At 71.7% G+C, this 47,765-nt stretch carries 38 protein-coding genes and 1 pseudogene; 3 read left to right on the top strand and 36 right to left on the bottom strand.

The annotated features are described in order from the left end of the window. From WEB03_RS00705 to WEB03_RS00640, 14 genes and pseudogenes are all read right to left on the bottom strand, one after another. Positions 1-622, bottom strand: a 622-nt coding sequence (locus WEB03_RS00705) for a 3-hydroxyacyl-CoA dehydrogenase family protein (protein WP_368069049.1), incomplete at its 3' end; no start/stop codon positions are given. A gap of 141 nt (positions 623-763) precedes the next feature. After that, positions 764-2,455, bottom strand: coding sequence for an amidohydrolase (locus WEB03_RS00700; RefSeq protein WP_368069048.1), 1,692 nt, complete (start codon positions 2,453-2,455; stop codon positions 764-766). Next, on the bottom strand, positions 2,452-3,507 hold the full coding sequence (locus WEB03_RS00695; protein ID WP_368069047.1) for an agmatinase family protein: 1,056 nt from the start codon (positions 3,505-3,507) through the stop codon (positions 2,452-2,454). Before WEB03_RS00695 ends, WEB03_RS00700 begins: the two co-directional genes overlap by 4 nt. Further along, positions 3,504-4,981: pseudogene (locus WEB03_RS00690) on the bottom strand (aldehyde dehydrogenase). The gene WEB03_RS00695 and the pseudogene WEB03_RS00690 overlap by 4 nt, the downstream one beginning before the upstream one ends. Positions 4,982-5,030: 49 nt before the next feature. Next, a complete protein-coding gene (locus WEB03_RS00685; RefSeq protein WP_368069046.1) occupies positions 5,031-6,545 on the bottom strand; it encodes a CoA-acylating methylmalonate-semialdehyde dehydrogenase in 1,515 nt (504 codons plus the stop codon). 74 nt (positions 6,546-6,619) lie between these two features. Next, positions 6,620-7,780 carry a spermidine/putrescine ABC transporter substrate-binding protein gene (locus WEB03_RS00680; protein WP_368069045.1) on the bottom strand — a complete coding sequence of 387 codons (1,161 nt, stop codon included), beginning with the start codon at positions 7,778-7,780 and terminating at the stop codon, positions 6,620-6,622. Positions 7,781-7,838: 58 nt separating this feature from the next. Continuing rightward, positions 7,839-8,714 carry an ABC transporter permease gene (locus tag WEB03_RS00675; protein WP_368069044.1) on the bottom strand — a complete coding sequence of 292 codons (876 nt, stop codon included), beginning with the start codon at positions 8,712-8,714 and terminating at the stop codon, positions 7,839-7,841. A gap of 22 nt (positions 8,715-8,736) precedes the next feature. Beyond that, positions 8,737-9,663 carry an ABC transporter permease gene (locus WEB03_RS00670; RefSeq protein WP_368069043.1) on the bottom strand — a complete coding sequence of 309 codons (927 nt, stop codon included), beginning with the start codon at positions 9,661-9,663 and terminating at the stop codon, positions 8,737-8,739. A gap of 10 nt (positions 9,664-9,673) precedes the next feature. Continuing rightward, the gene (locus WEB03_RS00665; RefSeq protein ID WP_368069053.1) at positions 9,674-10,750 is read right to left on the bottom strand and encodes an ABC transporter ATP-binding protein; all 1,077 of its coding nucleotides are present in this window, start codon (positions 10,748-10,750) and stop codon (positions 9,674-9,676) included. A 91-nt stretch (positions 10,751-10,841) separates the two neighbouring features. After that, positions 10,842-12,233: an NAD(P)/FAD-dependent oxidoreductase gene (locus WEB03_RS00660; RefSeq protein ID WP_368069042.1), complete on the bottom strand. Its 1,392-nt coding sequence runs from the start codon at positions 12,231-12,233 to the stop codon at positions 10,842-10,844. Then, positions 12,230-13,483, bottom strand: a complete 1,254-nt coding sequence (locus WEB03_RS00655; protein ID WP_368069041.1) for an aspartate aminotransferase family protein — start codon at positions 13,481-13,483, stop codon at positions 12,230-12,232. The genes WEB03_RS00660 and WEB03_RS00655 overlap by 4 nt, the downstream gene beginning before the upstream one ends. 5 nt (positions 13,484-13,488) lie before the next feature. Further along, positions 13,489-14,604 carry an alanine dehydrogenase gene (gene ald, locus WEB03_RS00650; RefSeq protein WP_368069040.1) on the bottom strand — a complete coding sequence of 372 codons (1,116 nt, stop codon included), beginning with the start codon at positions 14,602-14,604 and terminating at the stop codon, positions 13,489-13,491. Beyond that, on the bottom strand, positions 14,601-15,950 hold the full coding sequence (locus WEB03_RS00645) for an aspartate aminotransferase family protein (RefSeq protein ID WP_368069039.1): 1,350 nt from the start codon (positions 15,948-15,950) through the stop codon (positions 14,601-14,603). The genes ald and WEB03_RS00645 overlap by 4 nt, the downstream gene beginning before the upstream one ends. Positions 15,951-16,013: 63 nt before the next feature. Beyond that, positions 16,014-17,423, bottom strand: coding sequence for an aminobutyraldehyde dehydrogenase (locus tag WEB03_RS00640; protein ID WP_368069052.1), 1,410 nt, complete (start codon positions 17,421-17,423; stop codon positions 16,014-16,016). A gap of 264 nt (positions 17,424-17,687) precedes the next feature. Here WEB03_RS00640 and WEB03_RS00635 point away from each other — a divergent pair, with 264 nt between their 5' ends. The 3 genes from WEB03_RS00635 to WEB03_RS00625 all read left to right on the top strand — a co-directional run bounded on the left by WEB03_RS00635 (position 17,688) and on the right by WEB03_RS00625 (position 22,146). Continuing rightward, complete coding sequence (locus WEB03_RS00635) at positions 17,688-19,139, top strand: aldehyde dehydrogenase family protein (RefSeq protein WP_368069038.1); 1,452 nt, start codon at positions 17,688-17,690, stop codon at positions 19,137-19,139. 74 nt (positions 19,140-19,213) lie between these two features. After that, positions 19,214-20,755, top strand: a complete 1,542-nt coding sequence (locus WEB03_RS00630) for a PucR family transcriptional regulator (RefSeq protein WP_368069037.1) — start codon at positions 19,214-19,216, stop codon at positions 20,753-20,755. Beyond that, positions 20,752-22,146, top strand: coding sequence for an NAD(P)/FAD-dependent oxidoreductase (locus WEB03_RS00625; protein WP_368069036.1), 1,395 nt, complete (start codon positions 20,752-20,754; stop codon positions 22,144-22,146). Before WEB03_RS00630 ends, WEB03_RS00625 begins: the two co-directional genes overlap by 4 nt. Before the next feature lie 24 nt (positions 22,147-22,170). Here WEB03_RS00625 and WEB03_RS00620 read toward each other — a convergent pair whose 3' ends face one another. The 22 genes from WEB03_RS00620 to WEB03_RS00515 all read right to left on the bottom strand — a co-directional run bounded on the left by WEB03_RS00620 (position 22,171) and on the right by WEB03_RS00515 (position 47,554). Continuing rightward, on the bottom strand, positions 22,171-25,575 hold the full coding sequence (locus WEB03_RS00620) for a proline dehydrogenase family protein (RefSeq protein WP_368069035.1): 3,405 nt from the start codon (positions 25,573-25,575) through the stop codon (positions 22,171-22,173). A gap of 89 nt (positions 25,576-25,664) precedes the next feature. Then, on the bottom strand, positions 25,665-26,681 hold the full coding sequence (locus WEB03_RS00615) for a lysostaphin resistance A-like protein (RefSeq protein WP_368069034.1): 1,017 nt from the start codon (positions 26,679-26,681) through the stop codon (positions 25,665-25,667). Then, complete coding sequence (locus WEB03_RS00610; protein ID WP_368069033.1) at positions 26,682-28,562, bottom strand: SpoIID/LytB domain-containing protein; 1,881 nt, start codon at positions 28,560-28,562, stop codon at positions 26,682-26,684. Continuing rightward, a complete protein-coding gene (gene murA / locus WEB03_RS00605) occupies positions 28,555-29,868 on the bottom strand; it encodes a UDP-N-acetylglucosamine 1-carboxyvinyltransferase (protein WP_368069032.1) in 1,314 nt (437 codons plus the stop codon). Before murA ends, WEB03_RS00610 begins: the two co-directional genes overlap by 8 nt. Before the next feature lie 98 nt (positions 29,869-29,966). Further along, positions 29,967-31,382, bottom strand: a complete 1,416-nt coding sequence (locus tag WEB03_RS00600) for a diguanylate cyclase (RefSeq protein WP_368069031.1) — start codon at positions 31,380-31,382, stop codon at positions 29,967-29,969. Between the two features lie 171 nt (positions 31,383-31,553). After that, the gene (gene atpC, locus WEB03_RS00595; RefSeq protein ID WP_368069051.1) at positions 31,554-31,937 is read right to left on the bottom strand and encodes an ATP synthase F1 subunit epsilon; all 384 of its coding nucleotides are present in this window, start codon (positions 31,935-31,937) and stop codon (positions 31,554-31,556) included. A gap of 61 nt (positions 31,938-31,998) precedes the next feature. Beyond that, a complete protein-coding gene (gene atpD, locus WEB03_RS00590) occupies positions 31,999-33,447 on the bottom strand; it encodes a F0F1 ATP synthase subunit beta (RefSeq protein WP_368069030.1) in 1,449 nt (482 codons plus the stop codon). 82 nt (positions 33,448-33,529) lie between these two features. Continuing rightward, positions 33,530-34,417 carry a F0F1 ATP synthase subunit gamma gene (locus WEB03_RS00585; protein ID WP_368069029.1) on the bottom strand — a complete coding sequence of 296 codons (888 nt, stop codon included), beginning with the start codon at positions 34,415-34,417 and terminating at the stop codon, positions 33,530-33,532. A 66-nt stretch (positions 34,418-34,483) separates the two neighbouring features. Then, on the bottom strand, positions 34,484-36,097 hold the full coding sequence (gene atpA / locus WEB03_RS00580) for a F0F1 ATP synthase subunit alpha (protein ID WP_368069028.1): 1,614 nt from the start codon (positions 36,095-36,097) through the stop codon (positions 34,484-34,486). 98 nt (positions 36,098-36,195) lie between these two features. After that, positions 36,196-36,729, bottom strand: coding sequence for an ATP synthase F1 subunit delta (gene atpH, locus WEB03_RS00575; protein ID WP_368069027.1), 534 nt, complete (start codon positions 36,727-36,729; stop codon positions 36,196-36,198). Positions 36,730-36,760: 31 nt separating this feature from the next. Next, positions 36,761-37,294, bottom strand: coding sequence for a F0F1 ATP synthase subunit B (gene atpF / locus WEB03_RS00570; protein WP_368069026.1), 534 nt, complete (start codon positions 37,292-37,294; stop codon positions 36,761-36,763). Between the two features lie 8 nt (positions 37,295-37,302). After that, positions 37,303-37,542: an ATP synthase F0 subunit C gene (gene atpE, locus WEB03_RS00565; protein WP_368069025.1), complete on the bottom strand. Its 240-nt coding sequence runs from the start codon at positions 37,540-37,542 to the stop codon at positions 37,303-37,305. 90 nt (positions 37,543-37,632) lie between these two features. Further along, positions 37,633-38,433 (bottom strand): F0F1 ATP synthase subunit A, encoded by an 801-nt coding sequence (gene atpB / locus WEB03_RS00560; protein ID WP_368069024.1) that lies wholly within the window; start codon positions 38,431-38,433, stop codon positions 37,633-37,635. Further along, positions 38,430-38,936, bottom strand: coding sequence for a hypothetical protein (locus WEB03_RS00555; protein ID WP_368069023.1), 507 nt, complete (start codon positions 38,934-38,936; stop codon positions 38,430-38,432). The genes atpB and WEB03_RS00555 overlap by 4 nt, the downstream gene beginning before the upstream one ends. Next, the gene (locus tag WEB03_RS00550; RefSeq protein ID WP_368069022.1) at positions 38,926-39,246 is read right to left on the bottom strand and encodes an AtpZ/AtpI family protein; all 321 of its coding nucleotides are present in this window, start codon (positions 39,244-39,246) and stop codon (positions 38,926-38,928) included. Before WEB03_RS00550 ends, WEB03_RS00555 begins: the two co-directional genes overlap by 11 nt. A gap of 119 nt (positions 39,247-39,365) precedes the next feature. Then, positions 39,366-40,526 carry a glycosyltransferase family 4 protein gene (locus WEB03_RS00545; protein WP_368069021.1) on the bottom strand — a complete coding sequence of 387 codons (1,161 nt, stop codon included), beginning with the start codon at positions 40,524-40,526 and terminating at the stop codon, positions 39,366-39,368. A gap of 1 nt (position 40,527) precedes the next feature. Continuing rightward, complete coding sequence (gene glyA, locus WEB03_RS00540) at positions 40,528-41,817, bottom strand: serine hydroxymethyltransferase (protein WP_368069020.1); 1,290 nt, start codon at positions 41,815-41,817, stop codon at positions 40,528-40,530. Between the two features lie 38 nt (positions 41,818-41,855). After that, the gene (locus tag WEB03_RS00535) at positions 41,856-42,587 is read right to left on the bottom strand and encodes an L-threonylcarbamoyladenylate synthase (protein WP_368069019.1); all 732 of its coding nucleotides are present in this window, start codon (positions 42,585-42,587) and stop codon (positions 41,856-41,858) included. Positions 42,588-42,633: 46 nt separating this feature from the next. Then, positions 42,634-43,506 (bottom strand): class I SAM-dependent methyltransferase, encoded by an 873-nt coding sequence (locus WEB03_RS00530; RefSeq protein ID WP_368069018.1) that lies wholly within the window; start codon positions 43,504-43,506, stop codon positions 42,634-42,636. 59 nt (positions 43,507-43,565) lie between these two features. Then, the gene (gene prfA, locus WEB03_RS00525; RefSeq protein WP_368069050.1) at positions 43,566-44,639 is read right to left on the bottom strand and encodes a peptide chain release factor 1; all 1,074 of its coding nucleotides are present in this window, start codon (positions 44,637-44,639) and stop codon (positions 43,566-43,568) included. A gap of 3 nt (positions 44,640-44,642) precedes the next feature. After that, positions 44,643-45,746, bottom strand: coding sequence for a DUF1385 domain-containing protein (locus WEB03_RS00520; protein ID WP_368069017.1), 1,104 nt, complete (start codon positions 45,744-45,746; stop codon positions 44,643-44,645). 146 nt (positions 45,747-45,892) lie between these two features. Further along, complete coding sequence (locus WEB03_RS00515) at positions 45,893-47,554, bottom strand: S-layer homology domain-containing protein (protein WP_368069016.1); 1,662 nt, start codon at positions 47,552-47,554, stop codon at positions 45,893-45,895. Positions 47,555-47,765: the final 211 nt, after the last annotated feature.

Raw genomic sequence — 47,765 nt, 5'->3', positions numbered from 1 at the left:
TCCACACGGCCTGGTTGAGGTAGGGGAACAGCAGCTGGTTCGCGATGAACCCGCGCCGGTCACCGACGACGACGGGCGACTTGCCGATCGACTCGGCGAAGCCGCGGGCGGTCTCGACCACGTGCTCGTCGGTGACGACGGTCCGCACCAGTTCGATGAGCTTCATGACCGGTGCGGGGTTGAAGAAGTGGAACCCGAGGACGCGGTTCGGTCGGCGGCTGACCACGGCGATGTCCATCACCGGCAGCGAGGAGGTGTTGGTGGCGAGGATGGCGTCCTCGCGGGCGACCTCGTCGATGCGACGGAAGGTGTCCTGCTTGATGCTCAGGACCTCCGGCACGGCCTCGATGATCAGATCGCAGTCGCTGAGCGTGCTCCAGTCCGTCGAGCCGGAGATGCGACCGGCGATGGCGTCGCGCTCGGTCTCCTCGAGCTTGCCGCGGGCGACGTGGCGGTCGAGCGAACCGGCGATGCGGGCGTTGCCGCGTTCGACGGAACCGTCGTCGAGCTCGACGAACACGACCGGCAGCCCGTGGCGGGCGACGATCTCGGCGATACCCGAGCCCATCGTGCCGCAGCCGACGATGCCGACCTTGCCGACCTCGGTGACGATCTCGCTCACGCTGGTTCCTCCCGACACCCCGGGTACCGGGATGGTCCGCTGATCGCTGCCGCGCGGGTGGGCGCGGTCGGCCGAGAGCCTAGGGAGGGGCGAGCGCCCGGGACGAACCGACCGGCCGTGTGGGACGCGCGACGACGCCGGTCAGTCGCCACTCACCGTCGAGCCCGACCTCCACGTGCGGCGCACGGGGATCTGGCCGAGCACGTCGTCGGGGACCCGGGTGACGTCCGCCCCCGTCAGCACGAGGTCGGCGCGCGATCCGACCGCGATGATCCCCGCCTCGTGCTCGTCCCCGGCCTGGTAGGCGACACCGGCGGTGTAGGCCCCGAGGGCCTCGTCCCGTGTGATGCGTTCGGAGGGGTGCAGCACCTGCCCGTCGGTCTCGCCCGGGACCCGGCGCGTGACGGCCACGCCGATGCCCTCGAGCGGGACGAGCGACGACACCGGCCAGTCGCTGCCGAACGAGACGTGGGCCCCGCTGCGGAGCAGCGATCCGATGGGGTACTGCCAGCCCGCACGCTCCGCGCCGAGCCGCGGTTCGGTCAGGTCGACCATGATCTCGTTCGGTTGCGCCCAGAGCGGTTCGAAGTTCGCGACGGCACCGAGGGAGCGGAAGCGAGCGCGGTCGTCGGGGTGGACCAGATGGGTGTGGGCGGTGACGGGACGCCGGTCGCGGTCACCGTTCACCTCAGCGACGTGTCCGAACGCGTCGAGGGCGTCACGCACCGCCCGGTCACCGATGGCGTGCAGGTGCAGCTGGAAACCGGCGGCGTCGAAGGCCGCGCAGGCCTCGGCCAGCTCACCCGGTTCCCAGTTGGCGATCCCGTGTCCCCCGCCGCTGCCGGCGTCGTGGGCGAGGGCGCAGTACGGCTCGAGCAGCGCGCCGGTGCCGCCCTCGATGACCCCGTCGACGAAGAGCTTGACGGTGGTGAGCGAGAGCCGACCGCCGGGGACCCCGTTCGCGGTCCGACGCACGGTCGCGTCGGCGACCTCGCGACGCGCCTCGACGAACGCCTCGACCTGGTCGCGCCACCCGTCCACCTCGACCTTCGGCGCGAGGTCGAGATCGACGGTGAGGTCGCCGGCGTCGGCGACCCGTGAGAACGCGGGCAACAGCGGGAGGGTGATCCAGGCGTCCTGGGCCCACACGATGCCGGCCGAGGTCATCCGGTCGAGCCCGACGCGCAGCCCCCGGGCTTCCTTGTCGATCCCGCGCGGCGGGATGTGCGCTTCGAGCAGGTGCTCGGCCTCCTCGAGCAGGGTCCCGACCGGGGTGCCGTCCGCGTCCCGCACGATGGTCCCGCGCGGTGGATCGTCGGTGGCCGCCGTGATGCCGGCGACGGCCAGCGCACGGGAGTTGCACCAGACCATGTGGTGGTCCGAGGACCACAGGGCGACCGGCCGGTCACCGACGACGGCGTCCAACGTCGACGCGCGACCGACGCCGCCCGGCAGGACCTCGGGCGGGTACCCCCACCCGAGCACCCACGCGTCTACGCCGCTCGTCGCGCCACCACCCGCGCCATCCGCTGCGACGAACGCCGCCAGACGGCGAAGCACCTCGTCGACGTCGGGGCTGTCGACCAGGTCGCAGTCGAGCGACTCCGCTCCCCCGTTGAGCGGGTGCGCGTGCCCATCGCGGAAGGCGGGTAGCAACGACCCGTCGCTCACCTCGACCACCTCGGTACGCGGGCCGCGCCGTTCCCGAGCCTCGAACCCGAGCGCGACGATGCGTCCGTCCGCGACAGCGACCGCGTCGGTGGGGCGCCCGGTGCCGGTCCAGATGCTGCCGTGAGCGGGGTCGTCGAGGACGACGAGCAGGTCGGCGGTCACGCGGTCCCCCCGGCCGACGACCGACGTCGTTCGGTCATCCCCGTGGTCAGCTCGAGCACGATCCGGTTGCCGAGCGCCGCGGTGATGTCCATCGGCTGGTCGTAGTGCGGCGCGACCTCGACCACGTCGGCGCCGAGGACCTCGAGCTCGCGACCGAGGCGCCGGACCGTGTCGAGGAGCTGCCGCGAGGTGAGCCCTCCGGGTTCGGGCGTGCCGGTGCCCGGGGCCATCCCCGGATCGACGACGTCGACATCGACCGAGATGAACACCCCGACGGCGGGGTCCTCACCGTCCGGTCCCCGGCCGGAGGCGTGGGCGACCGCCTCGTCCACGACCGTCGTCAGTCCCCGTTCGACGATCTCCTCCATGAAGTAGCTGCGCATCCGCTGCTCGCGCATCCAGGCGACGGTCTCGGGCGGCGGCCAGTACCCCCGCAGGCCGATCTGCACGAACCGGAACCCCGGGATGGCCCCGGACTCGATGAGCCGGCGCATCGGCGTCCCGTGCCCGTGGAGCTGACCCCACTGGTCCTCGCCGGTGTCGGCGTGCGCGTCGAAGTGGATGAGCGCGACCCGGCCGAACCCGTGGTGACGAGCCACCCCGGACGCGTCCGGGAAGGTGATGGTGTGGTCACCGCCGAGCACGATCGGGACACCGCCGCGAGCCGCGACGCCGTGGACGTAGCGCTCGATGCTGGCCAGCGACGGGGCGATGTACCCGCCGACGATCGCGGCGTCGCCAGCATCGACGACCGGCAGGTCGACGAGCGGATCGACACCGGCGGTCAGGTGTGGACGGCTGCCGTCGGGCGGAAGGTAGTCGGCCTCGCGGATGGCCTTCGGACCGAACCGGGCGCCGGGTCGGTGTGACGCGCCCCAGTCGAACGGGGCGCCGATGATGACGACCTCGCCGCTGGTGACCTCGTCGACGCGGCGGGTCGGGACGCCGCAGAACGTGCCGCGCGCCCCGAAGGACTCCACGGTGTCGGTGAACGGGTCCGGCAGCGGACCGTCGTCTGGCGTCGGCAGGTCCGGCAGGTCAGCCTCGGTCACGCGTCCTCCTCGGGGACCTCGTCCCTCGCTCCGTACGGGAACCACCAGTCCTTGCCGGCCTGGTCGAAGTCCCAGTGCACGTGCTTGGTCTCGAGGAAGGTCTCGAGGCCCTCAGGACCGAGCTCGCGGCCGCCACCGGTCATCTTCATGCCGCCGAAGGGGCCGGCGTAGTTGTCGGTCAGCGGATCGTTGATCCACACCGTCCCGGCCTTCACGCCCTCGTAGAAGCGCTTGATGAGCAGCGGGTCCGAAGAGCGGAGCGTCGCGCCGAGGCCCATCTCGGAGGCGTTCACCCGGTCGATGACCGCCTCGAACCGGTCGTAGGTCGCCAGCGGGATGGTCGGGCCGAAGGTCTCCTCGGTCATGATGACCATGTCGTCCAAGACGTCGACGAGCACGGTCGGTTCGTAGAACCAGCCGGACCGATCGGCGCGCTTCCCGCCGGTCAGCACCCGTGCGCCCCGGTCGACCGCGTCGCGCACGTGCGCGTCGACCTTGTCGCGGAAGCGGTCGTCCGCCATCGGACCGAGGTCGGTGCCAGCGTCCAGGCCGTGACCGACCTGCAGCCCCTCGACCTTCGCCGTCAGCGCCTCGGCGAAGTCGTCGCGCATCGCCGCGGGGACGAAGATCCGCTCCGACGACGTGCACACCTGGCCGGCGTTCAGCAGAGCGGCGTAGGCCAAGGCGTCGACCGCGCTGTCGAGGTCGGCGTCCGGCGCGACCACGAAGGCGTCCTTCCCTCCGAGCTCGAGGTGGAGGTGCTTCATCATCGGTGCGGCGACCGACGCGATCCGCTGACCGGTCGCGACCGACCCGGTCATCGCGATCACCCGGACGTCGGGGTGGCGACCAGCGCCTCGCCAGCGTCAACGCCGTACCCGGTGACGACGTTGACCACCCCCGGCGGGAGGTGGTCGAAGCACCGCTCGATCCACTCGAGGGTGACCAGCGACGTCAGCTCGGAGGGCTTGATGACGACGGTGTTGCCCGCCGCCAGTGCGGGCGCGAGCTTCCACCCGAGCAGGAGCAACGGGTAGTTCCACGGCACGATGGCGCCGACGACCCCGTAGGGCTCCTTGAGGACGAGGTTGAGCTGGGTGCGCGGTTCCGCGGACGGGACGACGCGTCCGACACCGTTGCGTCCGAGCTCGGCGTAGTAGCGCAGGGAGGTGAGCGCCCACTCGGCCTCCTCTTCCTGCTCGGGGCGGGGCTTGCCCTGCTCGCGGGTGAGCAGCTCGACGAGGTCCTCGTGGTGGGCCATCGACCGCGCGTAGGCCTCGTGGAGCAGCTCCGCGCGGTCGTTGGCGGCGGTGTACCTCCACCCGTCCGCTGCGGTCCTCGCGGCGGCCACGGCACGGTCGACCTCGGCGGCACCCCCCGCCGGGACGCGACCGATGACCTCCTCGGTCGCGGGATCGCGGCTGTCGATCCAGCCCACGTCCGGTGCGGCCACCCGTTGGTTGTCGATCCACATCGCCCGGTCGTCGCTCACGGACGCCTCGCTCTCCGTCGCCGTACCGACCTCAGGACGAGGTCGGGAACTGCAGCGCCACCCCACCGTCGACGCCCGCCACCGGGCCATCCTCGGGCCACCGTGACGTCACGACCTTGCCCCGGGTGTAGAAGTGCACGCCCTCGGCGCCGTGGACGTGGGTGTCCCCGAACAGCGAGTCCTTCCACCCGCCGAACGAGTAGTACGCCATCGGCACGGGGATCGGGACGTTGACGCCGATCATCCCCACCTCGATCTCGTGCTGGAACCGTCGGGCGGCGCCCCCCGACGAGGTGAACACGGCGGTACCGTTCCCGTACGGGTTGGCGTTGACGAGCCTGATGGCCTCGTCGAACGTCTCGACGCGGACCACCGACAGGACGGGTCCGAAGATCTCGTCGCGGTAGGCGTCGCTGTCGGGCTCCACCCGGTCGAGCAGGCAGGGGCCGAGCCAGAACCCGTCGTCCGCGCCGTCCACCTCGATCTCGCGCCCGTCGACCACCACCTCGGCTCCGGCGGTGTCGAGGTAGCCAGCGACGCGGTCGCGGTGCTCACGCGTGACCAGCGGTCCCATCTCGGAGCTGGCGTCATCGCCGGGCCCGACGGTGATCGCCGCGATGCGTTCGGCGATCGCGGGGACCAGCCGGTCTCCGACGTCCCCGACGGCGACCACCACGGAGATGGCCATGCACCGTTCGCCCGCGGACCCGTACCCGGCGGACACCGCGGCGTCCGCCGCGACGTCGAGGTCGGCATCGGGCAGCACCACCATGTGGTTCTTGGCCCCGCCGAGGGCCTGGACCCGCTTGCCGTGTTCGGTCGCCGTGCGGTGCACGTGCCGGGCGACGGGCGTCGAACCGACGAAGCTCACCGCCGCGACGTCCGGGTGGGTCAGGAGGGTGTCGACGGCCTCGCGGTCGCCGTTGACCACGTTGAAGACCCCGTCCGGCAGGCCCGCCTCCGACCACAGTTCGGCGAGGCGCAGCGCGACCGACGGGTCCTTCTCGCTCGGCTTCAGCACGAAGGTGTTCCCGCACGCGATGGCGACCGGGAACACCCACATCGGGACCATGGCCGGGAAGTTGAAGGGGGTCACGCCGACCACGACGCCGAGCGGTTGTCGCAGCGAGTACGAGTCCACGTTGGTGGACACGTTCTCGGAGAACCCGCCCTTGAGCAGCTGCGGGATCCCGCAGGCGAACTCGACGACCTCCAGCCCGCGCTGGACCTCGCCGACGGCGTCGGCGTGGACCTTGCCGTGCTCGGCGACGATCAGGTCCGCGAGTTCGCTGCGCGCTGCCGCCACGAGCTCGCGGAAGGCGAACAGCACGGTCGTCCGCTGGGTCAGGGTGCTCGACCCCCACGTGGTCCACGCGTCGCGAGCCGCCGCGACCGCACGACCCGCCGTGTCGGCGTCCGCGAGCGCGACCTGACGGGCCACCACGCCGCGTGCGGGGTCGAAGACGTCGCCACGACGGGCCGTCTCGTCCGCGACCGGCTTCCCGCCGATCCAGTGGCCGAGCAGCTCGGGGCGTGTGCGATCCACGGTGACCTCGGTTCTGTCGGGGGTGGCGGCGGCCGCCGCGAGCGGGGAGGCTCGCGGCGGCCGACGTGGCCGGTTCAGCCCTGGGCGCGGGTGAACAGGTCGGTGTAGAGGATCTCGGACTCGCCCGTGTTCTCGAGGAAGTACAGGTTCTCGCGCACGTCCTCGTCGGGGTAGATGGCCGGATCCTCGAGGACCTCCTCGTCGATGAACTCCGTCGCGGCGGCGTTCGGCGAGGCGTAGAAGGTCCAGTTGGTCAGCTGCGCACCGTTCTCGGCGTCCAGGATGAAGTTGATGAACGCGTGCGCCGTGCACGGGTGCTGCGAGCTGCCCAGGATCGCCATGTTGTCGGTCCAGATCGTCGCGCCCTCCTCGGGGATCAGGTAGGCGTAGCGGTCCGGGTCGTCGGCGCCGTAGATGTTGTCGAGGATGTTGCCGCTGTAGCCGTGTCCGATCTCGGTCTCACCGGTCAGCAGCAGCTCGGGGTACTGGTCCGAGGTGAAGGTGGTCACCCAGTCGGCTTCGGCCACCAGATCCGCGGCCTCCTGGATCTCCTCCTCGGACTGGGTGTTCGGGTCGTAGCCGAGGTAGTACAACGCCGCCCCGATGGTCTCGCGGGGGTCGTCGAGCATCGAGATGCTCAGGTCGCCCGCCATGTCCGGGTCGAACAGCCAGCCCCACGTCGCTTCGGGGTCGGGACCCGTGGCCTCGAGGTCCACACCGATGCCGGTGGTGCCCCACTGGTAGGGCAGCGTGTAGGTCAGGTCCGGGTCGTAGGGCGGCTCGGCGAAGGCCTCGTCCACGTTCGAAGCGTTCGGGACGGCGTCCTTGTCGAGCGGAAGCAGGACCCCCTCCTCGATCATGATCGCCACCATGTAGTCCGAGGGCACGATCACGTCGTAGTCGGCGCCGCCGGCGCGGATCTGCGCGAGCAGGGCCTCGTTCGAGGTGTAGTTGTCCTCGGTCGCCGTGACGCCGAACTCCTCACCGAAGGCCGTCAGCAGGTCCGGGTCCATGTAGTCGGACCAGTTGTAGAACAACAGGTCACCGTCGGTCTCGCCCTCCTCGCACTCGACCGCCTGCGGCTGTTCCGCGCCACCGTCATCGGCGCCATCCTCCGCGCCGGCGGCGTCGGTGGCTGCAGCGCCGTCACCACCATCATCGGCGCCGACCTCGCGGCCACAACCGGCCAGTGCCAGCGCTCCCGCGGTCAGCACCGCTACCCAACGAACCCTCATCTTCGTTCCCTTCGCGTGTCGTATCGGTCTTCCGGACCACCCAGCGCATCGCAGGCGGCTACTGCTGATCGCGACGGCGCGAGACCATCAACGACAGCAACACCAACAGGATCGATCCTCCGAGCATCAGCACCGACACCGCGTTGATCAGCGGTGTCACGCCGCGCCGCAGCGCGCCGAAGACGTAGACCGGCAACGTGGTCGAGCCGGCGCCGCTGACGAACTCGGCGATCACCACGTCGTCGAGCGACAGCGTCAGCGCCAGCAGCGCACCCCCGGCGACACCGGGCGCGATCAGCGGCAGCGTGACCCGGCGGAAGGCCTGCCAGCGGCTCGCGTACAGGTCCGCGGCGGCCTCCTCGAGCGCCCCATCCAGTCCCGACAGGCGGGCCCGGACCACGAGCGCGACGAAGGAGATGTTGAACGCCACGTGCGCCAGGGTGATGGTCCCGACCCCGCGGCTGAGCTGGACGCCCGTCGCGACGAAGATCAGGTCGAACGCCTGGACGAAGAACAGCAGCAGCATCACGGCCATGGTGATGTCGGGGATGATCACGGGCAGGTACAGCAGTCCGTCGAAGGTGCGCTGCCCGCGGTAGCGGTAGCGCTCCATCGACAGCGCCGCCGCGGTCCCGAGCACGGTCGCGATGACCGTCGACACCACCGCCACGGTGATGGAGGTCCACAGCGCGTCCATCACGCGGGCGTTGGTGAACATCTCGCCGTACCAGCGGGTCGAGGCACCACCCCACACGCCGACGCGATCGTTGTCGTTGAACGAGTACACCGCGAGCACGAGGATCGGCAGGTAGAGGAAGGCGAAGACGAGCCAGGCGTTCCCGGCCAGCAGCCGGTCGACCGACCGTTGCGGTCGTGCCAGGGAGTCCTCGGCGACCTCCTCGGTGCCGGAGCTCGGCATCTCCAGAGCGCTCACGGTCGTCCTCCGCGGGGATCGGTCACAGGTTCTTCCCACCGCTGCGGAAGTACGCCGTCGCCGCGACCATCATCACCAGCAGGATGGTGACCGACAGCGCGGATCCGAACGGCCAGTCGCTCGCCGTCCCGATGAACTGCCGTGCGATGTAGCTGCCGAGCATCGTCGATCCCCGGCCACCGAGGATCTCCGGCGTCACGTACGCACCGAACGAGGGGATGAACACCAGGATCGAGCCGGCGATGACCCCCGGCCGGGTGAGCGGCCAGGTGACCTTCCAGAAGGCCTGCCAGCCGGTCGCGTACAGATCCCGCGCGGCCTCGACCAGCGAGTGGTCGAGCCGCTCGATCGTGGCGTACAGGGGCAGGATCATGAACGGCAGGTAGCCGTAGACGAGCCCGATCATCACGGCCGTCGGGGTGAACAGCAGCTGCGCGTCCTCGAAGCCGATCGCGACCAGGAAGCTGGTGAACGGGCCGTCGCTGGAGAGCAGGAAACGCCACGCGTAGGTGCGTACCAGCAGGTTGGACCAGAACGGGATCATGACCAGGACCAGCAGCACACCCCGGATCCTGGCCGGTCGCGTCGCCAGGTAGTACGCGAAGGGGTAGGAGACCACGAGGCAGACGACGGTGGTCAGGACCGCGATCCACAGCGAACGCCACGCGATGTCGAGCACGAGGTCGTCGAGGAGCCGACCGTAGGAGTCGAGGTTCCACCCCCCGAGCACCGTGCGTCCGCGGATCGATCGGGTCGCGAACGAGTAGATGACGACGATCAGCAGCGGCAGGGCGAAGAACAGGATCAGGTAGGCGTAGCTCGGCAGCCCCACGAGGAACCCGCGGCGCGACTCGGCCTTCTCGGCCGCGCGCTCGAGCCCGGGCCCGGGCGGCGGGGCCGGGTCGGCGAGGTCGGGATCGACCTCGGGTGGGGGCACGGTGGTGGACAACGGCAGCCCCTCAGTCCTCGAGCACGGTGGCGCTGGACGGCGCCCAGCGCACCCGCACCCGGTCGCCGACGCCGAAGTGCTGGACCCCCGGGGCGTTGCCCTGGCGGATCCGCACGCGGGTCGGCGGGTCGCCACGGTCGCCGACGACCTCGTAGAGGGTGGCGTTGCCGAGGAAGGTCACGAGGGCGACCTCCCCATCGATGGCATCGAGCGTCAGGTCACGGTCGGCATCGGTCGCCCGCAGGCCCACGTGCTCGGGGCGGATCGCCACCATCAGGTCGCTGCCGGGCGCCGCGTGGTGCTCGAGCCGGATGGCGGTCCCGTCGGGCAGCCGGGCGGAGCCGGGGTCCTCGGCGGTGGCACGCAGGAGGTTGGTGTCCCCGATGAAGTCGGCGACGAACCGGGTCCGAGGTCGGTCGTAGATCGCTCCGGGCCCGCCGACCTGCAGCAGCTTGCCGCCGTCCATGACCGCGATGCGGTCGGACATGGTCAGCGCCTCCTCCTGGTCGTGGGTCACGTAGACGAAGGTGATGCCGACACGTTCCTGGAGCTGCTTGAGCTCGACCTGCATCGCTTGGCGGAGCTTGAGGTCGAGCGCACCGAGCGGTTCGTCGAGCAGCAACACCTTGGGGTGGTTGACCAGCGCGCGGGCCAGCGCTACCCGTTGCTGCTGCCCACCGGACAGCTGCTTGGGCTTGCGGGACTCCCGCCCCTGGAGCTGCACGAGATCGATGACGTCGGCGACGCGGCGCGCTGCTTCGTCCCGGTCGACCTTCTTCATCTGCAGCCCGAAGCCGACGTTCTCCTCGACCGTCATGTGCGGGAACAGGGCGTAGGACTGGAACACGGTGTTCACGGGTCGCCGGTTGGGCGGCTCGAGACCGACCTCCTCGCCGAAGATCTGGACGCTGCCCGCCGTCGGGTACTCGAAGCCCGCGATCATGCGCAGCGTGGTCGTCTTCCCGCAGCCCGACGGACCCAGCAGCGAGAAGAACTCACCGTCACGGATCTCGAGGTCGACACCGTCCACCGCGACGACCGGGTCGGCGCCCTTGGCTCCGGGGAACCGTTTGGTGACCCCCTGCAGCGTGACGGCGGACGTCGCCGTCCCGTCCGACGACGCGTCGGCGCGTTGGCCGGTCGTGAGTCCGGTGTCGGTCACGTGTTCCTCCTCGGTCTCACGAACCGAAGCCGATACCGACCGCATCGAGCGCGCGCAGCCACGGGCCACGGCGTCCGTCGCGCCGGTCGGCACGAGCGATGGCGCGCCTGGTCACGGTCACACCCGCCCAACGCAGGGGCTCGGGCGGGAAGGGGAACGGCGAGGTCGAGGTGAACCGCAGCTCGAGCAACGGTGACGACGGATCGAGGATCCGATCGGTCAACACACGCCCCGCGAACCTGGTGGCCGCCACCCCGAGACCCGTGTACCCGAGGGCGTACCGGACGCGGCCGTCGAGCGCGTCACCGAACACCGCGGTGAACCGGGTGGTGGTCGCGATGGGCCCGCCCCACCACCGTTCGAACCTCACGTCGTCGAGCTGCGGGAACGTGGCGCGGAAGTGACGCGCGAGCAGGTCGTAGGTCGCTCGGCGGTGATCGTCGCGGCGGTCGACGCCGTTGCCGTAGCGGTAGATCGCGTCGTACCCGCCCCACAGGATCCGGTCGTCCGGGGTGAGGCGGTAGTAGTGGAACTGGTTGCCCGCGTCGGCCACACCCTCGCGACCCCGCCACCCGATCCGGGCGAGCTGATCGTCGCGGAGCGGCGCGGTGACGAGCACGTAGTCGTGGACGGGCACGAAGTGCCGCGCCGTGCGCCGCAGGACCCGGTGGCTGTAGGCGTTGGTCGCCAGCACCACGTGATCGGCGTGGATGCGGCCGGTCGGTGTCTCGACGCGAACACCGGTGCCGTCCCGGTCGAGGGTCGTGACCGGGGAGGATTCGTGGAGCGGCACACCGCGGCGGTCGAGCTCGGCGGCCAGACCTCGGGCCAACGCCCCGGGGTCGACGGTCGCACCGGCGCCACGTCGGTGGAGGGCACCGAGGTAGGTCGGCGAGTCGACGAGGGCGCGCACCTCGGCGGCGTCGAGCACGCTCGCGTCCTCGCCCGCCGATCGGTAGACCTCGGCGCTGTCCGCCACACCCTCGAGCTGCCACGGTGCCGTGGCGACGTCCAGCATCCCGACCTGGCGCAGGTCGCAGTCGATGCCGAACCGTTCCACGTCGACGGTCAGCGCGTCGAGGTTCTCGCGTCCGAGCCGCGTCAGCTCGTCGAGCTCGTCGGGGAAGTGCATCCGACCGTTGTCGATGCCGTGGGTCAGGGACGGGTCGACGAAGCCGCCGTTGCGACCGCTGGCACCGTGGGCGACCTCCTCCGCCTCGAGGACCACGACCTCGAGCGACGGATCACGTTCGGTCAACGCGAGCGCGGTCCACAGGCCCGTGAACCCGGCCCCCACGACCACGACGTCTGCGGTCCGCCGACCGGCCAGCGCGGGGCGGCGCGGCACCGCACCGTCCTGCCACAGGGTGAGACGACGGGCGGTCGCGACGGGGGACGGACCGGTCACGGTTGAACCGGCTGCGGCCGGCGGTCGCCCGCGACCTCGTCGACGGCCACGGCCACGCACTCGAGGATGCGGTCGACCTGCTCGTCGGTGATCACCAGCGGCGGGGAGAAGGCCAACGTCGACGCACCGATCGGCCGCGCGATCACCCCAGCGGTCAGCATGAGGTCCCGGACGGTCGGAGCGTCGACGTGGTCACCGAGCCCGATCGCCCGGACGGCGCCGTCACCCCGGACCTCGACGATGCGGTCCCCGTCGACCTGCGCGGCGAGGCCGTCGCCGAGCCTCGCCCCGACCGCGGTCGCGCGTGCCAACAGCTCCTCACGTTCGACGATGTCGAGGTTGGCGAGCGCCGCCGCTGACGCCGCGGGGTGGCCGGAGTAGGTGTGACCGGTCCGCAGCACGGCGTCCGGGTGCCCGGCGAACGGGGCGAGCACCCGGGGCGAGACCAGGACACCCCCGAGCGGCTGGTAGCCCGAGGTGACCGCCTTGGCGAAGGTCACGAGGTCGGGCTGGACCCCGTAACGGTCGGCCCCCCACCACGTCCCGAGACGGCCGAACCCGGTGATGACCTCGTCGAACACGAGCAGGGCCCCGTGCTCGTCGCACAGCTGCCGGAGCCGCTGCAGCTCCCCCGGTTCGGGCGGGTACACGCCACCGGCGCCGACGACCGGCTCGGCGATCACGGCGGCGACCCGGCCCGGGTTCGCCTCGAAAGCGGCCTGGGCGGCTCCGAGGTCCCCGCGGGGCACCTGCAGGATGTCCGGCAGGAGCGGACCGAAGCCGGCCTGGTTGAGCGGCAGGCCCGTCAGGGTCGTCCCCGCGTAGGCGACCCCGTGGTAGCTCGGTCGGCGGCTGATGATGACCGTCCGATCCCCGTCGCCGGCGAGCTTGGCGGTGAGACGGGCGAGCTTGACCGCCGTCTCCACCGCTTCGGACCCGGAGGAGGTCAGGAAGACGCGCGCGTCCTCGAACGGCGCGATCGCGGCGATCCGCTCGCAGAGCCGCTCGGTCGGTTCGTTCGTGAAGCGTTCGAAGGTGTGGTACGCCGCCAGCTGCCGCATCTGACCGGCGACGGCATCGACGATCTCATCACGGCCGTGACCGACGTTGCAGTACCACAGCGACGCCATGCCATCGACGTAGTCGCGGCCCTCCGAGTCCCAGACCGTGGCGCCGGCACCCCGCACGATGGTGAGGAAGTCGTCCGCCGACGGGCGGGTGAAGGGGTGCAGGAACGCGGTGGCGGCCACCTCGGTCAGCCTCCAGCCGGCGTCGGCGCGTCGCCGCTCGGCAGGTCGGGGAACGTGGCGGCGACCGCCGGGTGGACCAGCTTCCCACCGAGGACGTTGGCGGCCCCCTCGAGCCGTGGGCTGGTCGGGTCGTCGAGCAGTTGCAGGAGCCGTGGGGCCACGGCAGCGGACAGGGCGGCCGATGCCGTGCGGGGGAACTGGCCAGGGACGTTGGTGACGCAGTAGTGCAGGACCCCGTGGAGGGTGTAGGTCGGGTCCGACAAGGTCGTCGGCCGGGCGGTCTCGATGCATCCCCCCTGGTCGATGGCGAGGTCGATCACGACCGCGCCAGGGCGCATCGCGGCGACCATCTCCTCGGTCACGACCACCGGGGCGCGGGCACCGGGCACGAGCGCCGCGCCGATGACCAGGTCCGCCTCGCGGACGTGGGCGGCGACCAGGGCGGTCTCGCTGATCTGCGTGGCGTCCACGGTCCCGTCGAGGTGGGTCTCGTACAGCCGCTGCAGGTCGATGTCGATGCCGGTCACGTGGGCGTCCAGCCCACGGGCTCCCCGGGCCGCCATCGTGCCGGCGACCCCGAGACCGATGACCACCACCTTGGCGGGGGGCACGCCTGCGGCACCACCGAGCAGCGTCCCCGACCCGCCGTGCGCGGCCGACAGCTGGCTCGCACCGACGATGGCGGCGGCGCGACCGGCGATCTCGGACATCGGCGCCAGGAGGGGCAGCAGACCGCGCTCGGTCAGCGTCTCGTAGGCGTAGGCGTCGACACCCGACTCGACCAGCGCCGCGGTCAGGTCGGGTTCGGCCGCCAGGTGCAGGTAGGTGAACAGCGTCAGCCCGTCGCGGAAGTGGGCGTGTTCGGAGGCTTGCGGTTCCTTGACCTTGACGACCACGTCGGCGGCCCACACGTCGGCGGCGTCAGCGACGAGCTCCCCACCGGCGTCCTCGTAGTCGGCGTCGCTGAAGCCGGCGCCGGATCCCGACCCGGCCTGGACCAGGACCTGGTGACCCCGCTCGATCGCGGCAGCCACCGCCGACGGGGTCAGCGCCACGCGCTCCTCGTGGTCCTTGATCTCGGCCGGCAGCCCGATGCGGCGGGCACCACGTGCGCCCGTCACCGCGACACCATCCGCTTCTCGGCCTCGGCGAGGACCTGGTCGACGATGTCGATCAGCTCGCCGAGCACGGCACGGTCGGCGATCAGCGGCGGCGACAGCTGGATCACCGGCTCGTCACGATCGTCGGCCCGCAGGATCAGGCCGAGTTCGAGCATGCGTGCCGACAGGAACCCGCGCAGCAGGCTCTCGGACTCCGCGTCGTCGAACATCACCTTGTGCTCGCGGTCCTTGACGAGCTCGAGCGCCCAGAAGTAGCCCGTGCCGCGGACGTCGCCGACGATCTCGTGGCGGGCGTAGAGCTCCCGGAGCTGGTCGCCGAACCACCCCTCGTTGGCCTGCACGTTGGCCAGGAGGTCCTCGGACTCGAAGACGCCGAGGTTGGCGAGCGCGACGGCGCAGGACACCGGGTGGCCACCCCACGTCGCGCCGTGGACGAACATCGTGGTCTTCTCCGAGGCCAGCGCGTCGGCGATGTGGTCGCGGAAGGCGATCCCACCGAGCGGCGCGTAGGCCGAGGTGACGCCCTTGGCGAAGGTCAGGATGTCGGGGACGATCCCGTACTTCTCCGACCCCGTCCAGGTCCCGAGGCGCCCGAAGCCGGTGATGACCTCGTCGCACGCGAGCAGCACGCCGTGACGGTCGCAGATCTCGCGGACCCGTGGCCAGTAGTCGTCCGGTGGTGTGAAGCAGCCGCCGGCGTTCTGGACCGGTTCGGCGATCACCAGCGACACGTTCTCCGGGCCGGCTTCGAGGATCAGGTCCTCGATGGCCTGCGCCGGGTCGTCGTGCTGCGGCCGGTAGGCGTTGGTGTTCGGGGCGTAGAGGTGGACGGGTCGCAGCGGCTCGAACGGTTCGCGCAAGCCCGCGAGGCCGGTGACCCCGAGCGCTCCGAGGGTCGTGCCGTGGTAGGCGTAGTTGCGGCTGATGACCTTGACCCGCGACGGCTGCCCGTTGAGGTGGTGGTACTGCTGGGCGAGCTTGACGGCCGACTCGACCGCCTCCGAGCCCGAGTTGACGAAGAAGAGGTGGTCGAGGTCACCGGGGAACCGGGCCGCGAGCTCGTGCGCCAGATCGATCGACGGCTGGTTCGCGTAGGACCAGTTGGTCGAGAACGGCAGCTGGCGCATCTGGGTCGCTGCGGCCTCGACCATCTCCTCGCGGCCGTACCCGACCTGGAGGCAGAACAGCGCCGACAGGCCGTCGAGGTAGCGCTTGCCCGTCGTGTCCCAGACGTAGCAACCCTCACCACGATCGAGCACCGGCACGGTCGGGGTCTGCCCGAGCCAGTCGTCGGTCCGGGTGAAGTGCAACCACAGGTTGCCGTCGCCCAACTTGGCCTCGCCCATCGCTGGTTCCTCCCGGTCGATGTGTCGCGGTCCGGACCGTCCGCGGCTGCTTGCGTCCCTGGATCAGACGGTGATGTCGCTCATCACGTGCTTGATGCGCGTGTAGTCCTCGAGGCTGTAGGCCGAGAGGTCCTTGCCGTGTCCCGAGTGCTTGAACCCACCGTGCGGCATCTCGGCGACGATCGGGATGTGGGTGTTGATCCACACCGCGCCGAAATCGAGCGCCTTCGCCACGCGCATCGCGCGGCCGTGGTCCCGGGTCCACACGCTGGACGCGAGGCCGTACTTGACGCTGTTGGCCGCCCGGAGCGCGGCCTGCTCGTCGTCGATCCGTTGCACGGTGACGACGGGACCGAAGATCTCGGTCTGGCTCATCTCGTCGTCCTGCCGCAGCCCGGAGACGACGGTGGGGGCGAAGAAGAAGCCGTCCCGCGCCAGCGGCGAGCCACCTGCCGCCACCTCGGCGTGGTCGGGAACGCGCTCGAGGAACCCGGACACGCGAGCGTGCTGGTCGGCGTTGTTGAGCGGGCCGTAGTCGGGCTCGTCGTCGTCCGGCGGCCCGGTCCGGGTCCCAGCCGCCTGCTCGGCGAGCGCGGCGACGAGGTCGTCGTGGATGCCGGGAGCGGCCAGCACCCGTGATGCGGCCGTGCAGTCCTGGCCGGCGTTGAAGTAGCCGGCCCCGGCGATGCCGGCGGCCGCGGCTTCGACGTCGGCGTCGTCGAACACGAGCACCGGCGCCTTGCCCCCGAGCTCGAGGTGGGTGATCTTCAGATCCCGCGCGGCGGACTCAGCGACCTCCATGCCTGCGCGGATCGAACCGGTGACCGAGACCATCTGCGGCACCTCGTGGGCCACGAGTGCGCGGCCGGTGTCACGGTCACCGCAGACCACGTTGAGCACGCCCGGTGGCAGGAACTCCTGCATCAGCTCGGCCATCCAGACCGTCGACAGCGGGGTGGTGTCGGAGGGCTTGAGGACGACGGTGTTACCGGCAGCGAGCGCCGGAGCGAACTTCCAGACGGCCATCATCATCGGGTAGTTCCAGGGCGTGACCTGGGCACAGACCCCGATGGGTTCGCGGCGCACGTAGGAGGTGTGACCGGGCATGTACTCGCCAGCCGACCGACCCTCGAGGATCCGAGCGGCACCCGCGAAGAACCGGATCTGATCGACGGCGGGTGGCAGCTCCTCGTCCATCGTCAGCTGGAAGGGCTTGCCGGTGTTCTCGGACTCGAGCCGGATGAGCTCCTCGCCACGGGACTCGATCGCGTCCGCGATACGCAGGAGGGCCAGGCTCCGCTGCGACGGGGTCGCGTCCCGCCAGCCGGGGAACGCGTCGGCAGCGGCGCGACAGGCCGCGTCGACGTCCTGCTCCCCCGACCGGGGAGCGGTCGCGAAGACCTTCCCGGTGGACGGGTCGGTCAGGTCCATCGTCTCGCCGGAGGCCGACTCCCGGAGCTCTCCGCCGATCAGGTTCTTGGTCTCGCGCACCCTCGTAGCCTCCCAGCCGCTGACGTCCGGCGACCCTACGACCGGCGTGGTACCCGTGTCGTCGGACACGTGGCGCGTCCCGCGGAACGCGCGTTGGCCACCTGGAGCACGGCGGTCGTGCTCGGCCACTCGTCCAACCGGCCCGCGCGGTTCCGGTGCATCTGTCGACAGACACCACCGGCGTCCCCCTCGTAGCGTCCGTCGCCGGACCGGTGGTTCGACATCGGGCCGTCGCGAGGAGCGAGCGTGGTGGACGTGCCGGCCCGCACGGGTCTGCTGATCGACGGCGTCGTCGAGCACCGGGACCGCACCCTCGCGGTGCACGAGCCGTGGACCGGGGCCCACCTCAGCGACCAGGCCATCGCCGATCCCGAGGACGTGGACCGCGCGGTCGCCGCCGGTCACCGGGTCCTGCGCACGCCGCTGCCGCTGCACGAGCGGGCGGCCATCCTGGACCGCACGGCCGACCTGGTGCTCCGTGACGCCGAGCACCTCGCCGGTCTGATCGCGCTCGAGGCGGCCAAGCCGATGCTCGCAGCCCGTGCCGAGGTGCAGCGGTGCGTCCAGACCCTGCGCTTCAGCGCCGTCGAGGCGCGCACGCTCCACGATCGGACGGTGCCGCTCGACGCCCACCCCGTTGGCGTCGGCGCCATCGGCTTCGTCCGCCGCGAGCCCATCGGCGTCGTCGCGGCCATCACCCCCTTCAACTTCCCGCTCAACCTGACCGCCCACAAGCTCGGTCCGGCCATCGCCGCCGGCTGCCCGGTCGTGTGCAAGCCCGCCGAGCGCACACCCCTGTCGGCGGTCGCGCTCGCCGAGCGGTTCGTGGAGGCCGGGCTCCCACCGGGTTGGCTGGCGGTCCTGACCGGGGGCGGCCCCGAGGTCGGTGGCGTGCTGGCCCGCCACCCGGGGGTGGCCGCGGTCAGCTTCACCGGCTCGGCGGCCGTCGGCGCCATCCTGTCCCGCGACGCGGCTCACGCCGAGGTGCTCCTCGAGCTCGGATCCGCGGCACCGCTGGTCGTTGAGGCGGACGCGGACCTGGTCGAGGTCGTCGCCGCTGCGGTCGCGGGGGGCTTCACCCACGCCGGCCAGTCGTGCGTGTCGGTCCAGCGGCTGCTGTTCCACGAGACGATCGCCGAGGACGTCACGCAGCGCCTGACCGAGCGGGTCGCGGCGCTCCGCGTCGGTGGACCGCTCGAACCGGGCAGCGACCTGTCCTGCGTGATCGACGCGACGGCCGGCGACCGCATCCGCTCGTGGGTGGCCCGTACCGTCGACGCCGGTGGTCGCCTGCTGGTCGGAGGCGGCGGCAGCGGCGCCGTGGTCGAACCGACGCTCGTCACCGACGTCCCGCTCGACGCGCCGCTGTGGACCGACGAGGTGTTCGGCCCCGTGATCGCCATCCGCACGTTCGGGTCGACCGATGAGGCGATCGCTGCGGTCGACGCGGGGCCGCCGCTGATCCACATCGGGGTCTTCACCCGCGACCTCGCGCTCGCCGGCCGGTGGATCGGCGCGGTCCGGGCGGGCGGTGTGCTCATCAACGAGTCCCCGACGTTCCGTGTCGACCACGCCCCCTACGGCGGCGTCGACCACCCCGGGACGACCCGCGAGGGGCCGGCGTCGACGGTCCGTGCGCTCACCGACGAGAAGCTGGTGGTCATCCGGCCCTCGGCCGGGCGGGCGGACCCGTGGTGACCGGAGCGGTGGACCCACGGTCTCGCGGCGGTGCGCAGCGTTACGATCGTCCTCCGCCCATCGTCAGGGGTCCCGTGCCACTGTGGCTCCCCGAGCTACTCGACGATCCCGGTCTCGGTCTGGAGGTCGTGGCGGGTCACGCCGGCGTGACCGAGCGCGGTCCGGTGCGGTGGGCCCACATCGCCGATGCTCCGGACCCCACCCCGTGGCTCGAGGGTGGCGAGGTGCTGCTCACCACCGGCCTCGGGGTCAAGGACGACCCGGAGCTGCAGCGGCGGCTCGTGGCGGCGCTCGACCGGCGCGGCGTGGTCGGGGTCGGCTTCGGCATCGGCGTCGTCCTCGACGCGGTGCCCACCGCGATGGCGGACGCCTGCGACGAGCACGCGCTCCCGCTGTTCACCGTCCCCTACGAGGTGCCCTTCATCGCCGTGACGCGTCGGGTCTCGCACCACACCTTCGCCGAGCACGACGCGACGCTCCGCAGCGCCGTCGCGCTCCACCGCCAGGTGCTGGCCGCGGTCGTCGCCGAGCAGGGCATCGACGGTGTGCTCGCGACCGTCGGACCGGCGATGCCGGCGGCTTCCCTCGTCGCCTTCGACTACTCGGGCCGCGAGCTCGGCCGTCACGACCCGGACGGGACGGTCGCCGACCTCGGCGTGGAGAAGCTCTGGGTGACGGCGGTCGTCGACGGGTCACGGACGGTGGTCGAGCTCGACGACCACCTCGTGATCTCGCGTCCGGTCCGGCTCGGTGACGAGATCGAGGCGGTCGTCGTGGCGGTGAGCCGACACCCGCTGGTCGAGCACGAGGAGCTGCTGTTCGAGCAGGGCATCGCGGGGGTCTCGCTCGAGCTCGCGCGCAACCGGTCGGTGCGCGAGGCCAACCGCACCCGCGTCGACGAGCTGCTCGAGGAGGTCCACTCGGGTCGCGCGACGAGCGCCTCGACCGTGCGAGCCATCGACCGCCTCGGGGTCGACGTCCGCGCCGGCTACCGGGTGCTCGCGGTCGCGTGTCCGACGGGGGCCACGTCGGCGCACCTGTGCTCGGTCGTCGAGGACGCCGTCCGGTCGTCCGGGCGCCCGCTCGTCGGCCGGCTCAACGGCACCGTCCTGGCGATCGTCCCGGACGACGCCGGTGCGGCCGACGCGGTGGCAGCCGCCGCGGTGGCGCGCGGTTGGACCGGGGTGCGCGTCGGCCGGAGCCGCGCGAAGCGGGACCTCGAGGCGCTCGCGGCCGCCCTCCGCGAGGCCAGGGTCGCGCTGGCGTTGGACGTGCCAGAGGCGGTCCGCGACGTCGACCAGCTCGGTCTGCCGGGCCTGCTCGCGGGGATGCGCGACGACCTCGGCACCAGCGATTTCGTCGCGGGCATCCTCGGACCGGTGCTGGTGCAGGAGGGGCCGGACGAGACCCCGCTGCTCGACAGCCTCCGTGCCTACCTCGCCCACGGGTGTCGACCCGGGCCCGCCGCCGAGGAGCTGTGCGTGCACCGCCACACCCTCGCCTACCGCCTCGACCGCATCCGGGACCTGACCGGGCGTGATCCCCGCTCCGGTGAGCACCTGCTCGATTTCGGGCTCGCGCTCGAGCTACACGACGGGGAGGCGGACCGGACGTGATCGACACCCCGGTCGAGGTCCACTGGTGGCTGCAGGACAGCGGTGACGACCTGACTCCTCGCGCGCCGCTCGACGGCAGCACCCAGGTCGACGTGGCGATCGTCGGCGGGGGGCTCAGCGGGCTGTGGACCGCGTGGTACCTGCTCGCCCGCGACCCGTCGCTCCGGGTGCTGGTGGTCGAGGCCGAGACGGTCGGGTTCGGTGCGTCGGGGCGCAACGGCGCGTGGCTGTCACCCGGGGTCGGCGTCACCCCCGTCGAGCTGGCCCGCCGCACCTCGCCGGCGACGGCTCGCGCCACGCTGGCGACGATGCGTGCCACCGTCACCGAGATCGCCGACGTCTGCCGGGCCGAGGGTCTGGACGTGGACCTGCGACGCGGCGGCATCCTGCGGATCGCCCGCGGCAGCCACGAGGTCGCACCGATGCGGCAGGGTCACGACGCGTTGCGCGAGCTCGGGTTGGCCGCCGACCTGCACCTGTTGGACGCGGAGGAGCTGGCGACCCGGGTCCGCGTCGCCGACGCGCATGGTGCGCTGTTCGATCCCCACGGGGCGGTGGTGCACCCGGGCAAGCTCGTCCGCGGTCTGGCACGGCGTATCGAGGCAGCCGGCGGCACCATCGTCGAGGGGACACGGGTCACCGAGGTCCTGCCGCGGACCACCGCGTCGGGGCCACGCGTCGAGACCGAGCGTGGGTCGATCGTCGCCGACGCGGTGGTGCTCGCCTGCGAAGCGTGGTTGCCGCAGCTGCCGGGGCACGCCCGCGACGTGCTGCCGCTGTACTCGCTGGTGGTGCTGACCGAACCGCTCGATGCCGCGACGTGGGACGCCATCGGCTGGTCGCAGCACGAGGGCCTGTCGTCCCACCGGCTCACGGTGGACTACCTCTCCCGCACGGTGGACGGCAGGATCCTGTTCGGGGGGCGCGGTGCCCCCTACCACTTCGGCTCCGGGGTCGCGCCGGAGCACGACGCACACGATCCGACCCACGCCGAGCTCCAACGGCTGCTCTCGACCTGGTTCCCCCCGCTGCACGGGGTCCGGTTCGCCGCGAGGTGGGGCGGCCCCCTCGCGATGCCGCGCGACTGGTTGGCGAGCTTCACCTTCGACCCCCGCACCAGCATCGGCGCTGCGGCTGGCTACACGGGGCAGGGGGTGGCGGCCACCAACCTCGCCGGCCGCGTCCTGACCGACCTGATCGTCGACGGCCACACCGCCCACGCCGAGCTGCCGATGGTGGGCCACCGACCGCGCCGTTGGGAGCCCGAGCCCCTGCGCTGGCTCGGCGCCCGCGTGGTCCAGCACGGGCTCGCCCGCGTGGACGCTCGCGCTGCCGCGACGGGCCGCCCACCGACGGGCCGGTCGCTCGCCGAACGGCTCGCGCGTCACTGAACGCGGCACCGGCAGGCGGACACCTCAGCGGCTGCCGTGGATCACGCCGTAGCGGTGGAGGGTCCGGCTGACCGCCTGCTCGAGTACGTGGTGGTGGAGCTCGACCTGCCCGTGGGCGAGCACCGGGTCGGCGATGAGGTCGATGCGCAGCTCCACGGATGCCTGGTCGAGCACGGGATCGAGCTCACCGACGCTGCGGATCCGGACACCCTCGACATCGGCGACGCGCGCGACGAGCTCCGCGGCGGGTTCGACGATCGCCTCGTCCGCCACGTCGGCGCGCGGGTGCGGGCTCGCGCTGCTGAGCTGCGCCGGTGTCCCCACCCGACGGGCCGCGAGCAGGACCCGCGCGAGGTCCCGGACGGACGCACCGGCACCGGCACGGACCACGATCAGCCGCCGGGGGCGGTACCGGAGCACGTTGGCCTCGGCCTCCAAACCGGAGGGGTCGTGCTCGACGCCGTACCGCGTGCGCCAGGCCCGCTCGTCGGACCGGATCGCCGCGATCAGCCAGGCGCGGTCCTCGGGGTCGAGGTCGGACGTGATCGCGCGGAGCCGCTCGGTGAGGTCGGGCGGGAGCTCGTCCACCTCCTCCGGGAGCCCGGCCTCAGCCCACGTGCCGAGCTGCGCGACGTAGTGGGGACCCCCGGCCTTGGCGCCCGGCCCGACCGATGACCGTTTCCACCCACCGAAGGGCTGGCGCTGGACGATCGCGCCGGTGGTGTGGCGGTTGACGTAGGCGTTGCCGACCTGCACGCGGGCGAGCCAGCGCTCGACCTCACGATCGTCGAGCGAGTGGATGCCGCCGGTCAGCCCGTACCCGGTCGTGTTCTGGACCGCGATGGCCTCGTCGAGATCCTCGACCGCCATGACGCCGAGGACGGGCCCGAACCACTCGGTGGTGTGCGTCCAGGAGCCGGGTCGCACACCGACCCGCACCCCCGGCGCCCACACCCGACCCTCGAGCTCCGGGCCGGCATCGAGCAGCTCGGGCTCGACCAGCCACCGCTCCCCCGGCTCCAGCTGTGTCAGCGCCCGCAGCAGCTTGCCGGTCGGCGGGGCGATGACCGGCCCGACGGTCGCCGCGATGGCGTCCGCCGCCCCGACCGCGAGGCTCTCGACCGCATCGACGAGCTGACCGGTGAACCGGGGGTCGTCGGCGACGCTCCCGACACAGATGGCCAGGCTCGCGGCGGAGCACTTCTGGCCGGCGTGCCCGAAGGCCGACCGAACGAGGTCGGCGACCGCCAGGTCGAGGTCGGCCGCCGGCGTGATCACGAGCGCGTTCTTGCCGCTGGTCTCGGCGAAGAGCGGCACCTGCGGGTTCCAGCTCCGGAACATCGCTGCGGTCTCGAACGCGCCCGTCAGGACGATGGCACCGAGTCGCGGATCGGAGACGAGCGCCCGCCCGAGGTCGTCGTCGTCACAGGGGACGAACCGCAGCACGTCCTCTGGCACACCGGCCGTCCAGCAGGCCTGCGCGACCAGCTCGGCGCACCGACGGGTCTCGGGGGCGGGCTTGAGGATCACGGTGTTCCCGGCGGCGAGCGAAGCGAGCACCCCGCCGGCGGGGATCGCGACCGGGAAGTTCCACGGCGGCGCGACCAGCACGACCCCCCGCGGGCGGTGTTCGAGACCGGCGGTCGCGGTCAGTTCGGGGACGCGTTCGGCGTAGTACCGCGCGAAGTCGACCGCCTCGGACACCTCGGGGTCGGCCTCGGCGATGGTCTTCCCCGCCTCGTGGACCATCGCCCGCACCAGCTCGCCCCGCTGCCGTGCGAGCTCCGCGGCGACGGCGTGCAGCACGTCACGCCGCTCGTCGCCGCGGCGACGCCACGCTGGCCCTGCGGCCACGGCGTGGGTGATGGCGTCCTCGACGTCCCACGCGTCCCGGGGTGGGGTGTGCACGAGCGGATCCGGCGGCGTATCCAGCAGCTCGGCGGCCCACGCCCGGTTCGCCGGCAAGGACGGGTCGGTGTCGGGTTCGTTGACGAACCCGTCGAGCACCCGCGGCTGTTCGTCACGGCGGTCCTGACGCCGCGATGGCTGGTCGGTGACGTCGTGACGGCGGGCGACCGCGGTGCGGAAGCGCTCGGCTTCGCGTTCGAAGACGCTCGGGTCCGACGCCAGCCGGGGCAACGAACGCAGGAAGTTGTCCGGTGCGGAGGTCTCCTCGAGCCGTCGGAACAGGTACGAGATGGCGACGTCGAAGTCGTCGCGCGCGACGATCGGGGTGTACAGGCGCAGGCCACCGGCGACCGCCGCGACCGCCGCGGCCTCGCCGGGTGCCATGCCCTGCAGCATCTCGACCTGCACCCGGTCAGCGACCCCACGACGGCGGGCCAGGAGCAGCGCCCACGCGACGTCGAAGAGGTTGTGGCTCGCGATGCCGACGCGGACGGCCGGCGTCACCGCGGGGTCGAGCGCGATGTCGACCAGCCGCTTGTAGTTGGCGTCGGTGTCGGCCTTGGTCGGGTAGGGCGCCGGCGGCCACCCGTCGAGCTCGGCCTCGACGTGCTCCATCGCGAGGTTGGCGCCCTTGACGAGGCGGATGCCGATACCTGCGCCGCCTCGCCCGCGTCGGTCGACGGCCCAGGTGATCAGGCCGTGGAGCGCGCCGACGCTCTCCGGCAGGTAGGCCTGCAGCACGATGCCGGCCTCGAGCTGCTGCAGGTCGGGTTCGTCGAGCAGGCGGGTGAACGCCGCGACGGTGAGGTCGAGGTCGCGGTGCTCCTCGAGGTCGAGGTTGACGAAGGTCGGAGGGTCGGTGGCCGCCGCGGCGAGGTAGAGCCGGCGCAGCCGCCGGACGATGCGGTCGACCTCGTCCTCGAAGGCCCACGGGTGCAGCTGGGCGGCGATGCCGCTGATCTTGACCGAGACGTGGTCGACGTCGGCGCGGGTGACGAGCGCGATGGTGCGCTCGAGCCGGCTCCGCGCCTCGCGTTCCCCGAGGACCGCCTCGCCGAGGAGGTTCAGGTTCAGCCGCTGATCAGCCCGTCGGGCCGCCTCCAAGCGCTCGGTGAGCGCCCGGTCGGCGGCGTCGACGACGAGGTGGCCGACCAGCTGCCGGAGCCGGGCCCGGGCGAGCGGCATGGCGACCGCGGGCGCGAGGGGGGCGAGGCGGCCACCGATGCCGAGCAGCACCCGATCCACCGGCGCCAGGAACCGCGGGGTCCCCGACGCCGCCACGAGCGCGGCGAGCTGATCCGCAGCGACACCATCGTCGTCGGTCCGGGTGACGCGGTCGAGGAAGCCCGTGGCGACCTCGAAGCCGGCTCGATCCTCGAGCAGCGCCGACAACCTGGCCGCCGTCCGCGCCTGGTCGCCATCCCGTGCTCGGGCTGCGGCGTCACGCCACGTCGCCGCGAGCGCGACAGCACGCTCGGTGAGGTCGGCGTCCAGCGCCGGGTCCGCCTGCCCCGGTGTCACCCGTGCACCTCCCGGTCACGACCCAGCCTCGCGCATCTCGGCCCGCGACGGGAGCAGGTCCGACCGACCGTGCGCTGGGGACCCTCCGGTCAGACCGGGAGGTCGAGGTTCTGGGCGACCAGGGTCAAGCTGATCGCGATGCCGTTGAAGACCGCGTGTCCCACGATCGGCACCAGCAGGTTCCCGGTGCGGTGGAAGGCGATGGCGAGCACGAACCCGAGCGCGGCCAGGCCGCTCGGGAGCAGCACGGCGCCCCACCCACCGAGCGAGACGGCGAAGGCCAGGGCGGCCAGACCGAGCGTCCCGAGCGCGAACCGGACCGGGGTCGGGAAGCGGGGCAGGACCCCGAGGCAGAGCAGGATGACCGCCACGAGGATGGCCGGCAGCGCCTCGGGACCGATGACCTCGACGTGCACCGCACCGAACGGCACCGAGCTGATCACGGCGGCGGGCCACAGCCCGACCCGGCGGCGGAGCGCCTGGAAGAGGATGCCGCGGAAGAACAGCTCCTCGCCGATCGGTGCGAGCACCACCGCGGCCAGCACGACGAGCACCGTCGCGAGCGTGTCGCTGCCGACCACCGTCAGCAGCTGTTGCTGCGGTTGATCGGTGTCCCCGAGGAGGGTGAGCAGCAACCCGAGCGTGACCTGGATGCCGAGGAACCCACCGACGCCGACGAGGATCCCCCACCCGACGTGGCTCCAGGCGGGCCGGATGGGTCCCCACAGGCGCCACGTCAGCCGCCCCCGCAGCTTCAGGTAGCCGAGCCCGGTGACGATCACCCCGGCCTGCGTCAGGATCACGGCGACGAGCGCCCCGGGGCTCTCGGTGTCGGTCGGGTCGACGCCGAACGCGAACAGGGCGAACGTCAGCGGCAGCGCGATGATGAGCTGGCCGAGCAGGAACCACGCGAACAGACCGAAGCCATCGGCGAGCGTGAACGGCACGGGGAAGGTCGCTTCGGGGCTCGTGCCGCGCCACCAACCGCGAGGCAGCGGGGGCCACGCGGGGTCGTCGGTGCGCACCTCCGCGGTGGCCGGCGGTGGCGGTGGCACATCCGGCGCTGGGGGGGACGGCGGCGGGGGCGGGGGCGGCGGGTAGGTCACCTAGGACCTCCTCGAGGCCGGCGGCGGAGCGGGGTGGGGAGCGGACGCGGAGCTGCGGGCGGACGCGTGACCGGATGACGACGCGACGTCGGGCGGATCCACCCGGCGGGGGCCGGAGGGTGCCGCGCCGACACCGCTGCCGCCACGCCGTCGCACGAGCACGATGCCCCCGACCAACGCCGCAACGATCAGTCCGATCGCCAGCCACGGCGGTCCGTCGCCGCCGAGCGGGCTCGCCGGGGGCGGGTCCGGGACATCGAGCGCGACCGGGAGCGGTGTGGCGGCCACGGAGCCATCGGCTGCGGTGACGGCGAGCGCGACCTCGTAGGCGCCGGTCGGCACGGGCTCACCATCGGGACCGTTCAGGTCCCAGACGCCCACCTGGCGGCCCGGACCGGATGCGCCGAGCTCCCGCTCGAGGACGACCTCGCCGTCGGTGTCGGTGACCCGCAGCGTGACCAGACCGGGCACGGCGGACACCGCTTCGACCGCGATCGCGCGTGGCAGGGTCGGTACGCCGATGGCCTCCTCGGTGCGCGAGATGGCCGCGGGCTCGCCCCACCCGGCTGGTGCGCTCAGGCGCACGCCGGACCCCGCCGCCACGACCGTCCACGTGCCCGCCGCACCCTCGACCACGACCTCACCTGCGGCGGTGATCGACATCGGACCGTCGGGTGTGACGCTGCCGACGGCCGGCCGCGACAGCCCGACCCGCATCCGCTCCGGCAGCGCGTCGGGGGTCGTCGGCTCGAGCCCGGTGTAATACGCGGCGAGGATCTCGACGTAGCTGGCGCCGGCTTCCGCCCGTCCCCACGCGCCGTACTGCCCCATGCCGACCGCGTGCCCCCACCCGCGGCCGGAGACCACGACCCCGTCGTCGCCGACGGCCACCTCGAACCGTGACGAGGGCAGGGTCGTCGGCAGCGGCCGGAGACCGTCGGAACGGACGGTCGGGAACCGATCGGGGTACAGCGACGGCGCGACCGAGGACACGAAGCTGCGCAGGTCGACGCTGTCGACGACCACCTCGGTGCCCTCGCGGCCGGTCACCCGCAGGTCCGCTCCCGGTTCGTCCACGGGACCGAGGCGCTCGATCGTGGCGACGGGGACGGCGGCGGCGAGCGTCTCACCTCGGCCGAGGATCGCATCGAACTCCTCGCGGCTGAAGGTGACCTCCCAGCGGTGGTAGGGCGAGACGGCATCCTCGGGGTCGTCGACGCCGGTCAGGTACGGCCGTGGACCGGAGCGCGGGAAGACCACCTCGTTGGGCAGGGTCCGCCCCCCGGAGGTCGAGAAGTACCGGGCGAGGATCGGACCGCCACCGTCGTCGAGGAGCACCTCGCCACGGGTGGCTTCGACCGCCGCTCGCCAGCGATCACCGTCACCCTCCTCCTGCGCCGCGCCGACGAAGGCCTGGCAGTCGACGGTGTCGCAGATGTCGTAGCCGCGCGATGCGAAGGTCCCGAGCTCGGCCTGGTGCCAGGCGTAGGTCCGGGCGGCCACGGCCTGCGCCTTCAGGGCCTCGAGGTGCCACCGGCTCGGCATCTCGGCGACCCCCGCCACGTAGTCGTCGATGGTGAGGTCGTTGACCAGCACCTGCCCATCCCCCGGCTGCCGGAGCTCGAGCCGATCGAGGAAGCGGCGACCGTCCGCGAGCTCGAGCGCGACCCCCGGGCCGGCGGCGAAGGTGACGGGGGCGTCCACGACGCCGAGGTCGACCGGGTCGGTGGGGACGTCGACCTGTTCGATCCCCGGAGCGTCAGGGGCGGGGGATCCGACGGTGATCACCACCTCGTCGGCGCGCGCGCCCGCGCTCAGCGCAGCGACCGCGGCGAGCGGGAGGACGAGCAGCGCGGTGAGCCGGCGGCTCGGGTCACGCATCGCCGGGCCCGGGGACCGGACCGAGCTCGGAAGCGGGCACGCGTTGGACATCGGCGCCGAGCTCCTGCAGCCGCGGGACCCACGCGGCGTACCCGCGGTCGACGTGGTGGACGTCGCGGATGATGGTCGTCCCCGTGGCGACGAGCCCGGCGAGCGTCCCAGCGGCGCCGGCGCGGACGTCGAGCCCGGTCAGGGTGGCCCCGTGCAGCTGGGACGGTCCGCGGATCAGCGCGTGGTGCCCGTCGATCTCGATGTCGGCGCCCATGCGGCGCAGCTCGTCGACGAACGAGAACCGGGACTCGAAGACGTTCTCGGTGCAACGCGAGGTGCCCTCGGCCTGGCTCAGCAGCACCATCAGCTGCGGCTGCAGGTCCGTGGGGAAGCCGGGGTAGGGGAGGGTGACCACGTCCACCGCGTCGAGGTCGCCGCCCTTGACCCGCAGCGAATCGGCGCCCTCCTCGACCACGACCCCCGCGGCACGGAGCTTGATCAGCGGCAGCGTGAGGTCGGTCGATCGGACGCGCTCGATGACCACGTCACCACCCGTCAGCGCCGCAGCCATGGCGTACGTGCCGGCTTCGATCCGGTCGGGACAGGTCACCCACTCGGTGGGGGCGAGCCGATCGACGCCCTCGATCGACAGGGTCGGTGACCCGATGCCGTCCATGACCGCGCCCATCGCCACGAGCATGCGGCACAGATCCTGGATCTCGGGTTCTCGGGCGGCGTTCTCGATGACGGTCTCGCCATCGGCGAGCACGGCGGCGAGCAGCAGGTTCTCGGTGGCGCCGACGGACGGGAAGTCGAGCGTCAGCAACGCGCCGTGCAGCTCATCGGCGTGGACCTCGACCTCGTCATCGCGCTGCCAGACGGTCGCACCCATCGCTTCCAACCCACGCAGGTGCATGTCGATGGCGCGAGCACCGATCTTGTCCCCGCCCGGCAGCGCGAGCCGGGCGCGGCGTGTGCGCCCGACCAGCGGGCCGAGCACCGACAACGAGGCGCGGATGCGCGACACCGCGTCCGCGGGCGCGTGCCAGTCCGGTTCCTCCGAGGCGTCGATCACGCAGGTCCCCGCGTCGAGGTCGAGGTCCACCTCGAGCCCGAGACCGCGGAGCACGTCGACCATGACGGGGACATCGGCGATGGCGGGGATCTCGCTGAGCCGGAGCTCACCGTCGCAGAGGATGGCCGCCGCCATGAGCTTCAGCGCCGAGTTCTTGGCGCCCGAGAGCCGGACGGTGCCCCGCAGGGGTGCGCCGCCGTGCACGACGAAGACGTCGTCGGAGGAGGTGGGATCGAGCATCGCCGGAGCGTACCGGCGCTGTTCACACCGCCGGCCGGGCCGGGGGCCGGGGTCGAAGGCCGGGTGTCGGAGCCGCGATCCGATCCGCAGCCGTCGGGCTACGGAGCGACACCAGCGGTGTCACGGCCGGATCGCTTGGCGCCGTACATCGCCTCGTCGGCGCGATCGACCAGGTCGTCGGCGCCCTCCCCATCGGCCGCGATGGCGACGCCGACCGACACCGTCGTCGGCCCGCGCCTGGCCGCCACGATCATGCGGCGAGCGATGTCCTCGGCTTCGGCGAGGCCGCCGACCTCCAGCACGGTGGTGAACTCGTCCCCCCCGATCCGGTACAGCTGGTCGCCGGCCCGGAGGACCGACGCCAGCGCGTGGCTGACCTCCCGCAGGATCCGGTCCCCCGCCCGGTGACCGTCGCGGTCGTTGATCGCCTTGAAGTTGTCCACGTCGACGAGCAGGAGCGCGACCTGGTGGCCCGGTGGGGTCGCCGCCAACCGTGCGCGGAGCTCCTCCTGGAACGTCGCGTGGTGGCCGAGCTCGGTCAACGGGTCCTGGCGCGCACGGAGCCGGAGCTCGTCGAGCGTCCGGACGGCACGGATGCTGGCCGCAGCCTGGGCCCCGAGGATCTCCAGGATCGGCATGGCGACCGGCTCGAAGTCCCGCTCCGTCGCCTCGGCCACCACGAGGCAGCCGAGGTGCTCACCGCTCGCCCGCAGCGGGACCACCGCCAGCGACCCCACCCCCGCGTCCCGCAGCCGGCCGTGCATCACGAGATCGCTGTCCTCGGTACCGGAGGCGTACAGCGACGAACCCGCCATCACGAACCCGTCCAGCTGGCCGAGATCGATGGGTTCGACCTCCGCGAGCGCCTCGCTGAGCGGCCCCTGGCTGGCCACGATGCGCGCGTAGCTCGACCCATCGGGCTCGAGGAGCGCCGCGGTCGAGGTCCCGGCGAACTCGATCGCTGCCGCGAGGACGGCGCGGTGGATGTCGGCCTCCTCGGTCAGCTCGGTCATGGCGGACGCGAGCCTGGCCACCCGTTGCGCGATGGATTCGGCCGGCGGCCCACCGAGTTCGGCGAGCCGCGTCTCGAAGGCGGCCACGACCCGCTCGATGGTGTCCCGCGCACCCGACGGGAACGGCTCGCGCGACTCGACGTTGAGCGCGCCGACGACGCGGCCCTCGTGACGGACGGGGACGGTGATCTGGCGCAGCAGGTCGGGGGCGGCGAAGAGGAACTCGGGCTCGGCCCGGGCGTCGTCGATCTCCACGGTCCGTCCGGTACGGACCGCTCGCCCCATGACCCCGACGTCGCACGGGATCCCGTCGAGGATCTGCCAGTACCCGCGCTGGGCGAGGCAGCGCAACCTGCCCGCCTGCTCGAGGTAGACGCTCGGGAGCTTGAAACCGCCCGCCGCGAGGTGGCTCACCACGGCATCGGCGGCGGCCTGGACGGTGCCGGCGGTCGCCAACGAGGCGGCCAGGTCGGCCGCTACCTCGACCCGTCCGGCGTCCACGCTCCCGCCTCCCCCGCCACGTCGTGCAGCCCTCCCGCGGTCATCCGGTCGCGGGTCCCGGAGGCTGCCCGAGGTGACACAGCGTAGGCGACCGTGTGCGGTCCCGGAGAGGGTTCGAGCGACCAGATCTCGCGCGGCCGGACGGCCGTGTCGAGGCGCTCTAGACCCGGCTCAGCTGCTCGCGGCGACGTCCACACGCAGGCGTTGCTTGGCCAGGGAGGTCCGCATCGAGGCGTCCTCTCCCTCGGACAGCTTCTGCTCCAGCCGCTTGACCTCCGCCTCGGCGCGGGCGCGGTCGATCTCGCTGGCGAGCTCGGCCGTGTCGGCCAGGATGATGACCTTGTCACGACCGACGAACAGGAAGCCGTTGTGCACGGCGACCCGTTCGGTGTGGCCGTCGTCGAAGGTGACCTTCACCGGCCCGATGTCGAGCGCGACCAGCGCCGGCTGGTGACCCGGCAGGATGCCGATCTCACCGTCGAGCGCGCGGGCGGACAGCTCGGTCGCCTCGCCCGAGAGCAGGGACTTCTCGGCCGAGACCACCTCGACGTGCATCGTCGCCACGGGGATCTCCTCGGTGAAGCGGGGTGGGCGGCTGGGGTGACCGGGCGGCCGGTCAGGCCAGCTCGGCGGCCTTGCGCTGGACGTCGTCGACGTCACCGGCGTACAGGAAGGCCTGCTCGGGCAGGTCGTCGAGGTCACCGTCGATCAGGGCACGGAAGCCCTCGATGGTGTCGGAGACCGGGACGTAGACACCCTTGTTGCCGGTGAACTGCTCGGCCACGTAGAAGTTCTGCGAGAAGAACCGCTGCGCCTTGCGGGCACGGGAGACGGTGACCTTGTCCTCTTCGGAGAGCTCGTCGATCCCGAGGATGGCGATGATGTCCTGGAGGTCCTTGTAGCGCTGCAGGACCTGCTGGACGCCGACGGCGACGGCGTAGTGCTCGTCACCGACGACCATCGGGTCGAGGATGCGCGAGGTCGAGTCGAGTGGGTCGACCGCGGGGTAGATACCGAGCGACGCGATGTCACGCGACAGGACGGTCTGGGCGTCGAGGTGAGCGAAGGTCGTGTGCGGCGCCGGGTCGGTGATGTCGTCGGCGGGCACGTAGACGGCCTGCAGCGAGGTGATGGAGCGACCCTTGGTCGAGGTGATCCGCTCCTGCAGCTGGCCCATCTCGTTGGTCAGCGTCGGCTGGTAACCGGCGGCCGACGGCATGCGACCGAGGAGGGTGGAGACCTCCATACCCGCCTGGACGAAACGGAAGACGTTGTCGACGAACAGCAGCACGTCCTGGCGCATCTCGTCGCGGAAGTACTCGGCCATGGTGAGGGCCGACAGGGCCACGCGCAGACGCACGCCCGGCGGCTCATCCATCTGGCCGTAGACGAGGGCGGCCTTCTCGAGGACGCCGGCCTCCTCCATCTCGATCAGGAGGTCGGTGCCCTCACGGGTGCGCTCGCCGACGCCGGCGAACACCGACACACCACCGTGCTGCTGGGCGACGCGGTTGATCATCTCCTGGATGACGACGGTCTTGCCCACGCCGGCGCCGCCGAACATGCCGATCTTGCCGCCCTTCACGTACGGCTCGACGAGATCGATGACCTTGATGCCGGTCTCGAACATCTCGGCCTGCGGCTCGAGCTCGTCGAACTTCGGCGGGTCACGGTGGATCGACCAGCGCGTGTCGGCATCGATCTGGTCGATCGTGGTGTCGAGCGGTTCGCCGAGCACGTTGTAGATGTGGCCGAGGGTGCCGGGACCGACCGGCACGGTGATCGGCGAGCCGGTGTCGGTGACGGCAGCGCCACGGACGACACCGTCGGTCGGCTGCATGCAGATCGCGCGCACCCGGTTGTCACCGATGTGCTGGGCGACCTCGGCGGTCAGCGTGACGTCCTGATCACCCTCACGGCGCTCGAAGGTGAGCGCGGTGTTGATCTCCGGCACGTCACCCGGCGGGAACTCCACGTCCACGACGGGACCGATGACGCGGATGATGCGACCCTCCGCACCCGCGGCGGGACCATCGGTGACCGTGGTGGTCTGCATCGTCGACATCTGCTGCTCCTGGCTTCTGCGTCCCGTGAACGGGACCTGGCTGCTCATCGCGAGCCGCGTGCGGGGTGGGCTGGTGCGCCGCTCAGCGACCCTGGGAGAGGGCTTCGGCGCCACCGACGATCTCGGAGATCTCGGTGGTGATCTGGTCCTGACGTGCCTGGTTCATGACCTGCGACATGGAGCTGGCCACGTCGTTGGCGTTGTCGGTCGCGGACTTCATCGCGCGCTGGCGGGCAGCGTGCTCGGAGGCCGACGATTCGAGCAGGCCGTGGAAGACCTTGGCCTCGACGTACCGCGGGATGAGGCGGTCGAGGATGGTGTCGCGGTCCGGGATGAACAAGAACTCGGGGGCGATCTCGTCACCGCCGCCGAACTCCTCGGGCTTGACCGGCAGCAGCTCCATGCGGACCGGCACCTGGGTCAGCGACGACTTGAAGTCGGTGTAGACCAGCCAGACCTTGTCGAGCTCGCCAGCGACGTAGCGCTCCATGACCGTCTCACCGATACCGGCGGCGTCCTCGAGCGCAGGTTCGTCGGTGACACCCTCCCAGGTCCGCACGCTCTGGCGACCGCGGTAGGCGAAGTAGCCCTTGCCCTTGCGGCCGACGACGTAGACGTCGACCGACCGACCGGCGGACTCCTCGTCGCGGATGGTCCGCTCGGCGAGCTTGAGGATGTTGGCGTTGTACGCGCCCGCCAGGCCCCGGTCGGAGGTGAGCACGACGACCGCGACGGTGCGCGTCTCCTCGCGCACGTGCAGCAGGGGGTGGTTGGCCACGTCGGAGCTGGCGGCCAGCCCCTTGATGATCAGGTGGATCTGCTCGGCGTAGGGACGGGCTTCGCGGACGCGACGCTGCGCCTTGACGATGCGCGACGCCGCGATCATCTCCATGGCGCGGGTGATCTTCTGGGTGCTGCGCACCGACTTGATCCGTCGCCGCAGCTGGCGGATCTGACCGCTACCTGCCACCTCGTCCTCCTCGTCACCTCACCTCGTCAGCACGGCCGGTCCCGGCGCACCGTCGAACGCGAGGTCCTACTCCTCGACGGTCTCGCTGGAGGCGGCCATCGCGTCCCAGCCCTCGTTCTCCTCCGGGGCGACCGCCTGCTCGCTGGGCTCGAAGGTGTCGGCGAAGTCGGACATCGCGGACTTCAGCTCGTCGGTGAGCTCGTCCTTGAGCTTGCCGGTGCGCAGACGCTCGAGCAGCCCGTCGTGACGGGTCTGGAGGAACTCGTGCAGCTCGTCCTCGTAGCGGGCGACGTCACCGACGGGGATGTCGTCGAGGAAGCCCTCCGTGACGGCGAAGACCGAGGCGACCTGCAGCTCGACCGGCAGCGGCTTGAACTGCGGCTGCTTGAGGACCTCGACGACGCGCTCACCGCGGGCGATCTGCTGCTGCGACGCCTTGTCGAGGTCGGAGCCGAACTGGGCGAACGCTTCGAGCTCGCGGTACTGGGCGAGCTCGAGCCGCACGGTGCCGGACACCGCCTTCATGGCCGGACGCTGCGCCGAACCACCGACGCGGGAGACCGAGATACCCGGGTTCATCGCGGGGCGGACGCCCTGGAAGAACAGGTCGGTCTCGAGGAAGATCTGCCCGTCGGTGATCGAGATCACGTTGGTCGGGATGTACGCCGAGACGTCGTTGGCCTTGGTCTCGACGATCGGCAGCGCCGTCATCGAACCCGCACCGAGCTCGTCGTTCAGCTTGGCGGCACGTTCGAGCAAGCGGCTGTGGAGGTAGAAGACGTCACCGGGGTAGGCCTCGCGACCCGGGGGGCGACGCAGCAGCAGCGACAGCTGGCGGTAGGCGTCAGCCTGCTTGGAGAGGTCGTCGTAGATCACCAGGACGTGCTCGCCCTTGTACATCCAGTTGGCACCGATGGCCGCGCCCGCGTACGGGGCGATGTACTGGAAGGGCGCTGGATCCGACGCCGGGGCGTTGACGACCGTCGTGTACTCCATCGCGCCGAAGCGTTCGAGGGTCGCCACGACCTCGGCGACCGTGGAGCCCTTCTGGCCGATGGCGACGTAGATGCACTTGACCGCTTCGGGGGTGCCCCAGAGCTGCTTCTGGTTGATGATCGCATCGATCGCGATCGCCGTCTTGCCGGTCTGGCGGTCACCGATGATCAGCTCGCGCTGACCGCGACCGATCGGCGTCATGACGTCGATGACCTTGATGCCGGTCTGCATCGGCTCGTGGACCGGCTGACGGTCGACGACGCCAGGCGCCTGGACCTCGAGCGGCCGCGTGCCGTCCATGCGGGCCTCGTCGAGCGCGCCCTTGCCATCGATCGGCCGACCGAGCGGGTCGACCACGCGGCCGAGCAGCGCGTCACCGACGGGCACGGACAGGACCCGGTCGGTGCGGCGGACGGTCTGGCCCTGCTCGATGGAGGCCGCGTCGGCGAACACCGCGGCACCGATCTCGTGCTCGTCGAGGTTCATGGCCATACCGAACACGCCACCGCCGAAGTCCAGCAGCTCGTTGGCCAACGTCCCGGGCAGCCCGGAGATGGTGGCGATGCCGTCACCGGTCTCGGTGACACGCCCCACCTGCTCCTGGGCGAGGCCGGGCTCGTAGCCCTCCAACATCTTCTGGATGGCGGAGGAGATGTCCTCCGAACGGATCGAGAGGTCGCTCATCTGGCGGTCTTCCTCTTCAGGTCGGTTGCCGCGTACCCGCTGCTGCGCGTGCTCGGGGGGTGCGTGACGTCGTGCGCGGGCACGTCGCCGTGTGGCTGCTAACGACCGACTCGGCCGCGGAGGTCATCGAGTCGCTTGGCGAGCGTGCCGTCGATGACGGTGTCGCCGATCTTGGCCCGGACGCCGCCGACCACGTCCTGGTCGACGAACACCTTCAGGTCCAGGGTCTTGCCGGTGGCGCGCTCGAGCGCGGTCTTCAGCGACGCACGCTGCGCCTCGTCGAGCGGCACCGCGACGTACACCTCCGCCACCTCGGCGTCACGCCGGCGGGCCGCCTGCTTGGCGACCTCGTCCGCGATGGCGGGCAGCTCACCGACGCGATCCGCGGCGATGATCATCGCCAGGGCCGAGCGGGTGGCCGGGTGCGCCGCCTGCAGGGCGGAGGACTCGGCGAAGGTCAGGCGCCGACCGACCGGCAGGTGCTGGTCGGTCAGCTGGCGGCGCAGCTCGTCGCTGGCGTCGATCGCACGCGCCACCGTGAGGAGCTCGTCCTCGACGGCGTCGAGGGCGCCCTCGCCGGTGGCGAGCGCGACCACGGCCTGCGCGTACGCGCTCGTCCGATCGGTCGTCATCGTCGGTCCTCGTGGGCCGTCAGCGGGGTGGTCAGTTCGCCCGCGACAGGTTCTGGATGTAGTCGTCGACCAGCGCCTGGTGGGTGCCGGGGTCGAGCTCGCGCTCGACGATGCGTCCGGCCAGGTCGACCGAGATCACACCGACCTGCGCACGCAGCTCCTGGAGCAGACGGTCGCGTTCGGCGTCGACGTCGGCACGCGCCTTGTCGAGCAGCGCCGCCGCCTCGTCCTCGGCCTTGGCGATGATGTTCGCCCGGAGCTGTTCGGCGGTCTGCTTGGCCTCGTCGACGATGCGGGCAGCTTCGCCACGCGCGTCGGCGATCTGCGCGTCGAACTCGGCCTTGGAAGCTTCCGCTTCCTGCAGCTTGCGGTCCGCCGCCTCCATCTTTCCCACGATGGCGGCGCTGCGGTCCTCGAGGACCTGGTTCGCCTTCGGGAAGACGTACTTGACGATGAACAGCATCATCAGGAAGAAGGCGACCGCACCCCAGATGAGCTCCGGCACGGCCGGGAGGAGCTCGAGGCTCTCGGCCTCGCCTTCAGCGACTGCGAGCAGGGTGAGCATGAGGGCTCCTAGATGGCGAAGGCGAGGACGAAGCCCAGCAGCGCCAGCGCCTCGATGACGGCGATGCCGATGAACATCGTGGTGCGGACCATGCCGGCCGCCTCGGGCTGACGTGCCATCGACTCGACGGCCTTCCCGATGAGGATGCCGAGGCCGATACCCGGCCCGATCGCAGCCAGGCCGTAGACGAGTCCGTTGCCCACGTTCGATTCAGCCGCAGCTGCCTGCGCCAGGTAGACCAGATCCATGGGGTTTCTCCTTGGTGACGAGGTGCGCCGGATCCCCGGCGCTGTGAGCGTGTGCCGCGCGAGCGATCGCCGCGCGGAGTCGGTGCGGCGCTAGTGGGCGGGCTCCACAGAGGAACTGATGTAGACCGCGGTCAGCATCGTGAAGATGTAGGCCTGCAGAGCGATGATGAACAGCTCGAAGATGAAGACCACGGGCGAAGCCAGCAACGCGAGGATGCCCACGGGCAGGCCCGGGCGCGGGTACAGGAAGACGTGGATCGTGACCAGGGTGATCACCACGAGGATGTGACCGGCGACCATGTTGGCGAAGAGCCGGACCATCAGGGTGAACGGCCGGAGGAGCAAGTTCGAGATCAGTTCGATGGGTGTCAGGATCAGGTAGAGCGCCTTCGGCACGCCCGGTGGGAACGCGAGCTCCTTGAAGTAGCCCCCGAAACCCTGCTCTCTGATGCCGACGGAGACGTAGATCACCCAGGCGGTCACTGCGAGGACGAGCGGGAACGCGATCCGGGACGTCGGCGGCAGCATCAGGAACGGCGTCAGCTTCGCCAGGTTCATGAAGAGGATGAAGACGAAGAAGGTGGTCAGCAGGGGGACGAACTTCGGCCCCTTGACCGGCCCGATGATGTCGACGGCGATGCCGCGGACGAAGTCGATGACCATCTCGCAGGCGGACTGCAGCTTGCCGGGGACCACCGTCGGCGACTTGAACGCCCGGAAGAACAGGAACGCCGCGATCCCGGTCATCAGGAAGGCGATCAGGATCGTGCGGTTGATCGAGAGCGGGCCGAGCTCGACGAGCGTCGGCATGTCGAACAACGCGTTGATGTTGTCGAGGGCTCCCTCGAACTCACCGCCGTAGGTGACCTCGACTGCGAGGAATGGCGTCACAGCGATCGACTCCCGTTCTGAGGCATCGCGTCCGGGGTCGGGGCCCCGGACGCGAGAGGCGAAGGATGAGCGTGCGCCGTCGGCCGCGCGGCCCCGGCATCGACGTGGAACAGACGAGGTGTGCGAGCGATCCAGACCATCTCGGCAGCCAACATCACCGTCGTCGCGACGACGGTCGCCATGGCGAGGCTCGGCCGGTGCAGCCACGTGGCGTGCGACAGCGAGACGAGCACCGCGGCGTAGATGGCGAGTCGGGCGAAGGCCCCGCCGGCCATCACGGCGACGGCCAGTCCGGGCGCGTGGTCGATCGCCCAGACCAGTGACGCCGAGGATGCCCCGAACAGCAGGGCGACGAAGCTGACGCCGACGAGGCTGCCGACGACGCCGGACACGCTCGCGTACAGCCCGGCGGCAACGACGATCGGCACGGTGAGCACGACGAGGAGCCCGCTGGCTCGCTTCGCCAAACGCAGGTGGTCGCCGCTGGCCGTATCACTGCGCAACGGGGGGACCTGCCTCGCGGTCGGCGATGGCCGCATCCTGCATCCGGCCGCTGCGCAGCCAGATGAGGTAGATGCCCGCCGCGTTGCCGAGGAGCGCACCGATGGCCAGGAACCACGGCGGCGTACCGAGCCAGCGGTCAACCAGCCATCCGATCCCGGACCACGTGAGCGTGGCGGCCATCAGTTCGACCCCCATCACCGACGCAGCGTCGAGCCCGACGAACGCACCGCGGAACTCCTCACGACGGCGTGCATCGCCAGTCGGAGTTCCGGCAGCCAGGGACATCGTCGAGCCCGTGTCGTCCTGCACGGCAGCACAAGTGAAGGCGCCGTGCACGGTGGAGGTGAGGTGAGGTGCGGGGAAGCTAGCAACCGGGACGAAGCACTGCCAAAGCGGCTGCGACGGACGCACGCTCCCTGAACGCATCCTCAGCGCCTGACGTCCGAGGTGTCTCCCGCGGCAGGCATCTGCTCGTCGGGGACGAGGTCCACGGCGTCCTCGACACGGTCCGCCCGGGTGCCGGCGACGGTCACCGCGGCGCCGATGACGGCGGCAGCCAGCAGCCACGGAGCGAGCGTCGGCAGCCGCACGAAGGCCGGGCCCACCGACGCCACCGCGAGGAGGGCCGACCAGTAGTAGAGGACCAGCACCGCGCGGCGGTGGGAGTGTCCGAAGGCCAACAGCAGGTGGTGGAGGTGACCGCGGTCGGCGGCCGTGATGGGCTGGCGCCGCACGAGCCGGCGGCCGATCGCGAACGCGGTGTCGAGGAACGGCACCGCGAGGACGAGCGCCGGGATGAACAGCGGCACCGACCCGTAGAAGTCGACGTAGGACGGTGCCGTGGTCCGGCCGACGTAGCTCACGCCCGCAGCACCCAGCAGCAACCCGAGCAGCATCGATCCGGTGTCACCCATGAAGATGCGCGCGGGGTGGGTGTTGTGCACGAGGAACCCGACACACAGACCGACGAGCGTGGCGGCCAACAACGGCGCGGCGGTCGGGATGGAGTCCACCAGCCCGGACGAGGTGCTGCGCACCGTGAAGACGAAGAAGGCGACAGCGGCGATACCGACCACGCCGGCCGCCAGGCCATCGAGGCCGTCGATGAGGTTGACCGCGTTGACCATCGCCACCAGGGCGAACACGGTCAGCACCATCCCGAGATCGGACGAGAGCGCGATGACCTGCAGACCCGGGACCCAGAAGTGCACCAGCTGGATACCGAAGACGACCACGGCGAGCGCGGCCAGCAGCTGGCCCGCCAGCTTGACCGTCGCGGGCAGCCCGAACAGGTCGTCGGCGACACCGATGGCCACGATCGCGAGGGCGCCGAGGAGGATGGCGATCGGTTCCGACGTGGTCGCGAACAGGTCACGGAAGTCGGGCAGCAGCGCCGCGACGCCGACGGACGCCAGCAGACCGACGAACATCGCCAGGCCACCGAGGGTGGGGACCTCCTCGCGGTGCACCTTGCGCGGGTCGGAGGGCCGGTCGACCGCCCCGACGCGCCGCGCGAACCATCCCACCAGCGGCGTCACGAAGCCCGTGACGAGAGCGGCGGTCAGCGCGACCAGCAGGTAGGGGAGCACCTCAGGGCCTCGGGGGTTCGGGGTAGGCGGGGAAGCGGCCGACCAGGTCGGTCACCTCGCCGCGTACGGCGGCCCGGTCCTCGTCGGTCCCGGTCAGCGCGCGATCGATCAGCCCGGCGACGGCGGTGAGCTCGTCCGGCCCCATCCCCTGGGTCGCGACGGTGGCCGTGCCGGCGCGGATACCGGAGGCCACCGCGGGCGGGTTCTGGTCGAACGGGATCGCGTTCTTGTTCAGCACGATGCCGGCCGCGTCGGCTCGAGCCTCGGCTTCAGCGCCCGTCAGGCCCTTGCCCGTCACGTCGGCGAGGAACAGGTGGGTGTCGGTGCCACCCGACGTCACGCGGTAGCCGCGGTCGGTGAGGCCGTCGGCGAGCGCCCGCGCGTCGTCGAGGATGCGCTGGCTGTACTCCTTGAAGGAGGGGTCCATCGCCTCCTTCAGGGCCACGGCCTTGGCGGCGATGACGTGCTCGAGCGGCCCACCCTGGGTGCCGGGGAACACGGCCTTGTCGACCGCCTTGGCCAGGTGCTCCTTGGCCAGGATGATCGCGCCCCGGGGGCCGCGCAGGGTCTTGTGGGTGGTGAAGGTGACGATGTCACACCACGGCACGGGGCTCGGGTGCACGCCGCCGGCGACCAGCCCGATGAAGTGGGCCGCATCACACATCAAGGTGGCGTCGACCTCGTCGGCGATGGCGCGGAACGCCTCGAAGTCGAGCTGGCGGGGGTACGCGGACCAGCCGGCGATGATCAGCTTCGGACGGTGCTCGAGCGCCAGGGCCCGGACCTCGTCCATGTCGATGACCTCGGTGTCCTGACGGACGCCGTAGGAGGCGACGTCGAACCACTTGCCCGAGAAGTTGAGCTTCATCCCGTGGGTCAGGTGCCCGCCGTGGGGCAGCGACATCGCCAGGACCTTGTCGCCCGGCGAGACGGTGGCGAAGTAGGCCGCGATGTTGGCGCTGGCGCCGGAGTGCGGCTGGACGTTGGCGTGATCGGCCCCGAACAGCTGCTTGGCGCGGTCGATGGCCAGCTGCTCGAGCGGGTCGACCGCTTCCTCGCAGCCGCCGTAGTACCGCTTGCCCGGGTACCCCTCGGCGTACTTGTTGGTCAGCACCGACCCTTGTGCGGCGAGGACGGCCGGCGAGGCGAAGTTCTCGCTGGCGATCAGCTGCAGCTTGCCTCGCTGCCGGTCGAGCTCGGTCAGCAGGCCCTGCGCGACCTCCGGATCGAGGGCCTGCAGGGCGGCGAAATCGGGGCCCCAGTACGTGCGCGAGGAGGCAGGACCGGACAAGCGAAGCTCCAGTAGCGAGGAGGCGGAAGGCCTCCAGGCTACCCCTCGGTGCCCTCCGAGTCGCCCCGAGCGGCGTCGTCGTCACCGTCCGGCCTCCGTGATCCACGCTCCTCCGGCGCGGGCACCGCGAACGGATCGAGCTCGCCTCGGGCGACCGCGAGCACCTCGTCGGTCGGCACGACCCCCTCGCGCAGGACGTGCGGCTGGCGTCGGGTGACGTCGACGATCGTCGACGGCTGGCCCCCGGACCGGGGGCCACCGTCGAGGTAGAGGTCCACGGCGTCACCGAGCTGCTCGTGCGCGTCGGCGGCCGTGGCACCGGGCGGCTGGCCGCTGAGGTTGGCCGAGGTGACCGCCAGCGGGCCGACGGCACGGATGACCTCGAGGGCGACGTCGTCCAGCGGCATGCGGACCGCGACGGTCCCGTCGTTGCGTCCGAGGTCCCACCGCAGCTGTGGCTGCGCTGGCACCACGATGGTCAACGGGCCGGGCCAGTAGGCCGCCACGAGGCGGTCCAGGACGTCGCTGACCAGCGGCGTCAGCGCGGGCAGCTGCTTCTGCGACCGCACCAGCACGGGGAGGGGGTTCACGCGTTCCCGGTCCTTGGCGGCGAAGATCCGACCCGTCGCTTCGGCGTCGAAGGCGTCAGCCGCGACCCCGTACACGGTGTCGGTCGGCAGCACGACCAGCCTCGACGCACGCAGCACCGAGGCGGCACGCTCGATGGCATCGGCGTGGTCGTCGACGGTGACGTCCAGGATCTCGGCCACGTTCGGGACCTCTGCAGGTCGGTGGGAGGCGGCTGTCGCCGCGACGCTACCCGGCTCGCTGCGCCACCACGGCCCGGTCCCGGCCGGTCAGGTCCTGCACGAGCCGCGCCGAGACGAGCCCCGCGCGCGTCGCCGAGGTGAGCGCCTCCTCACCCCGCCGGTCGTCGATCTCGACGATGACCGTGCCGCCCACCCGCAGCCACGTCGCAGCCAACTCCAGCAGCTCGTCGACGACCTCGTGGCCGTCCGGGCCCCCAGCGAGCGCGGCCGTCGGATCGTGCAGGACCTCCGGCGACCAGGTCGTCCGATCGGCGAGCGGCAGGTACGGCGGGTTCGCGACGAGGACGTCGACCTGCCCGCGCCAGGCCGGGTCGATCGGGTCGAGCAGGTGACCCTGTCGGACCTCGCCGGTGGCCCCGGCCGCCGGCGCGTCCGGGTCGGCCTGCCCGGCGGTGGTCCTGGCGAGGTTGTGACGGGCCAACTCGACCGCGGCGGGATCGACGTCGGTGGCGACGACCTGCACGCCCGGGACCTCGGCGACGATCGAGCACGCGATCGCTCCCGAACCGGTGCAGGGCTCGAGGACCCGGGGGGCGGGGCCGGCGGCGGCTGCGGCAGCGATCGCGACGCCCGCCACGACCTCGGTCTCCGGCCGCGGGATGAAGACGCCGGGAGCGCAGGTCAGCTCGAGCGTGCGGAACCAGGTCCGGCCGAGCACCTGTTGCAGCGGCACGCGTGCCAGCCGCCGGTCGACCAGCCCGTCGAGGACCGAACCACCGCAGCCGGCGGCAGCCCCGACGACCTCGACGACGTGCTCGACGAGCAGGCGAGCATCGACGGCCGCGTTCGGGACACCGCCGGCGTCGAGCCGGGCCGCCACGCGCCGGACCACCTCGTCGTCGACGCGTGCACGCCCCACTCGTTGCTCCTTGTCGAGACCTGCGCCCACCCCTCGGGAGGCGGACGGACGGCCGCCGCTCAGCGGTCCTCGTCGAGCGCCGCGAGCTTGGCCTCGCGTTCGGCGCGGCGGAGCGCGTCCACGATCGGTGCGAGGTCACCGCCGAGGGTCCCCGTGAGGTCGTGCAGGCTGAGGTTGATCCGGTGGTCGGTGATCCGGGACTGCGGGAAGTTGTAGGTGCGGATCTTCTCGGACCGGTCCCCCGTCCCGATCTGGCCCTTGCGCGCGTCCGACCGTTCCCTGGCCGCGCGCTCCTCCTCGGCCTGCAGGAGGCGGGCCCGCAGGATGGTCATCGCCTTGTCGCGGTTCTGGTGCTGGGACTTCTCGTCCTGGCAGCTGACGACCAGACCCGTCGGCAGGTGGGTGATGCGGACGGCCGAGTCGGTGGTGTTGACGCTCTGCCCCCCGGGTCCGGATGAGCGGAAGACATCGACGCGCAGGTCGTTGACATCGACGTGGACGTCGACCTCCTCGGCGACCGGCAGCACCGCGACCGACGCGGTCGAGGTGTGGATGCGCCCCTGGGACTCCGTGGCGGGCACCCGTTGGACGCGGTGGACGCCGGACTCGTGCTTGAGGTGGGCGTAGGCGCCGCGACCGGTCACCTCGAGGACGGCTTCCTTGATGCCGCCGATGCCCTGCTCGGACCGTGACAGGGTCCGGGTCCGCCAGCCCATGGTGATCGCGTACCGCTCGTACATCTCGACCAGCTCGCCGGCGAACAGCCCGGCCTCGTCGCCGCCGGCGGCGGACCGCACCTCGAGGATGACGTCACGGTCGTCGTTGGGGTCCTTCGGGACCAGCAGGAGCTTGAGCTCCTCCTCGAGCCGGGCACGGGTGGCCGTGAGCTCCTCGATCTCGGTCTTCAGCTCAGCGCGGTCGTCCCCCTCGGCGTCGCCGGCCATCTCCCGGGCCGTCTCGAGGTCCTCGCCGGCGCCGCGCCAGTGGACGTAGGTGGCCACGACGTCGGCGAGCTCGGCGTGCTGTTTGGCCAACGAGGTGTAGCGCGCGCCGTCGGAGGCGACCTCCGGGTCGGCGAGCTGCGCCTCGAGGTCGCGGAAGCGCCCCTCGAGCTGCTCGAGCTGGTCGAACAACACTCAGACAACCTCCGTGTCCGGGTCGTCGGGGACCGGCAGCGGCTCGCCCGCGACGCGGGTGGTCGCGTCGGTCAGGTGCACCTCGAGCCCGTCCTCGGCCAGGGTGACCACGCTGTCGAGGGTGGGGGGGACGCGACCGAGCCGCAGGTCGGCCGGGACGACCGCCTCGAACGAGCGGATCGCCACCTCGATCTGGTCGACCGACGGCGGCCGGGTGGTGATGCGCTGCAACCACAGGCCGGGCGCCATCAGGCCACGCACCAGCGGGTGATCGCCGTGCGCGGCCCCGAGCCGCAGGCCCTCGTAGGCGACCCCCGCGACCAGTGGCAGCAGGACCACCCGGAGCGCCACGTGGTAGGCGACCGCGACCCCGAACCCGGCGTCGTCGGGTGGCGGGACGAGCAGGCCGCCGACGGTGTAGACGACCATCGCGAGCAGCATCACCAGGATGAGGAAGTTCGTGCCGCAGCGGACGTGGAAGGTGGAGTAGCGGTCGACCGTCGCGGGTTCGAGCACGTCGTCGTGCTCCCACGCCGCGATCGTCTTGTGCTCGGCACCGTGGTACTGGAAGACCCGACGGATGTCGGGGATCAACGAGATCGCCCACAGGTAGGCCAGGAAGATGCCGATCCGGACCACCGATTCGATGGTGTGGAACGCGACCCCGTCGCCGAGGCCGCCACCGAACAGGGCGTCCACCCCCTTGGTGCCGGCGGACGGCAGCACGATGAAGAGGCCGACGAACAGCACGAGCGCCACGAGCAGCGATGCACCGACCGCAGCCCCGTCACCGTCGTCGTCGTCGGAGCCGTCCTCCTCGAGCGCCTGGTCGGCGGAGATCCCGAGCGCCCTGGTCCCGATCCTCAGCGAGTCCACCAGCGCGTAGCACCCCCGCACGAGGGGGGCCCGGAGCCACGGACGCCGCTGCGGGGCGTCGGAGACGGGGTGGCACTCGAGCCAGATGTCCCCGTCGGGGCGACGGACGGCGACCGCCCAGCGGTCCGAGCCGCGCATCATCACGCCCTCGATGACCGCCTGCCCGCCGTAGTAGTGGGCTTCGAGCGCGGCAGGATCGGCGGTGGGTCCCGCGGTCTGGGCGCTCACGCTCGGCTCCTGCACTGACTCCGTCGGTCCGCGGAGCATCGAACCGCCAGGGTAGACCCCGCCCCGATCCGCGCCGGACGGGGCGGGATCGGGACCGGAACGGGCGAGGTCGCGCCGACACGAGTCGGCCCGACCTCACCCCACCGTCACCGCGCGGCGGCAGCCCTCACGAGGATCGTGGCCGCTTGCGCCCGCGTGACCGGACGGTTCGGACGGAAGGTGCCATCGCTGTAGCCGGAGACGATGCCGGCGGCCGAGACCGCATCGATGCTGCGTTCGTGCACCGAGCCGGCGACGTCGGTGAACCGTCCCGTGGCGCCCCTCGGGAGCCGCAACGCACGGTGCAGGATCGTTGCGAGCTGGCCGCGGGTGATGTGCGCGTTCGGTCGGAACGTGCCGTCGGGGTAGCCGCTGACCAGGCGTGCCTCCGCCACCGCGCTGATGGCCTCGCTGTGGGTCCCGGTCCCGACATCGGAGAAGTTCGCTGGGCGGCTCGCCTCCAGCGAGAAAGCGCCCGCGAGCAGCGACGATGCCTGCCCACGCGACACGGCCCGGTCCGGCCGGAAGGTCCCGTCGGCGAACCCGCTCACGAAACCCTTCTCGACCGCCTTGGCGATCATCCCGTCGTGGGTGTGCCCACCGGTGTCGGAGAAGGTGCCGGGGACCCGCGGGCGCGGCAGCTGGATGAAGCGGTTCCCCTCCCAACCGACGTTCCAGTTGTGGTGCAGCCACTGGCCCGACCGGGTGTTGGTCGAGAAGTAGGTGTCGTTGCCGCAGTCGAAGGTGATGGCACCGCACCGCGCGCCGGCGTCCGGGTAGCACAGGACATCGACCTGGTCGGTGCAGTGGCCAGCGCCGTCGCTGCCGCGCGCTTCCGGCTGGACCGCGCCCATGGTGTGTGAGAGCTCGTGCAGCGGCACCGACCCTGCGAAGTACCCCCCGTACACCACCGCGTACATGGACCGGCCCCCGTTGTTGAGGTTGTTCACGCTGCGTCGAGCATCGACGAACATGTCGGCCGTGCCGGAGACGTTCCGGTCCGGCGAGGGGGCGTCGACGAACACCAGGTACTTCTCGCTGGGGCTGCGGTGACCCGCCGCAGCCACGGTGGCCCGCAGATCGGCGAAGCGCAGCGATCCGACCTCGACCGCGCTGACGGCCACCTGCCCGTCGCCACCGCAGCGCACGCGCAGGTCGGCCGACGGGCCGCCGGAGCGCCGTCCGGACTCGGCGACGGCGTGGTTGGAGCGTTCCAGGCTCGCCCGGATGGTCGCCAGGTGCTGTGAGAGACGGTTCGCGCCAGCGCGGTAGCCGTAGACCACGACCGTCCGGTGGGACCCATCCGGCGCGCACACGACCGGCCGCCGCGTCGACGCCAGATCACGCGAACTCGAGGCGGCGACCACGACACCCTCATCGCCGCCTCCGGCCTCCTCGCCGTCGTCGTGGCCGTCGCCGCCCTCGACGGTCCCTTCCTCGTCGCGAGGGTGCGCGTGGGGGCGGGGGACGGTCCCGACCACCCCATCGGGACCGGTGTACTCGAGCAGCCCGTCCGCGACCCCCCGCACGCAACCGGTGGCAGCCTCGAGCACCAGCGGCGGGCGGCACGCGGTCGTGGCCAGCACATCACCCGCGTCGGTGACCACGGAACCGACCGTGCCCACCACCTCGCCAGCCAGCTCAGCGACAGCCCCGAGGGCGCCGCCGGAGCCGTCGGGCCCGGATGCGGGCGCCGGAGCGGCTCCCAGGATCAGCGGCAGCGCGAGCAGCGCGGCCAAGAACGGGTGAGAACGGGCGGGGGGACGCATCGGACGCTCCTCGAGCGGTCAGCTCGACACGTCCTGGCTGGGCGTGTCTCACCTCCTGCGTCGACGGGAACGGCCGAACGGCATTAGGGCACATAGTCCCTAGTGACTACGCTCAGCGTCCGTATGGTCACTGTCCGTCGCCGCGTATCGCGCGTGCGACACACGACGACGCCGCCGGACCAGCCGGCGGAGTCGTCGTGGGGGTCGGTCC

This window comes from Nitriliruptor sp., assembly GCF_040882075.1.
Taxonomy (GTDB): Bacteria; Actinomycetota; Nitriliruptoria; order Nitriliruptorales; family Nitriliruptoraceae; genus Nitriliruptor.
Note: the sequence above shows the minus strand (reverse complement) of the source record. Positions and strands in the feature narration are given on the sequence as shown.

Excerpts from the sequence above, each read along its gene's own strand:
- atpD (WP_368069030.1), bottom strand. The coding sequence starts at position 33,447 with ATGTCGACGATGCAGACCACCACGGTCACCGATGGTCCCGCCGCGGGT.
- atpH (WP_368069027.1), bottom strand. The coding sequence starts at position 36,729 with ATGACGACCGATCGGACGAGCGCGTACGCGCAGGCCGTGGTCGCGCTC.
- WEB03_RS00515 (WP_368069016.1), bottom strand. The coding sequence starts at position 47,554 with ATGCGTCCCCCCGCCCGTTCTCACCCGTTCTTGGCCGCGCTGCTCGCG.
- WEB03_RS00680 (WP_368069045.1), bottom strand. The coding sequence starts at position 7,780 with ATGAGGGTTCGTTGGGTAGCGGTGCTGACCGCGGGAGCGCTGGCACTG.
- atpC (WP_368069051.1), bottom strand. The coding sequence starts at position 31,937 with ATGCACGTCGAGGTGGTCTCGGCCGAGAAGTCCCTGCTCTCGGGCGAG.
- murA (WP_368069032.1), bottom strand. The coding sequence starts at position 29,868 with ATGCTCGATCCCACCTCCTCCGACGACGTCTTCGTCGTGCACGGCGGC.
- atpF (WP_368069026.1), bottom strand. The coding sequence starts at position 37,294 with ATGCTCACCCTGCTCGCAGTCGCTGAAGGCGAGGCCGAGAGCCTCGAG.
- WEB03_RS00645 (WP_368069039.1), bottom strand. The coding sequence starts at position 15,950 with ATGGGCGAGGCCAAGTTGGGCGACGGCAACCTGTGGTTGCACTTCACC.
- WEB03_RS00610 (WP_368069033.1), bottom strand. The coding sequence starts at position 28,562 with ATGCGTGACCCGAGCCGCCGGCTCACCGCGCTGCTCGTCCTCCCGCTC.
- atpE (WP_368069025.1), bottom strand. The coding sequence starts at position 37,542 with ATGGATCTGGTCTACCTGGCGCAGGCAGCTGCGGCTGAATCGAACGTG.
- atpA (WP_368069028.1), bottom strand. The coding sequence starts at position 36,097 with ATGAGCGACCTCTCGATCCGTTCGGAGGACATCTCCTCCGCCATCCAG.